Origin of the sequence: Streptomyces sp. NBC_01384 (assembly GCF_045040035.1) — a bacterium.
Classification (GTDB): Bacteria; Actinomycetota; Actinomycetes; order Streptomycetales; family Streptomycetaceae; genus Streptomyces.
The window spans coordinates 2,347,303-2,403,624 of record NZ_CP109559.1 but is presented as its reverse complement, the minus strand read 5'-3'; the positions used below and the strand labels follow the sequence as shown (position 1 = coordinate 2,403,624).

The following is a 56,322-nucleotide window of genomic DNA, read 5'->3' as shown; positions in this document are numbered from 1 at the left end:
GTGGGAGCACCAGTACGCCGAGGCGCAGTCACGCTTCGAGCAGCACCAGGCGCAGGTCATCAAGTCCCGCGAGGCCGACGCGCAGGCCGAGGCCGAGGGTGCCGGCTCCGCCGGTGCGGCTCCGGCCGCCTCCGGTGGCGGTTCGTACTCCTCGGAGTCGGACGACACCTCCGGCGCCCTGGCGTCGGACGAGGCCCTGGCGGCCCTCCGCGAGAAGCTCGCCGGCGGCCAGAGCTGATCGCAGCTCACCGCTAGGCAGTCGCACCTGACTGCCGGGCAGTAGTGCATGACTGCGGGCCCGCACCCATCTGGGTGCGGGCCCGCAGTGCGTTTCCTCCCCAGTCGTTCCCAGTCGTCCGCTTGGGCGTCCAGTGGGCTGCACGCGTGGGGTTGCAGAAACCTGTGGGATACACGAGTAACTGACGGGCCGTAACCCGGCATTGGGAGGCTTCCCCGGTCGTTCAAGATCGAAAGGGGAGCCCCTGTCATGGCACAACCTCAGAGCGGTCCTGGTACGAGTCGGCGTTCGTTCCTGCGCAACGTGGGTCTCACGGGCGGCGCGGGCGCGATGTTCGCCACCATGGGCGCCCTCGGCCTCGCCCCCACGGCCGAGGGCGCCCAGCGCGAGCAGCCCTTCCGCGCCCCGCGGTCGGGCGACTTCACCCTCACCGGGCGCGGCGCCGCCAAGGTGGTCATCATCGGAGGCGGCATCGCCGGGCTGGCGTCCGCGTACGAACTCGGCAAGGCGGGCTACGACTGTACGGTCCTGGAGGCCGGAGCCCGCACCGGAGGCCGTAACTTCACGGTTCGCGGCGGCGATTCGACCACGGACCTCTACGGCAACACCCAGACGGCCCGCTTCGCCGAGGGCCAGTACATGAACTGCGGCCCCGCCCGCATCCCCCAGTGGATGATCACCCTTGACTACTGTCGCGAACTCGGCGTCCCCATCGAGGTGTTCACCAACGTCAACGCGGACGCCTACATCTTCAACGAGTCCACCGGCATGACCAAGCCGATGCGCTACCGCACCGCCAAGGCCGACGTCTACGGCTATGTCTCCGAGTTGCTCGCCAAGGCCACCGACAAGGGAGCCCTGGACAAGGAGCTGACCGCCACCGACCAGGAGAAACTCGTCGAACTCCTCAAGGACTGGGGGGAACTCGGCGACACCCTCGCCTACGAGGGCGGAGAGCGCCGCGGATACACGACCGTCCCGGCCGCCGCCGGCACCCCCGGCGACCCCCGCTACAAGCCGCTCAACGAGCCCACCGGACGCGTCTACTTCGCGGGCGACTGGCTGAGCTACACCGACGCCTGGCAGCACGGCGCGTTCAGCTCCGCCCGCAAGGCGGTCCAGGCGCTCCACGCGCGCGTGCTGTCGTCGTAAAGCGAGCATGCTCCTTGCGTACGAGGCACGCGAGGTACGAGCGAGGTACGCGAGCAGGCTCCCAGCGGTGGCTGACGGGCCGAGAAGACACTAAGAAGCACTGGTGATCGAGCGCGGGCTGGGAATGCCCGCGCTCCGCACCGCGTTGTGCAGTACGAACACGAGGAGGAGCGGTCACAGTGCTTGATCCGCAGGGTTTGTACGCATGGGAGCCGAAGGGCCTGGCCGTGGTGGACATGGCGCTCGCCCAGGAGTCGGCCGGTCTGGTCATGCTCTACCACTTCGACGGATACATCGACGCGGGTGAGACGGGCGACCAGATCGTCGACCGGCTGCTCGACACGCTGCCCCACCAGGTCGTGGCGCGCTTCGACCACGACCGGCTCGTGGACTACCGGGCACGCCGCCCGCTGCTGACGTTCAAGCGCGACCGCTGGACCGACTACGAGGAGCCCACGCTCGATGTGCGGCTCGTCCAGGACGCCACGGGCGCACCGTTCCTGCTGCTCTCCGGCCCGGAGCCGGACGTCGAGTGGGAGCGCTTCGCCGCTGCCGTGCAGCAGATCGTGGAGCGGCTCGGTGTCCGCCTCTCCGTGAACTTCCACGGCATCCCCATGGGCGTCCCGCACACCCGCCCCGTGGGCCTGACCCCGCACGGCAACCGCACCGATCTGGTGCCGGGCCACCGCAGCCCCTTCGACGAGGCGCAGGTACCCGGCAGCGCCGAGGCCCTCGTCGAGTACCGCCTCATGGAGGCCGGACACGACGTCCTGGGCGTCGCCACGCACGTCCCGCACTACATCGCCCGCTCCCCGTACCCGGACGCCGCACTGACCGTCCTGGAGGCCATCACCGGCGCCACGGGCCTGGTGCTCCCCGGTATCGCGCACTCCCTGCGCACCGAGGCGCACCGCACCCAGACGGAGATCGACCGCCAGATCCAGGAGGGCGACGAGGAGCTCGTCGCGCTCGTGCAGGGCCTCGAGCACCAGTACGACGCCGCCGCGGGCGCCGAGACGCGGGGCAACATGCTCGCGGAGCCGGTGGACATTCCGTCGGCGGACGAGATCGGCCTTGAGTTCGAGCGATTTCTGGCGGAGCGGGAGGGCGACGCGTAGGCCCCCCTCAGGGGTCCGCGGCGGGCCTGTCAGTGGCAGGCCCTAAGCTCTCGGTCATGTTGAGGGTGGGCCTGACCGGCGGTATCGGCGCCGGCAAGAGCGAGGTGTCGCGGCTGCTCGTGCGGCACGGCGCGGTGCTGATCGACGCGGACCGGATCGCGCGGGAGGTCGTCGCGCCCGGAACTCCTGGGCTCGCGGCCGTCGTCGACGCCTTCGGCGCGGACGTGCTCGCACCGGACGGCAGCCTGGACCGCCCCAAACTGGGCTCGATCGTCTTCGCCGACCCCGAGAAGCTCGCCGTCCTGAACTCGATCGTGCACCCCTTGGTGGGCGCCCGCTCCCGCGAACTCGAGAGCGCCGCCACCGAGGACGCCGTCGTGATCCACGACGTCCCGCTGCTCGCCGAGAACGCCCTCGGACCGCTGTACGACCTCGTGGTCGTCGTCGACGCCAGCCCCGAGACCCAGCTCGACCGCCTCGTACGGCTGCGCGGCATGACCGAGGCCGACGCCCGCGCCCGTATGGCGGCCCAGGCAACCCGCGAGAAGCGCCTGCAGATCGCGGACGTCGTCATCGACAACGACGTACCTCTGGAGGAGCTCGAGCGGCGCGTACGGGAAGTGTGGGCCGATCTCGTGCGCCGGGCGCACGCGCGCCAGGAATAGCAGCGCTCGACGGGGGCGTTGAACCCGTGCAGTGAGGGAAGGACTCTGCCGTGCCCGAGATCAGCGGATCGACCGGACGTACTCCGGAGACGCATGTCATCGACTTCCGTGCCGCCGAGCAACTGCTCGCCGCACGGGACCCGCGGGGCGCGGTGAAGCTGCTCGACCCAGTGATCGCCGCGCATCCGGAGAACACCGCCGCCCGACTGCTGCGCGCGCGTGCCTTCTTCGCCGCCGCGCAACTGCGGCCCGCCGAGCTGGAGTTCACGATCGTCCTGGAGCGCGAGCCGGACAACGCGTTCGCGCACTTCGCGCTCGCCCGCACCTATGAGCGCCAGCGTCGCCCCGACCAGGCGAAGCGGCACTTCCGACTGGCGGCGGCGCTCGACCCGAAGCCGCAGTACCTGGAAGCGGCGCGCTTCGACTCGTAGCCGCCCCCCGCGGATCGTGCGCGCCCCTCGCGGGTCCTTTACGGGTTCGGTTCTACGGGTGGCGGTGGTCCGGCGGGCGGTACGGCGGGATGTCGCGGCCCGGCTGGTAATGCGGCCCCTGATGGATGTGCCGCAGGATCATGGTCATGTCGACGGTGACGATGAGCCACAGCACGCCGCAGGCGGCCGCCCACCCGGGCCGTCCGGCCCACGCGAACGCGGCCGTTCCGAAGATCGCCCAGACCAGGCCCCAGACACTCAGCCAGAAGCGCAGCCGCAGAGGACTGCGCGCTGTCATCGGTTCACTGCCCGTACGCATCGCAACCACTACTCCGTGACCACCGCTCCTACTGGAAACGTACTCTTCGCAGTGCACGTTCACCAAAGGACCGCGGAGAGCTGACGGGCGACAGCGGACAGTGGTCGGACCGACGGGAGGCGAGGGTGCTGCTGGAGGCGCTGCGGGCGGACGCGAGGCTCGCCGAGTGGCTGAGGGACCTGGAGAGCGAGGACACCCCCCGGACGGAGGCGGTGCTGCCGGACGCCGACGAGCTGCCGGACATCCTGCTCGACCTGGCCGTGGCCCACGAGCACATCAACGAACTCGTCGCGCTGCGCGCCCGGTTGGCGGCGGACCCGGAGGCGATGACGCTCCTCGCGCGGTGCGTCGGCCGCTTCGTACGCGACATGGGGGAGATCGGAAAGGGGTGGGAGCCGCCCGCGTTCCCCGCGTCGACGGGGCCGCTCGGGCGCTGCTTCCACCTGTACGTCTTCGTCGCGGCGCTCCCGTATGTGCGGGCCTACCACCGCGGGCGCGGCATCCCCGACGAGGTGTCCCGGCGCACCCTCGCCGACCTCGGCCGGCATGTGGCCGTGCACCACAGACGGCTCGGTACGCCGGGGCTGCTGTTCCCCTGGTGGATCGCCCTGCACTTCCACGGCGAGCTGTTCCAGCTGGGCCGGCTGCAGTTCCAGCGGGCGCGGCTCGGCCGGCGTACGGGGCGGGCCGTCGCGGCGGCGGGCCTCGGCGTCGGACCCGGCGACCCCTGTCTGAGCCTGCACATAACCGACTTCCACGGCCCGCTGTCTCCCGCCGCCTGCGACCGGTCGCTCGCGCAGGCACGGGAGTTCTTCGCCCGGCACTATCCCGACGAGCGCCATGAAGTCGCCGTGTGCCACTCCTGGCTGCTCGATCCGCAGCTCGGACGGTATCTGCCGGCGGACTCGAACATCATCCGCTTCCAGGAACGCTTCGAGGTCGCGTACCGGGAGACCACCCCGGACGACGGGGTGCCGGTCGGCTTCGTCTTCGGCGATCCGGAGCTGCCGACGGGTGCGCTGCCGCGGCGCAACGCCGTGGAGCGGGCGGTGGGGGACCATCTGCGCGCGGGCGGGCACTGGTACGGCGGGCACGGCTGGTTCGCGCTGTAACCCCCGGTGCACGGTCAGCCGGTAATGTCCGGGCCACGGCGATGAGTTCCGGACATGTGCCCGGTCTACCTCTGCGACAGCAACGTGTAACGCTTCGCACAGGAGACCCTGATGTCCGAGACCACCGCCCCCGTCACCATCGTCCCCGCCACCACGGCCACCCGCGCCTCCTCTTCCGCCGTCACCGCCTCCTCCGGCGCGTCCGCCACGACCCGCAGCCGTGGTGGCGCCCGGATCTCCCTGGGCGCCCTGCAGATCGTGCTCGGTCTGTTCTACGCGTTCGCGAGCGCGCTGCCCAAGCTGATCGCGCACCCGTCGGCCACCGAGGTCTTCGACAAGCTCGGGTGGGGCAGCCCGGGGATGTACACCATCGGCGCGCTCGAACTCGCCGGCGGCCTCGCCCTGCTGATCCCGCCGCTGTCCTCGGTGGCGGCGATGGCGCTCGGCGCGCTGATGGTCGGTGCCTTCATCGTGAACGTCACCGTCATCCACGGGCCGTACGCGGCGACCCCGCTCATCCTGATCCTGCCGCTCGCGCTGATCGCGTGGGCGCGCAGGAGCCACAACGCCGAGCTGGTCCGGCTGGTGCGCCGACGGGCATGACCGACGGCGCAGGCGCGGTCAAGGGGCCTCGGGACCGCCGAGGCCCCTGAGGCGTTCCAGCTCCCGGCGGTCGCGCTTGGTCGGGCGGCCCGTGCCACGGTCGCGGATGCCCGCCGGGGCGACGGCCTCGCGCGGCGGGGGCGGCGGACTGTTGTCCACGTAGCACTCGACGGCGACAGGCGCGCCGACCCGCTTGCGGATCACCCGCTTCACGACGACGATCCGCTCCCGGCCTCCGTGCCGCAGACGCACCTCGTCGCCGACGTGCACGGCGTATGCGGGCTTGACGCGTTCGCCGTTCACCCGGACGTGCCCGCCCCGGCAGGCGGTCGCACCCATCGAGCGGGTCTTGACCAGACGTACGGACCAGATCCAGCTGTCGACCCGCACACTCTCGCCGCCCGCCGGACGGGCGGCCTCGGCGGCGGTCACCGCCGTCTTCTCGTCGTTCCGCTCGACCTGCTCGTTCTGCTCGACCTGCTCGACGTTCTGCTCGACGTCCGCACCATCAGAAGCCATGCCTCGACTTTAGAAGACGCCTCCCGCGGCCCGGAAACGGCTGGGCGGTCTCGCCATGGCGGTGTGGAAGTTCGGCCGGATCGAGGTCAGGACCGGGACGGGTGCCTGTGGGCCGTGACGGGTACCTGGGCTTGGGCGGCGGGTGCCTGGTCGTACGGTGGGGGCATGGATGTCGGGAACCTGGACGGCCTGGGTGCATTGGGTGATCTGGACGCTCGGATCGCCGGGTGTCGGGCCTGTCCGCGGTTGGTCGCGTGGCGCGAGGAGGTGGCCCGCACCAAGCGTGCCGCCTTCGCCGACCAGACATACTGGGGCCGCCCGGTCCCCGGCTTCGGACCGGCCGACGCCTCGCTGCTCGTCGTCGGGCTCGCGCCCGCCGCGCACGGCGGGAACCGGACCGGGCGGATGTTCACGGGAGACCGGTCCGGGGACGTGCTCTACGCGGCGCTGCACGACGTGGGGCTCGCGTCGCGCGGGACCTCGGTGAGCGCGGACGACGGACTGGAGCTGTACGGCGTACGCGTGACCTCGCCCGTGCACTGCGCGCCGCCCGCCAATAAGCCGACGCCCGGGGAACGGGACACCTGCCGCCCCTGGTTCGTACGGGAGTTGGAGCTGCTGCGGCCCACGCTCCGGGCGGTGGTCGTGCTCGGAACCTTCGGCTGGCAGGCCGCGTTGCCCGCGTTCGCCGCGGCGGGGTGGACGGTGCCCCGGCCCAGGCCGGTGTTCGCGCACGGGGCGCGGGTTTCTCTGGGGCCGGAGGTTTCACGGGGCTCGAATGTCTCGCTGGGCTCGGAGGAATCGCCGGGGTCCGTCGAGCTCTTCGGGTGCTTTCACGTCAGCCAGCGGAACACGTTCACCGGACGGCTGACGCCCGCCATGCTGCGGGACGTGCTGCGTACGGCGGCCGGGGCGGCGGGGCTGACGACGCGGCCGTACGAGGGTTAACCTCGCCCGATGGGACTGTATCCGGAGATCGAACCGTACGACCACGGCATGCTCGACGTCGGCGACGGCAACCGCGTGTACTGGGAGGTCTGCGGGAATCCCGACGGCAAGCCCGCCGTCATGCTGCACGGCGGTCCGGGGTCCGGCTGCGGTCCTTGGTTCCGGCGCTACTGCGACCCCGCCAAGTACCGGATCGTGCTGCTCGACCAGCGCGGTTGCGGACGTTCCACCCCGCTCGCGAGCGTGTTCGGGACGGACATGAGCGTCAATACGACGGCGCATGTGATCGGGGACCTGGAGCTGCTGCGACGTCACTTGGGCATCGAGCGGTGGCTGGTGTGGGGGGTGTCGTGGGGTTCGGTGCTGGGGCTGCGGTACGCGCAGACGCACCCGGACGTCGTCTCCGAGCTGGTGCTGACCGCGGTGGCCACCGGATCGAACGCCGAAGTGGCCCTGATGACCAGGGGACTTGGGAAGATCTTCCCCGAGGCCTTCGAACGGTTCCTCGCCGAGCTGCCCGAGGGGGACCGGGACGGGAACCTCGCGGCCGCGTACAGCCGGCTGCTCGAATCGCCCGACCCCGAGGTGCGGGTGCGGGCGGCGCGGGCCTGGACCGACTGGGAGACGGCGATCGTCCCCGCGCCCCCGAGGTCCGTGGAGCGCTACGAGGACCCGTCGTTCCGCCTCGGCTTCGCGAGGACCGTCACGCACTACTTCGGCAACGACCACTTCCTGGGGGAGGACAACGACGAGGGCGTCGTGATCCGTGACGCGCCCCTGCTGAAGGGCATCCCCGGCACCCTCGTCCAGGGCAGTCTCGACTTCGCGAACCTGCTGGGCACGGTGTGGCGGCTCCACCGGGCCTGGCCCGACAGTGAGTTGGTCGTCGTGGACGACGTGGGGCACACCATGGGGGCGAGTGGTGTGGTGGACGCGTTGGTGGCGGCAACGGACAAGTACGCCCTCCGCTAGGCCCTGTCGGGATCTTCGGGTTCAGGAAACTTCGGGTTCAGGGAACTTCGGTTTCGCCGAAGAGGTGCCGCACTGTCGACCGGTAGTTGGCCTGGACGTGGGCGAGGGCGTGCGCGCGAGCACGCTCTGGGTCGCCGGAGGCGATGGACTCGTACAACTCGTGGTCCTCGGTGAGGAGTTGAGGCCACTCCTCGTTCTGACGGGTGAGCCGGCGCAGCCGGCCGTCGACCGGCTCCATGACGGAGATCAGCAGGGTCTTCAACTGTTGGGTGTTTGGCTTGAGCAGGCTGGTTGATGCTACTTCGTGTCATCGGTGCGGATCCTCAGGATCTGCCACTGCTTTCATCCTGGTTGGTTACGGTTTCCATCGATTTTGAGAGATGCGGGTGTTCACCGTCTTGTCCTCGTCGGATGCCGACGGTCGTGGTCTTCCCGCACTTTCCCGGCCTTCCCGGACCCTGAGGGTGCGGGAAGGCCGTGTCTTTGTGTGATGGTCGGTCGTTAGGCCGATCGGAGTGCCGGGATGCGGCCGCTGCTGAAGATGGCCGGACACGTGCGGGATAGGCGGGGTGGCGGGCATGGCCAGGCTGATGGCGACGGCCACGTGCACCGCCTTCTCCGGTGTGCTGGAGGGCAGTGGTGAGCGGGTCGGGCAGCGTGTCTTGCTGGAACGGGTGGGGTTTCTGGCGGAGTTGAGCCGGGAGCTGGCCGGTGCTCTGGTGGCCGCCCGGTGGGATGAGGATTCCCTGGATGTGCTGGCCGCCGGGGTGGACGGGCGGGGCGAGGCGCTGCCGTCCAAGGGGTGGATGGCGCTGCGCCGCTTGACCTGGCCCCAGGATGTGCCGTCCCCGGCGGGGGTGTATGTCTCGGACCGGGTGCGCCGGGGCGTGGAGGAGTATGCCGCGCGTACCCTGCGGCTGGCCCTGCACCGGCGCGGCATCGTGGCCGCGGTCCTGGCCACCTGGCCGGATGATCCGCGGCGGCGCACCGAGGCGGAATGGGCGGCGCTGCGGGCGGTGTTGCCTGCTGGGGTGAGTGGTGCGGAGATCCGCAACCGCACCCGCCAGGTGCGTGCGTACGTGGCCGAGTACGGGCTGTTGCCCGCCGGGCTGTGCGTCCTGGAGGGCCCGCCGCGGGTGGCCGGGCAGGTGTTGCTGGCGGCGATGGACCGCCAGCAGGTCACGCTGGCCCGGGTGGACGAGGCGAGTGCCCGGTTGCGGGTCAAGCTCCCCCTGCGGGCGGCGCCCGCCACGGGGCGGGACTGGGTCTGGCATGTGATCGACATCCGGCTGCCCGGCACCGTCGCGGCGGACGCGGTGCTGCACACCCCCACCTTGCGCACCACTCGCACGGGCCGGATCGCCGTCGACCTGCCGCACTCCCGGCCCGTGACGGCCACCAGGGCGAGTGGGCATACCGTGGGGCTCGGTTTCGACTGGGGTGTCAACACCCTGCTCACCGGTGTCCTGGGCCGCCTGACCGGAAGAGGGCAGACCCGCCGGGTGGTCACCGATGGGCGGCCCCTGGTCTTCGACGCCACCACGGTCAGTGCCGTCCTGCACCGGCTGCGCGGCGTGCGCGAGCACCTCGCCGTCAAGCGTGATCACTACCGGGCCCTCGCGGATGGGCTCGGCTCCCCGCACCTGGCCTGGGGTGAACACCTCGACCGGGCACGGGTACTGGAGGTCGAGCATGTGCGGGTGTGTGCCCGGATCCGGCAGCTGAATGCCGCGCTGGCCTGGGCGGCGGCCCGCTGGGCCGTCGGCCAGGCGGCAGCGCTCGGCGCGAGCGTCATCTACCTGGAAGACCTCGCCACCCTGGAAGCCCGCGGCCACCGCAAGGGCAACGCCCGGCTGTCCGGGCAGGTGCGCGGCACGGTGGCCGAGGCGATGCGGCACCTGGGAGCGAAGGCGGGGATCGCGGTGGTCACCGTCCCGGCCCGGGGCACCTCCACACTGTGCCCCGGCTGCCTGAACACCCTCACCCACCATCCGGCCCCCGACCGGCTCGCCGAGCGCGGCTGGAAGTGGGCGCACTGCGCGCGGTGTGGACTGTCCATGGACCGGGATCACGCCGCCGCCCGCCGGATCGTCTCCCGCGGCCTGCTCGCCCAGGCCCACACCCTCACCGACCGCGCCACCGGCGCCCGGACCATCCGCACCACGATGGAGGGCACGGTGGCTCTGGTCCGCCGCCCGAAGAAGGCCACCCGCCGCCTGCGCCGACTACGCCGCGCCGAGATGACCCCACCCCGGCCGCGCGGACCGAAGGCCACCCCGGGCAAGGGGCACCCCACGCCCAGCAGGCCCACCGGCCCCCAATACCAGCCCGCCCGGCGTGCTGCCCCGGCACATGCCCCGGGCCCCACGACTTCCCGCCGTATGCCCGATGTGCGTACGGTCCCCGCCACCACCCCCACCACGGGGGCAGTCCAGCGTCCGGCGGGGCATGACACACAGGCACCAGCCCTGTCCGGGCCGGTGCCAGGTCATGGAGTACCCGCACCCCACCGGCCGGAAGACCTTCTTCCGGCCGGCCGGATGCGGCTCTCGAACAGAACCTGCCGGCGGCGCACCCGCGCCGCCGAGCGGACCGGCTTCCACCACCTGCACGCCACCGAGGTCCACCCCCTCACCCCGAGGTTCGGACCCCACAACGGCGACCGCACACGGCCACGCCGCGCCCGAAAAGCCTGGAAACCACAGGCACACACAGAGTTCTAGAGACGCTGTTGCCCGCCATGGCGAGGATGCAGTCGTGGAAGCGGGTGTTGCTGGTGTCCCTGGGGCTGACGACGAGCCGGGTGGGCGGCTATGCGCGGCCGTTGTCGAAGCGACGGGTGTGGGGCGGCGCCCCAGGGTGAGCAGGAGCGACGCGCGCTCCGGGAGGGACGGGAGGGCGGTCCTAGCAACGACCGTCGGACTCGGACTCGGACTCGGACTCGGACTCGGACTCGGACTCGGGCACGACGGCCGTCGCCGTGATCTCCACCAGCTGCCCCGTGTACCCGAGGCAGGCCACCCCGAGCAGCGTCGACGAGTGGGGGCCCGTACTGAGCCCTGATGCCTCGACGACACCCCAGACGTCCGAAAGAACCCTGGGCTCACCGCTCACGACATACACATCGGTCGACACGACGTGCGCGAAGTCGCTGCCCACCGCGCGAAGTTGATCGCCGAGATTGGCGATCACCTGCTCGGCCTGCCGTACAGGATCACCCACGCCGACGATTTCCCCCGCCGCGTCCAGCGGCACGGCCCCGGCGAGGAATGCGAGTCGCGTGCCCGCCTCGACGACCGACGCGTGGGCGTAGGCGGGAGGCGGGAAGAGGCTGGGGGCGGTGACGCGTGTGAGCACGGGAACTCCGGGTTTGTTCGGCTGGGGTGGGCAACCTGCCGATCATGCGGGCACGCGTCCGGCGACCGCATTCGATTTTCCCCCGGCCCCCGGCCCCCCGACCCCCGGCCCCCCGGCCCCCTGGGTCATCCCAGCCACCCCCGGTCATCCCTGGCGGAAGACCCCGTCGGTCATCCCCAACCGAAGGCCCCGCCATCGCCATAGGGGCTGTCCACCCGCCACCCGTCGTCCCGCGCCGTCCGTTCGAACGCCCCGATCCTGTACGCGAGCCCCTCCGGCTCCCCGATGTCGCACCAGTCCCCCGCGTCGGCCCACTCCTCCTCTCCCCGGATCAACGGGCGCCCCCGGACGGCGAGATGCAGCGCGAGCGTCGAGCGCGCGTAAAGCCGTACGGCGGCACGCTCGTCCGGGAGCCCGGCGTACTCGGCGGTCTCCCGCAACCGCAGCCGACCGCCCTGATCACCGGCCACGAGGAGCGGCACCCACTGAGCGGAACCTCCTGAGCCCGCCACCAGGAAGGTCAACTCACCCTCATCCTCACTCTCGCGGACTTCGTACCGCGGCAGATACGACAGCCGGGCGAACCCGAGTGCGTGCTTCCACGAGGTGACCCACAGCCCTCGGGCAAGGTAGTAGCGCACCGAGTTCTGCCAGGTCCAGTGCGCGTCGAGGCGGAAACCGTGCAGCCCTTCGGCACGGCAGGCGTCGTACACCGTGCCCAGCGCCGCTGCGGCGAGACCGCACCGCCGGGCGACGGGATGGACGTACAACGACCAGACCCGCAGCGCCCCGGCGCCGGCGGGCCAGGTGTCGACGGCGATCGTGCCCAGGGGCCCGGACGCATGAGCAGAACCGGGGCCGGGGCCGGGGGCGTGCTCGTGCTGTGGCCAGATCCAATACCTCCTGCGGTACTCGTCCTCGTGCCGGTGTGCCCGCCCGTGCGAACCCAGCCGAACGCGTAACTCCTTCTCGCGCGTGACCGTGAGCGAGTCCGGGTCGACGCACTCGCCGAGGGCGCCCTCGGCGAGTGACGCGAGATCCCAGAGCCCGAACCGGCGCCCTTCGCCGAAGCCGACCGCACGCAGTCCGCCGGACGCCGACAGGCGTTCGTGCACGCGCAGGGCGAGATCATTTCTCACGAGATCATTTCTCATGGGTCCGGAGCGTAGGAGCGCTCCGGGGCAACAGCCCTGCCCTGGAAGGGGCTTCACCCATCAGTTCATCAGGGCGGTGGACCATGCCATTGATCACGTGCTTGCCTCTCGCACTCCCGCGCGAGGGTCGGATATGCCTCGGCGATGGCGGCGTAGACCCGTCGCCGCAACAGCGCCGCGGCCTCGGCCCGCCCGGACGACCGTCCACCCACCGGCAGTCGATCCAGAAGCTGGTCGTACCCGCCCAGCCGATGGCGCAGGTACTCGACCTTCCAGCGGTCGAGGGAGGCGCGGGAGGCGCCCTCGACCGCGGCGGCCTCCGTCTCCGGCCGCTCGCCGGGACCCTCCGCCGAACCCGGACAGTGACGGGCGCGGTGCTCGACGGCACGCAGGGCCAGCTTGCCCGGATCCAGTCGCGGGACCTCGATCGGCTCGTTCCGGACCCGCTCCATGACCTCCGCCCGCCGCCGCTCCAGAGCGGCCCGCACCGCCTCCGACCGCCGCCCGGCTGTCTCCGCCACCGCACGGAACCCCTGGCTCCGCTCGGCGGCCTCGACCCGTTCGGCGCGGTAGAGGCGGGTGTGCGGTGCCGACCTGAAGCGCGGATTGACGGCAAGCCGGTCCGGCGCACCGAGCAGCCGCTGCACTATCCCGCCGGTCCACCCGCGCGCCCGCAACCCGGCCAACGAGACGTATTTCTGCCCGTCCTCCTCGTAACCCATCATCATCGACTCTCCCCGTAGCGCACTCAAAAGTGACTCTCTGTGACGACACTTCCCATTAGAGCGCGCCCCACTGACAATCGCCCGAGGCCGACGGACGGCCCGCTCCCGCGCCCGCCGCAAATTGACCCGACAGCCCCGGCACCCGCGTCCATCCTCACCTCGTGCCCACACCATCCGAGCCCCGACCAGCAGGAGCCATGCCGGTGAACGCCGACGACGAGAAGTTCCTCGATCGCCTCAGCAACCGTCTCGCCGACCTCCCCACCGTCCAGGCGGTTGCCCTCGGCGGCTCCCGCGCAGAGGGCACCCACGGCCCCGACAGCGACTGGGACGTGGCGATCTACTACCGGGGCGCCTTCGACCCCGACGATCTCCGGGCCGTCGGCTGGCAGGGCGAGGTATCCGAGATCGGCGGCTGGGGCGGCGGCGTGTTCAACGGCGGTGCCTGGCTGACCGTCGACGGCCGCCGCGTCGATGTCCACTACCGCGATCTCGACGTCGTGGAACACGAGTTGGCGGAGGCGAAAGAAGGCCGCTTCCACGTTGAGCCGCTCCTTTTCCATCTCGCCGGAATCCCCAGCTACCTCCTCGTCGCCGAGCTCGCCGTCAACCGTGTCCTGCGCGGCGACCTACCCCGCCCCGCCGCCTACCCGGCGAAACTCCGCACGTCCGCCTCCGCCCACTGGCACGGCACCGCCCACGCCACCCTCGCCTACGCCAAGGCCAACCACGCACCCGCCGGTCGTCTCACGGAGGCCGTGGGAGCCCTGGCGACCGCCGCCCTGCAGACCGGCCACGCGGTGCTGGCGGCGCGCGGGGAATGGGTGACGAACGAGAAGCGGCTGTTGGAGCGGGCCGGGCTGAGAGGGATCGACGAGATCGTGCGCGGCGGGGTGAACGAGCCGGAAGGGCTGGTGCACATGCTCGGGCGGGCTGAGGAGGTCTTGGACGCCGCTGTCGCCCGGGCCCGGGAATCCGGCGCCGAATAACCCTTCGAAAAGCCCCTGCTGTCACTGCTACCGTCACCGACGTGGCGAAACTCAATCAGATCATCGCAGTCGAGAAGGGCATTAAGTCCAAGTCCCACCAGGACCTGACGGCCGCTCATCACGGGTTGCAGAAGCCCGCTTTGCTGGCCGGTATCTCGCGGACCTATCAGCCGAAGGACGAGGAGGGTGAGCAGTTGCCGCCCGAGTCGACGCGGGTGCAGGTGCAGGCCGAGGACGTGTTGCGGGAGACCGCGGGGACGCTCATCCGGCTGTTCGACGTGACCGCCACCAAGGACTGGGCGAACTGCACGGCCCGGGCGGATGTGAAGGTGGACGGGCGGGTGCTCGTCGCCGACGTGCCCGTGTCGTATCTGCTCTTCCTTGAGAAGCAGCTCACCGATCTCAACACCTTCGTGCGGAAGTTGCCCGTTCTCGACGCCTCCGAGTCGTGGGTGCAGGATCCGTCCACCGACGCGTGGAAGACCGAGCCCGTGCGGACGCTGCGTACGAAGAAGGTGCCGCGGAATCACGTCAAGGCCGAGGCCACCGAGAAGCATCCTGCTCAGGTCGAGGTGTACTACGAGGACATTCCCGTCGGGTACTGGACGACCGTGAAGTTCTCCGGCGCCCTGCCCGCGCGGCGTGTGAACGAGCTTCTCGACCGGGTGGAGAAGCTGCAGCAGGCCGTCAAGTTCGCCCGCGAAGAGGCGAATGGCGTGGACGTCGTCGACCAGCGTGTCGGGGACTCCGTGTTCGGCTACCTGTTCGGGTAGCCTCTGAAACTCCCCGGCCACAACGCACCACGGCCGGGGTGCGCGAGGAGCGCAAGCTGAACCTGAAGCTTGTCGTGAATGCACGGTTCCAGTGGAGGTTCGAGTCCTCCCCGCGGCACCAAACGGCACTCCACGGAGTGCCCACGCGCCGCGGTAGCCCAATTCGGCAGAGGCAGACCGTGATCAATCTCAGACTCTTGCTCCAGACTCAGTATTCGCCGCCGATCGCCGGATCGACCGGACCCAGGCCCCGGTACGTCGAAATGCTGGTTCAAGTCCAGCCCGCGCAGCTCGATGCGTGGTGGTCCAAAGGCAGGACGCGGCGACATAACGACTGACCTGGGTCCTCAAGCGTGCCGGCGTGCTACATGGGTGGCATCACAGGGTCCGGGGGCCGGCTACGCCCTCGGACCCGCTCCACTTCATCCACCGCATCCGGTTCATCCACCCCGTCCAGCTCGTAGTTGCGTCCATAAAGAACGCGGCTTCCCCGCAAAGCGTCACATCGTCGAAATACTCGCGTTTCTCTCCCTCCAGAAACGCGATCTACCGTGGACATCACACCGCCCGGCCGACGTCGCCCGAAGGCAGCCCCGCCCTCGCCCCGACAGGAGCCCCGTGTCCCGCCTCAGCGCCGCCGTACCGCCCTGGCTCGCCCACGCCCTGCGTGCACAGCGCGGGCCCGTGCCCTGGAACGCGGTCGTGCGGGGGGCCCTGGCCGCCGGGCCGCTCCTGCTCGCGGCCGTTCTGAGCGGCCGGACCTCCGCCGGTGTCCTCGCCGCCCTCGGTGCCATGCTCGCTGGGATCAACGATCGGCCAGGAAGCCGTAGAGCCGCGGTCAAGCGGCTCGGGGTGCCGGCGCTCGCGGGAGCCGCAGGACTGCTCGTGGGGTCGTACGCCGGGCAGCATGTCGGCGCGGTGACACTCACCCTTCTTCTCACGGTGCTCGGGCTGCTCGCCGGAGCCGTCAGCGCCGTCGGGCCCGTCGCGAGCGGAGCGGGTACACAGCTGCTCGTCGCCGCCTCCATCGGGGCCGGGATGCCGCTGCCCGAGCCCGGCTGGCAGCGGGCGCTCTTCTTCGTCGGCGGGGCCGGGTGGCTGCTCGTGCTGCGGCTCGCGCTGCCCACCCCTGGGGCTACCGCCGGGGACTACCGCTTCGACGGGGAGCGGGACGCCGTAGGTGGTGTGTACGACGCGATCGCCGCGCTGCTCGAAGCGGTCGGGGGGCCGGATGCGACCGCTCGCCGGGTCGCCCTCACCGCCGCGCTCGACCACGCCCAGGACGCGCTCGGCGGGCCCCGGCTGCGGCGGTACGCAAGTTCCGCGGCCGAGCGGCGGCCGCACGCACAGTACGCCGCCGCGCTTCCGCTCGCCGAGGCCGCCACCGCGCTCGCCTGGGCGGGCGAGGCGGTGCCCGCACGGGCCGCCGAAGGGCCGCGGCGGCTCGCCGTCGCCGTACGGACCAGTACGCACACCGGGCCGCTGCCCGCGCCCGCCCTCCCCCACGCTCGGCTTCGCTCGCGCGGGGGCACCCCCATCGCACCAGCGCTGCGCGCCCTCGACGACGCGCTGCTGCACGCCGCCGACGCCTTCGACCGGGGAGAGCGGGGTGGCGCCGGAAACGCCCTGCACAACCGGCGGCTCACCGCCGCATCCCTTCTCCGCACCGCCCTCGGTTCCGGAGGACGCGAGTACGGACTGCGGGTCGCCCTCTGCTTCGGCGTCAGCGTGGCCGTGGCACAGGCCCTGCACCACGCCCGCTGGTACGGCAACCACTCCCACTGGTACTGGCTCCCGGCGACCGCCGTCTTCCTGGTCAAGCCCGACCTCGGGCCGCTCGCCTCGCGGGTGATCTGCCGGGCGGCGGGGACCGTGCTGGGCGCTGTCCTCTTCGCCGGGTTCGCGGCGCTGCTGCCCCGGCCCGCCGGGCTGGTCGCTCTGGTCGCGCTGTGCGGGGCCCTGATACCCGTCGCCACCCGGCACTTCGCCGCCCAGACCGCCGTCGTCACCGTGCTCGTGCTCTCCCTCGTCATGGTGGGAGGGGAGCCGGGGGCATCCTGGAGCCGGATCGGCGAGACGCTGCTGGCCTGCGCGATCGTGCTGCTCGTCGGACATCTGCCGGCGCTCGGGCAGCGCGGGGGAGGGGTACGGGCCCGGCTCACCCGCGCCGCCGAGGCCGCACAGGCCTACCTCGCCCATGTGCTGGGCGACGGTACGACGGACGACCGGGCCGGCCGCTGGGCCCTGCGCCGCGAGGCCTACCGCGCACTCGCCGAGGCCCGCGCCGCGATCGACCTTGCCGCCGCCGAACTCCCCGCCCTGGCCCGGCACGCCGAGGGAACGGACGAGGTCGCGGCCGTCCTCGAACGCCTCGTCGACACCACGACCGCGTGCGCCGTGCAGCTCGACGACACCGGACGGCTCACCCCCCAGCACACCGAACGCATCGCCGAACTCCTCGACGAGCTGGCCGAGGAGCGCGAACGGGCGGGGCTGGTGGTGAAGGAGGGGCAGGCGCCCCCTGTTTCGCTCGCGGGCTGAGCACCGGAAGCGGGACCCGCCGTACGGTGACGCCATGACGCCATGACGCCATGACGCCATGACGCCATGACGCCATGACGGCGTCCGTCCCGGCCCCGTCCGTCACCACCCCGTCGGCAGGCGGCCCCGCCGATCTCCTCATCACCGGATGCACCGCCCTCGTGCACGACGAACACGAGGAGATCGGGTTCGTCGAGGACGCCTCGATCGTTGTACGGGGCGGGGTCGTCGAAGCGGTCACGCGTGAGGCGCGCCTTCCGGACGCTGCCCTGCGCATCGACGCGCGCGGCCAGGTGGCGATCCCCGGCCTGATCAACTGCCATACGCACACGCCGATGGTCGCCCTGCGCGGGATCGCCGAGGACCTGCCCGCCGAGGAGTGGTTCAACGAGGAGTGGTTCAACGAGGAGTACGACACCTGATCCACGCTGCCTAGGGTGGAGGGCATGGATCCCGCAGAAGGCCTCATCGACCACCCGTACGCCGTCTACGACCGTCTCCGCGACACCGCGCCCGTGCACCGCATCGCCGGTACCGACGGCAACCCCGCCTGGCTCGTCACACGGTACGAAGACGTACGTGAGGCGCTCGCGAACCCGCTGCTCTCGGTGGACAAGAAGCATGCGCTGCCCGGAAGTTACCAGGGGTTGTCGCTGCCGCCGGCCCTCGACGCCAACCTCCTGAACATGGAGGCGCCCGACCACACCCGCATCCGGCGCCTGGTGGTCCGCGCCTTCACACCGCGCCGCGTCGAGCAACTGCGCGCACCCGTGCGGGAAACCGCCGACCGGCTCCTCGACGCGCTCGGACCGCACGGCAGCGCCGACCTGATCGCCGCGTACGCCGCGCCCCTGCCGATCACCGTCATCTGCGACCTGCTCGGCATTCCGGGGGAGTACCGCCGGGACTTCCGGGCCTGGACCGACGTGCTCGTCGCGCCGGACCCGGCGCGTCCGGCGGCCGCCAAGGAGGCGGTCGTGGCCATGCTCGGGTTCCTCACCCAACTCCTCGTGGACAAAAGGAAGAAGCCGGCGGACGATCTGCTCTCCGACCTGATCGCGGTGCGCGACGAGGGCGACCGGCTCACCGAGGACGAGCTGATGTCGCTCGCCTTCCTCATCCTCTTCGCGGGGTACGAGAACACCGTGCAGCTCATCGGCAACGCCATCCTGGGGCTGCTCACCCATCCCGACCAGCTGGCCGCCCTGCGCGCGAACCCGGAGCGATTCCCCAACGCGGTGGAGGAGTTCGCACGTCACGAGGGGCCCGCACTGCTCGCCATCCGGCGCTTCCCCGTCGAGGACGTGACGATCGGCGCGGTCACGGTGCCCGCGGGCGAGACCGTCCTGCTGTCCCTGGCCGCGGCCGACCGGGACCCGGCCCGCTTCCCGGACCCCGAGCGCCTCGACCTCGACCGGGACGCCTCCGGCCATCTCGCCCTCGGCCGGGGCATCCACTACTGCGTGGGCGCTCCGCTGGCCCGCCTGGAGACGGAGATCGCCGTGTCCGCACTCCTTGATCACTTCCCGGACCTCGCGCTCGACGCCGACCCGGCCGAGCTGCGGTGGCGGCCCTCCCTGCGCGCCCGCGGCCTGCTCGCGCTCCCGGTGACGTACTGACGCCGGAAGCCCCTCCGGAGGCCCGCCCAGAAAGGCGGTCACTGAACGACTGAACGCAAACGGATGGTGAGGACTGAATCTGTACGGATACCGCTACGAAACGTGCGTGAGCCGAGAGTTCCCTCACACCAAAGCAGTGAACGAGTGTTGACTATGTCTCAGTACCGTCACTGCGCGAGCCCTTCACCCCGCCTTTGGCGTTTAACTCTATGAGTACGGCGCCATGAATACGGCGCTACATGGAGGTGCAGGGTGAACGGGCGAATGGTGCTGGAGCGCTTTCCCGCCGGTGGGCCGCGCGGTTCGTGGCCCGCCGAGGAGTTCGCGCAGGCGTGCCGCCTGGAGGGGCAGGCCGCGGAGGTCGTCATGGACCTCGCCTCGGACGCGTTCCTGGTGATCGTCCAGGGCGGGGAACTCGTCGAGTGAGGTCGCCCGAGACCGACCGCGTTCAACCCGCCTTCGGAGCGGGCACTTTCGTGGGCACCGTCGTGGGCGTCTTCGTGGGAGCCCTCGTCGTGAACTGCTCGGCCTGCAGGGAGTACAGCTCGGCGTAGACGCCGCCCGTGGCCAGCAGTTCGTCGGGACTGCCGGACTCCACCAGGCGGCCCTGTTCCAGGACGTGCACCAGATCGGCGTGGCGGACCGAGGCCAGCCGGTGGGTGATGAGGATGACCGTCTGGCCGCTGCCCGCCAGGGCCCTGATCTTCTCGAACACCTCCAGCTCGGCCCGGGCGTCGAGCGCCGCGGTCGGCTCGTCCACGATCAGGATGCGACCACGGCGGTACGCGGCCCGTGCGATACCCAGCCGCTGCCACTGCCCGCCCGACAGCTCGTGCCCGCCGCTGAATCCGCGGGCCAGCAGCGTGTCCAGGCCGCGTGGCAGGTCCGCGACCACGTCCTCGGCCCCGGCCTCCGCCGCCGACGAGGCGACGCGCTCATCGGTCAGCGGCGCCGAGGCTCGCCCGACCGCGACGTTGACGCGGGCCGTGAACGGCCAGCGTTTGAAGTCCTGGGCCACCATGGCGATGCGTTCGGCGAGTTGCTGCCGGTCCGCGGTCGCCGCGTCGACGCCGTCCCACATGATCCGGCCCCGCTCGGGCGCGTACAGGCCTGCGAGCAGCTTCACCAGGGTGGTCTTGCCCGAGCCGTTCTCGCCGACGAGCGCGACGATCTTGCCGAGCGGCACCTTCAGGGTGACGTCCGCGAGCGCGGGCCGGTTCGACGCGCCCGGATAGGTGAACGTGACGTTCTCGAAGCGGATCTCGCTCGGATCGGCGGGGAGCGGATCGCCGCCCACCGGGATCGCGCGCTCGGCCGCCTCCACGTACAGGCGCTGCAGGTCGCCCACGAACAGGGCTTCCTCATGAAGGGAGTTGACCTCGAGGACGAGGGTGTCGAGGCTCGCGGAGCCGGTGCGGATCGCGATCACGGCCGTACCGGCGACGGAGAGCGCCATCGCACCGGCCAGCAGCAGTCCGCCGAGGGTCGCGTACGTCGCCACGGTGGCCAGGCCCGTCCAGGCCGCCGCGATCAGGCCCGTACGGGCGGAGAGGCGGGCCAGCCGGGCCTGTTCCGCCTCGGCGGACTCCGACATCTGGCGGAAGTGGCGCAGCAGGAACGGTCCGACGCCGTGCACACGGATCTCCGGGGCCGCCGCGGGCTCGGTGAGCAGACTGCTGATCAGATGACCGGCGCGGGCGTGCTGCACCCAGGTGTGGAAGGACTCGTAGCGGCGCCGGGCGATCGTCAGGGAGCTCCAGGCGCTCGGCAGGGTCATCGTCACGAGCAGCGGAAGCAGAGCGGGGTGCAGCACGGTCAGCACACCCGCGGCCGCGATGAGCGAGATCATCGCGTTCACTGCACGGGTGGCGATCGCGATCATGCGGCGGGCCGAGGAAGCGCCGTACTGCGCGGTGTCCAACAGCTTGTGGAAGGCGTCGTCCTCGATCGCGGACAGTTCGACGGCCGCCGCCCGCTCCAGGTACAGCTCGGTCGCGACGCGCTCCACCTTCGGCTCCAGGCGTCCGGTGGCATACGTCGACGCGGCCCGCAGCAGCGCGGCGAGCAGCATGACGGCGGCGACCGTGATCAGCGCCGGGCCCGCGCCGCGCAGCCGGTCCTCGACCGGGCCGCTCGTCATCAGCCGGCCCAGCACGCTGTTGACGGCCAGCAGGCTGACCGCCTGCGCCGCGCCCCGGGCCAGTTCGGCGGACAGCACGATCCGGGCCGCGCGACGGTCCGCGGTCCAGGCGAGCCGGAAACTGGACGCGAGCAGGGACGGCAGCCGCGTCACCATCGCGCGGAAGTTCAACTCGAGGAAGGCGTCGGAGTGCTGGGACCAGCCCATGTCGTAGCGCAGCGGGCCGCCGAAGAGCAGGCGTTCGGAGGAGGACGGCGCAGGTTTGTCGTCGTCGCGTTTCTTCTTGCGCGCCCGCCTGCCCGCCTGCTCGCCCGCCGACTCGGTCGTCGGCTCGGTCGCCGGCTCGCCCACTGATTTCCCTGCTGGCTTCCCCACCATTGGCCTCCCCGGGAACGGATGAACGGTGCCTTCCCCAGGAACGCGGCGCTCCACTCGTGGTGGCGGCGGAGTGTTGGCGGCCACCGGCGCACTTCGGACACGCCCGGCAGCCCCCCGACCGGAGGTCTACGCGCTGATGGGCGGTCTACGCGCTGAGGGGACGCGACCAGACGGGTGTCGTCCCCATGACCCGGCACAGGGCCAGATAGAGGGGGATCGGCGGGGTGTAGGGCAGGGTGCCTTCCGGCCTGTGGATGAGTCCGGGGGCGTGCGGGGTGTCCGGTACGACTGCCCCGGTGGCGTAGTGGGCGGGCGCGGGCCAGTCCAGGGCCACGTCGGACTCGGAGGGTACGAGCCACCACCAGTGCGCTCCGTCGGCGTACACACAGCCCACGCGGGGCAGCCGCGGCAGCAGCAGCGGTCCGAAACGGGCGGGCACCGCGACCGCGTCGCAGCCCAGCGGGACCGTCATGCCCTCGGGCAAGGGGAGACGTCGGAACGCTCCGGACGCCGTCTGCTCGCGCATCAGGCGGACCAGAGTGTCCAGGCTCAGGACCTGAGCTCCGGGTCCTGTCGCTGACGTACCCCTCACAGCCATTCGACCCCTGTCCCCCAGGACGCTTCCGTCCCGGCGCCCCGGCCGCCGGCGGCCGGTGGCTTCTTCGCGCTCCACCCGAGGTCGGACCGGGCCGCTCCGGCACCCGTGGCGGTTCCCGCCGGTGAACGCGGCAGATCCGCCCAGACCAGCAGCCCCGGCCCGGTGTCCTGGGCGCCCCAGGACCGGCACACGGCCGCGACGAGCAACAGCCCCCGGCCGTGCTCCTCCTCGGGTCGCTGTGGCGAGGGGTGCGGCTCGCCCGGAGCGCATCCCTCGTCGCCTACGGCTATCCGCACCAGGTCGTCGCCATCGTGCAGTTCGCACACGACACGCTTGCTCGCGCTGTGCACGATGGCGTTGGTGACCAGTTCGGAGACGACGAGGACCGCGGTGTCGCAGGTGTCGTCGGACACGGCCCAGCCGACGAGCCGGGCACGTGTCAGATGCCGGGCCTGAGCCACGGAACCCGGGTGTGCGGCCAACTCGAAGCGGAACCGGCGCACGGCGGCCGCGCCGCGGCGCACCCCGGCGGCGGCACGCAGACCGGGGCGGTCTTCGACGGCGTCTGTTCCTAAGGGCGCGGACGGAATCACGCTTGCCACTATCGCCCCGCCGTGAACACTTGGCAAGTGTCACTCTGAAAAATGCAGAGTGCCATGTGACTCTGAGAAGGGCCGTGGCACACTGCTGGCAACAGCAAGTCGAGCGGCGCCAGTTGGGATCGTCGAAGAAGACGAAGAAGTCGAAGAAGATTCCGAACGGCGCCGTCCGGTCTGTCGGGACGCAGCGCCTTCCGACCAGGACGCAGTGCCTGTCAGGCCGCAGTGCCCGTTCGGAACTCCCGGAACCCAGTGCCGTTCCGGACTCAGTGGAGGTGGGACGTGAGCGAACCGCGATCCGCGCCGACGGTCGGTCAGGTCGTCCTCGGCCGACGCCTGCTGGACCTGCGGGAACGCGCGGGTCTCAAGCGTGAGGAGGCCGCGCGCATCCTGCGTGTCGCGCCCGCGACGGTCCGCCGGATGGAGATGGCGGAGGTCGCTCTCAAAATCCCGTACCTCCAGCTCCTGCTGAAGTCGTACGGGGTCTCCGACGACGAGGCCGAGGCCTTCGTGCAACTGGCCGAGGAGGCCAACCGGCCCGGCTGGTGGCAGCGCTTCCACGACATCCTGCCGGGCTGGTTCTCGATGTACGTCAGCCTGGAGGGCGCCGCCACCCTCATCCGTTCGTACGAACCCCACTTCGTGCCCGGAATCCTGCAGACCGAGGAGTACGCCGGTGGCGTCCTGAAGTCGGGCGCCATCGGCCAGACCAGACCCGAGGACATCGAGCGTCATGTGGCGCTGCGCATGCAACGCCAGAATCTGCTCACTCGTGAGGGTGCACCCCGGATCTGGGCCGTGATGGACGAGACGGCTCTGCGCCGCCCCGTCGGCGGTCCCGAGGTGATGCGCGCCCAGATCGACAAGCTGCTCGAGGTCACGAAGCTGCCCAACGTGACGCTCCAGGTCGTCCCGTTCTCCACGGGGCCGCACCCCGGCACGTACGGGCCCTTCGTGCTGTTTCGCTTTGCCATGCCGGAACTCCCGGACATGGTCTACAGCGAGTACCTGACCGGCGCCGTCTATCTGGACGAGCGTTCCGAGGTGGCGACCCACCTCGAGGTCATGGACCGCATGGCGGCGCAGGCCGCCACGGCACATCGCACGAAGGAGATCCTCCAGGATCTCCGCAAGGAGCTGTGAATGGACAACATCAAGCAGCGGATACGCAATGAGCGGATCTACAACGGGATGCCCGCCCGTGAACTGGGCAGTGAGGGCTGGCACAAACCCTGGAGCGGAGGCAACGGCGGCAACTGCTTGGAGGCGATGAAGCTCGCGGACGGACGCATCGCCGTCCGCCAGTCGGCGGATCCGGACGGGCCCGCGCTGATCTACACGCCCGGCGAGATGACCGCGTTCATCCAAGGGGCCAAGGCGGGGGTGGCGGACTTCCTTCTCTCCTGACCGACCTGAGCTGTCTTGACTCTTGCATTCTGTTGAACGCTGTTGAACTCCCCTAAAAATGGTGCTGAATTGATCACTCGCCGCGCTACAAGACCCTAGAACCAAGACCCGAGAACCAAGACCCTGGAACCACGACAGCATGCGGCGCGGAGCGTCGACCAGACGGCTGACGGCGATCGCCGGTAGCGGCGGCTGGTTCGCGCGCTCCGGGCCAAGACTCAGTCCGTAAGCGCCCGGATCAGCGCGGCCCGCCGCCCGCCCGCCCCGGACAGCTCCAGATGCACACCAACGACGCACGCAAGGCCGGTGAGAGCGAGGACCGGCTGCACATGGTCGAGGTGTGGCGCGAGGCCCGGCACTTCTTCACCGAGAAGGAGCGCGCGGCCCTCGCCCTCACGGAGGCGGTCACCCTGATCGCCGACGGCGGCGTCCCGGACGACAGCTACGCACAGGCCGCCGCGGTCTTGGACGACCAGGAGCTGGCCCACGTGCCGGCGCTGATCCTCGCGATCAACACGTGGAACCGGGTGGAGCTGTCGACGGCGAAGGTGGCGGGCACGGACGGGCGCCGCGGACGCGCTGTGCCGGTGGTGGGCCTATGCGGTCATGGGGCGGTCGTACGGTCCGATCGGCGCCGGCAGTTGCGATGTCCCGGCCAGGGCGCGGTCCACGGCGGCCGCCACCGCCCGCCCCTCGGCGATGGCCCAGACGATGAGGGACTGACCGCGGGCCGCGTCCCCGGCGACGTACACCTGGGGGACGTTGGTCGCGAAGTCGGTGCCGCGGGCGATCGTGCCGCGCGCGTCGAGGGCCAGACCGAGCTGGTCGATCAGACCGTCGTGGCGGTCGGGGCCCGAGAAGCCGAGGGCGAGCAGCACGAGGTCGGCGGGGAGGGTCCGCCCGGAGCCGGGGACCGGGCGGCGCCGCTCGTCGACCTCGACGAGGTGCAGGGAGCGCACGCGCCCGTCCGGGTCCCCGGTGAAGCGGAGCGTGGACGCCGCGAAGAGCCGCGCGTCCGCGTCCGCCGCGGGCGCCGTCCCCAGCGCACCGGCCTCCTCGTGCGCGGCGGAGAGCCGGTAGATCTTCGGGTACGTCGGCCATGGCTCGGCGTCCTCGTCGCGCTCGGCCTGCGGCAGCGGATAGATGTCGAGCTGGGTCACGGACGCGGCCCTCTCGCGCACGGCGGTCCCCAGACAGTCGGCACCCGTGTCACCGCCGCCGACTATGACGACGTGCTTCCCGGCCGCGGACAACGGCGAGACCTCCAGATCCCCCTCGCACACCCGGTCGGCCAGCGGCAGATACTCCATCGCCTGATGGATCCCGGCCAGCTCCCGCCCCGGCACGTCCAGTTCACGCCAGGCCGTGGCTCCCACCGCGAGGACGACGGCGTCGTAGCGCGCTCGCAGCTCCGCCGCCCCGATGTCCCGGCCGATCGCCGTCGACGTGCGGAACTTCGTTCCCTCCGCCCGCATTTGCTCCAGCCGCCGATCCAGGTGCCGCTTCTCCATCTTGAACGCGGGGATCCCGTACCGCAGCAGTCCGCCGATCCGGTCGGCCCGCTCGTACACGGCGACGGTGTGCCCGGCCCGGGTCAGCTGCTGCGCGGCGGCGAGCCCGGTGGGCCCCGACCCGATCACCGCGACCGTCCGCCCGGAGAGCCGGTCCGGTGGGCACGGTGGCGTGAAACCGTCCTCCCAGGCGCGGTCGGCGATGGCCACCTCGACGTTCTTGATGGTCACCGCGGGCTGGTTGATCGCGAGGACACAGCCCGCCTCGCAGGGCGCGGGGCACAACCGTCCGGTGAATTCGGGGAAGTTGTTCGTCGCGTGCAGCCGGTCGCTCGCCGCCCGCCAGTCCTCGCGCGAGACGAGGTCGTTCCACTCGGGGATCAGATTGCCCAGCGGGCAGGCGTCGTGACAGAACGGGATTCCGCAGTCCATACAACGGTCGGCCTGCCTGCTGATGATCGGCAGCAGCGCACCGGGGACGTACACCTCGTTCCAGTCCCGCACCCGTTCCTCGACGGGCCGACGGGGATACTCCTCGCGCGGAGTGGTCATGAATCCCTTGGGATCGGCCATGGCCGTCTCCCTTGCGTACGCGTACCGGCATGGGGCCGCCCGGCCATCGGACGTCTTCGGCCCGCGCCCTTCCGGCGGCACTCCTTTCCCGCCACGATACGTCGCCTCCGGGAGCCCCGCCGCTCAGTCGACGGGCCCCGTCGCGGGCGACGGTTTCCTCAGGTGAGGGCCAGCGTGTACGAGACCGCCGCTGCGGCCGACGCGACCGTGCGGACGTGGTTCCACATGGTCCACTCGCGCGCATACGAACGCCAGTACACGGCGGCCTCCGGCGTACCCGGGTCCATCTTCAGCAGCACGTCGTTGCGCGGGACGTTCGCGACGATCGTCACCCCGAACGTCCCGAACAGATACAGCGCGCTACCCAGCAGCAACTCCACCGTCCCCTTGTCGGGCAGCAGCACGAAGGTGACCACGGCGAGCACGGAACACATCACCGCCGACCCGACGAACACCAGCATGAACGGCGGGCGCACCGCGGCGACATTGATCGCGTTCATCGCCGCGATCCCCTGCGCGGGCGGCAGCTCGGCGATCCCCCTCATCACGAACGTCGAGAACCCGCAGAACACCCCGGCCACCAGCCCGCAGCCGAGCACCCCCAGCACTGTGAGCACGAAATACGGTCCATCGATCATGACAACTCCCGCGTCGCTCCCCGAAGCCAAAGATCCTGCACGCCACCCACCGTCACCACAAGTGAAATTCCGTACGGCGACAGTGACCAGGGCCGAGGTGCGCACACACATATGCGTACACACATAAGTGAGCGTCCAGAGCCGGGTCAGGACATGCCTGGGCACCGACGCTCACGTACACGGCAAGTCACCGTCACGCGCGTACCGTGAGTTCGTCACGCCATCCCTGGAGCCGCACCTCCATCGCGGCCGCGATCCGCCGGCGCGCCTCGTGCCGCGGCACCCCGCCCATCAACAATTGGTCGTACGGCGTATCCACGTGCCGCACGGAGGCACGAACCGCTGAGGTCACCGCGCCCTCGGACAGCGCGCGCCCCGCCGCGCTGCGCCCGACCCGCCCGCTTCCGCGCACCGACGCGTGCGCGGCGATCGCCCGTGCCCGGTCGACAGGACAGCCGGGAAACAGTCGGCGTATCTCCCCCGCGAACGCCTCCGTGAACCGCAGATCCTCCACCTCCCGCCGCCGCGCGTCCCGCGCCCGGCGCCGCCGCCGCGCCTCCGTATCCGCCAGGCACCGCTCCTCGGCCCGGGCCAGCGCCGCCTCCTCGACCAGTACGCCCTGCCGCTCGTACCGGCTGCGCCGCCGGTTGAACCGCACCACGACCGCCGACAGTGCACTGCCCTCCCGCGACCTGCGCGTCAGCGCCGTGTCGCCGCGCGGCAGGAACACGAGATGCCCCAGATCCGCGCAGTCCAGACACCGCGGCGCCCCCTCCTCCAGCACCAGCAGCGCCAGTGGCCCCCTCCAGCACTCGGTACAGCGCCGCTTCTTGAGCGGCTGGATGACGAGAAGTCCGTTACGGGGCGGGGGAGTCGCGATCGCTGCCATACGCGGTTCATTCCCCCGTCCGGCCCGGGATTCAGCCGGCATCCCGCCCGCCTCCTCCCTCAGCCGTCGCAGCCCAGCCGTGTGCGCCGGCGCGAATGGCCTGATCTCCGCCGGGAACACCGCCGGGTCGTCCATCGCCGCCCGCCCGTCCGCCCCACGAGGTTCGCGAAGAGCCCGACGGCGACGAGCCGGCCCACCCCACCCCCCCGCCCCGGCGAGCCCGGCGAGCTGCGCGTCCGCGGCTGACAAGAACTCCGGGTCGAGCGAGTCGAACCCCCGCTCCGGGCCGCGGAACCGCGGCACCCCGTTCACCGCCGCGGTACGGCCGCCCACCACTTCGGTGACCGACACCGGATCCGTGACATCACCCCGTACGACGGAGACTCCGGCCACCCCGAGCCCCGGATTCCGCCCGGATCCCCCTCCTCGACGAGGCCCGCGCCTGGAGCGCCACCCACCTCCCGCACCCCTTCGCCGCCCGTCACGCCCACGAGAACGGCTCGTGATCGCGGCATCATGGGCCCTGTGCGACTCGAAGCGATCACCTGGGAACGGCTCGGCGACCTGCTCGCCGAGCGTTTGTTCGACCTGAAACCCGACGATGGCAGCCCCTGGCCACGCATCGCCTTCGACGGAGCCCCGGCCGCCCGCCCCGGCGACCTCGCGCACCGGGTCTCCGAGGCGCTGCGCATACGCGGCCGGTCCTCGCTCGTCGTCGGCACGGAGGGCTTTCTGCGCCCCGCGTCGCTCCGACTCGAGTACGGCCACGAGGACGTGGAGGCGTACTACAGCGGCTGGTTCGACACCGGCGCCCTGTGGCGCGAGGTCTTCGGGCCGCTCGACCCCGGTGGTGACGGCCGCGTCCTGCCCGACCTCTGGGACCCGGCCACCGACCGCGCCACCCGCAGCCCGTATACCCAACTGGCGCCCGGCGGGCTGCTGTTGCTGCATGGCCCTTTCCTGCTGCGCCACTGGTTCCCCTTCGACCTCACCGTCCACGTGCTCCTCTCCCCGGGCGCCCTGCGCCGCCGCACTCCGCAGCCCGAGCACTGGACCCTCCCCGCCTTCGAGCGCTACGAGGCGGAAGCGGATCCGGGTACCACGGCCGACGTACTGGTACGCGCGGACGATCCACGCCACCCGGCCTGGAACGGCTGAGGAACGGCTCGCGGCACGCGTTGAGCGGTTTCGTCGGTCTCATCGGTTTCGTCGGTTTCGTTGGCTCGGTTGGCTCGGTTGGCTTGATCGGTGCGTATCCATCCCTGGATGCTTTTGTATGCGCGTGCATTTAGTTAGCCTGTGGCCATGACGATCACCCCCGATCCATCGGTCTCCTTCAGCGAGTCGGTCCGTGCCCTTCTCGACGGCAAGAACTTCGCCGGCGTCGCCACCCTCGGCCCCGACGGCGCTCCACACAATTCGGTGGTCTGGATCAAGCGTGAGGGCGACACCGTGCTCTTCTCGTCCACCGCCGGTCGCCAGAAGGTACGCAACCTCGAACGCGACCCCCGCATCAGCCTCTCGGTCTTCGACCTCGCCAACCCCTACGCCTCGGTAGAGATCCGCGGCACCGCCGAGATCCTCCCCGACGAGCACAAACGCCTCCCGTACGAGCTCTCGCACAAGTACCTCGGCATCGACCCTCCCGAGGAGAAGGACGACGAGATCCGCGTGATCATCCGTGTTGTGCCGCGGAAGATCGTGGGTTTCTCCGCCTGAACCTACGGATGCGCATCCCGAACTTCCAGGTGCGCGTCCCCGGGGACGCGGCAAGAATGTAGGGGGCCGGGACTAGCGGTGTGTTCCGCGCCGCGCCGGCCGTCCGGCACCGGGAGGTACTTCATGACCACCGCCGGAGACATCATGCACCGTGGCGCCCAGTGGATACCCGCCCACGAGACCCTGGACCGCGCCGCCCAGCTGATGCGTGAGCTCAACGTGGGCGCGCTGCCCATCAGTGACGAGAACGAACGGCTCTGCGGCATCCTCACGGACCGCGACATCGTCGTCGGCTGCGTGGCCATGGGCCACGACCCGGCTCGGGTCACCGCGGGTGAGATGGCCCAGGGCACCCCTCGCTGGATCGACTCGGGCGCCGATGTCGGTGACGTGCTCCAGGAGATGAAAGGGCACCAGATCCGCCGGCTTCCCGTGATCGAGAACAAGCGCCTGGTCGGCATGATCAGCGAGGCCGACCTGGCTCAGCACCTCACGGACGAACAGCTCGCCGCCTGGGTCGAGAGCGTCTATGCGAGGAGCGCGACGCACTGACCGAGCGGGTCGTGAGAACACGCTCTCGCCCGGCCGGCCATGCCGGGCGTGAGCGTGTTCTCACAGCCAGCCGTTGCGCCGGAATCCCCGGTACAGGACGAGACAGGCGACGGTGATCACGGCTATGACTATGGGGTAGCCGAACCTCCAGTGCAGCTCCGGCATGTTGTCGAAGTTCATGCCGTACACCCCGCAGACCATGGTCGGTACGGCGATGACGGCGGCCCATGCCGTGATCTTCCGCATGTCCTCGTTCTGCGCCACCGTCACCTGCGCGAGGTGCGCCTGCAGGATCGAGTTGAGCAGTTCGTCGAAGGCGGCGATCTGCTCGGTGACCCGCAGCAGATGGTCGGAGACGTCCCGGAAGTACGCCTGTATCTCCGGGGCTACCACCCGTACCGGCCGGGTGGCGAGTTCTTGGACCGGGCGGGCGAGCGGGACCACAGCCCGCCTCAGCTCGAGGAGTTCGCGCTTGAGCTGGTAGATGCGGCCCGCATCGGCCCGCGCGCCGTTCTCGGCGAACACATCGGCCTCGACCTTGTCGATGTCCTCCTGGACCGAGTCCGTGACGTTCATATAGTCGTCGACCACGTGGTCCGCGATCGCGTGCAGCACCGCGGCCGGACCCTTGGCGAGCTGGCCGGGGTCGGCCTCCAACTCCTCGCGCAGTGGCCCCAGCGACCCGTGCCGTCCGTGTCGCACGGTGATGACGAAGTCGGGCCCGACGAAGGCCATGATCTCGCCGGTGTTCACCACCTCACTGGTCGTCGTCAGCTCCTTGTGCTCGACGTAGCAGACCGTTTTGAACACCGCGAACAGCGTCTCGCCGTACCGCTCCAACTTCGGTCGCTGATGGGCCTCCACCGCGTCCTCGACGGCCAGCGGGTGCAGGTCGAAGAGGTCGGCGATGCCGGCGAACTCCCGGCCCGTCGGCTCGTGCAGCCCGAGCCAGACGAAGCCCTCGTCGCTCTTGCGGATCCGCTCCACGGTCTCGACCAGATCGCGGCCGCCCGGGACCCTCGCGCCGTCCTGGTACGCCACGCAGTTCACCACCGCGGAGCCCAGCGGGGACCGGGCGGGGTGACTCAGGTCGACACGGGTACGCCGCCGGGCCAGTCGCGCCACCTTGCGGAGGCCACCGACCTTGCCGAGGCTCGTGACCTTCCGCAGATTCCCTGCCATGGACATCCGGATCTCCTTGCGTGGATCTCCCCGCGCCGTACTCTGCGCCCTGGCGTGCCAGTCTGCCAGGCGAATTCGATCTCCGAGAAAGCCTGTGGGAACGGAACCTTCCACTTCCTTTTGTGGGGTTGAGCCCGGTCGAGCCCGGTCGAGCGCGGCCGGGCGGGACCGGGCGGGACCGGGTAAGACTTGTGGCGGAGCGTCAGGCGCGGGCTGCGCGGGGCCGATGCCCCCGGCGATACGCGGGTGCGGGCAACGGGAGCGTCGGCGATTCCGGACAAGCGGGCCAACTGGGATGATCCAGGTATGACGCGAACCGACGAGTATCTCCTCGACAACCGGCAGACCGAGGCGGGACAGCGCTTTGACGCCTTCGCCACACTCTTCGACCCCACGACTTTCCGGCACATCGAACGCTTCGGCATCGGGTCCGGCTGGCGCTGCTGGGAGGTCGGTGCGGGCGGCACGTCCGTGGTGTCGTGGCTGGCCAAGAAGGTCGGCCCGACCGGGCGGGTCGTCGCGACCGACATCGACACGTCATGGGCGGCCTCGGCGGCCCGCCCACCGGTTGAAGTGCGTGTGCACGACGTGGGCGCCGAGGAACCGCCGGGGGAGGGTTTCGACCTCGTGCACGCGCGGCTCGTACTGGTCCATGTGCCGGACCGGGAGCGGGCGTTGCGGTCGATGGTCAAGGCGCTGCGGCCCGGCGGCCGGCTTCTCGTCGAGGACGCCGACCCCGCCCTGCAGCCCCTGCTCTGCCCCGACGAGCACGGCCCCGAGCAACAGCTCGCCAACCGGCTGCGCCACGGTTTCCGCAAGCTGCTCGCCGAGCGCGGCGCCGACCTCTCCTACGGCCGCAAACTTCCGCGCCTGCTGCGTGCGGCGGGGCTGCGCGAGGTGGAGGCCGACGCGTACTTCCCCGTCACCTCGCCCGCCTGTGCCGCCCTTGAGTCCGCGACGATCAGTCAGATCCGCGACCAGCTCGTCGCCGCGGGCCTCGCCACCCAGCAGGACATCGACCGCCACCTGACCAATGTGGCCTCCGGCTCGATGGATCTCGCGACCGCGCCGATGATCTCGGCGTGGGGGCGCAGGTAGGGCGGCTACGGGGTTGCCGCGCCCGCCGGCCTCCCCCCTACCCGCTCCACCGCCATCGCCCCCGCTCGGCAGCCCTCCACCGCCGCCTCCTCGGGCTCGGCGCCTGCCAGCAGGGCGGCGAGGAAGGCTCCCGTAAAGGCGTCTCCGGCGCCCGTGGTGTCGCGGGGCGTCGCGGGCGCCGCCGGGACGTGGGCCCGTACGGCGCCCGAGCGGGCCACCAGGGCTCCGTCGGCGCCCTGTTTGGCGACGACCAGCGGGACGTGGCGGCTCAACTTGGCCGCCGCGTCCGCCGGGTCGGGCAGGCCCGTCAGCAGGAACGCCTCGTCGCGGCTGGGCAGCAGGAGGTCAACGCCCTCGGCGAGCGCGAGGAAGCGGTCCACGCCCAGTTCCGTGAGGAACCCCGCCGATGCCGGGTCCAGGCTCACCGGTACGCCACGCGCGCGTGCCGACTCCAGAGCCACCGACACCAGCGCCCGGCTCGGCTCGGAGAAGAACAGATAGCCCGACAGATGCAGCCGCGCGACACCGTCGAGCAGTTCGGGCGACCAGTCGTCGGGGTCGAGCCGCAGGGAGGCCCCGCTGTCCGTGAGGAACGTCCGCTCGGCCGAGGCACCCTGGTCCACCAGGCAGATCACCGTCCCCGTCGGCGCCTGCGGATCGACGACGAGGAGGGGCCGTACGCCGCAGGCCGCCAGCTCGCGTTCATGCCATGTGACGGCGTCCGCCCCCACCCGGCCGAGCAGCCGCACCTCCGCGCAGCCCCAATGTGCTGCCCAGCATGCGACGTTGGCGCCCGCCCCGCCCGGCAGGGTCCGGATCGCGGCGGCCGTGTCGGTGCCTGCCGCGAGCGGCCCGCGATGCCGGGCGACGATGTCCGTGACCACGTCACCGACGACGAGTAGCGCTCCCGTCGCAGCGCCCGCGCCTCGCCCGGCACCGCCCCGGCCCGCCGGGCTCACGCCCTGTCCCGGGCCGTCGCCGCGATCCGTCCCGTTCACGCCCCGGCCCGGGCCGCCGCGATCCGTCCGGCCAGTCGTACGTTGCCGCGCACCGCCGCCAGGTTGGCGCTCAGCGACGCGCCGTCGGTGTGCCGCACCAGATAGTCGAGAAGGAACGGCGTCACGGCCTGCCCGGTCACGCCCTCCGCCTCGCACGCCTGCAGCGCGTCGGCGAGCACGCGCGCGTGGAGCGAGGGATCGAGCTGCTCCTCCTCGGGGACCGGATTCGCGACGATGAGCGCGGATTCCGGGCCGTCCAGCGCGTCCTGTGCGCGCATGACATCCGCCACCTGCCCGGGGGAGTCCAGCGTCCAGTCCACCGGATACCCGGAGTCGGACAGATAGAAGCCCGGGAAGTGATCGGTGCCGTACCCGGCCACCGCGACGCCCAGCGTCTCCAGTCGCTGCAGCGTCGCCGGCACGTCCAGGATCGACTTGACGCCCGCGCACACCACCGTGATCCGGGTACGCGCCAGCAGGCCCAGGTCGGCCGACTCGTCCTGCGTCACCGTCCACTCACGGTGCACCCCGCCGAGCCCGCCCGTCGCGAACACCCGCACGCCCGCGAGGGCGGCCAGCAGCGCGGTCGCGGACACGGTCGTCGCACCGCTCGCGCCGGCCGCCACCGCGAGCGGCAGGTCGCGGTGCCCCAGCTTGCGGATCCCGTCCTCGTTCGCGACCCGCTCCAGCTGTTCCTTGTCCAGTCCGACATGGGGCCGCCCGTCCAGCACGGCGATCGTCGCGGGTACGGCGCCCTCCTGTCGTACGACGTCCTCCAGCTCCAGCGCGACCTGCAGATTGCGCGGGCGGGGCAGCCCGTGCGCGATGATCGTCGACTCCAGGGCCACCACCGGCCGGCGCGCGTCGAGCGCCTCCCGCACCTCTTCGGACACCACGATCACGCGCCTGCCTCCTGACTGTCGCCTTTCCTCATCTCTGGCGGGCGGCGCGCCCGGCCAAACCCTTGCGAGCTGCGGCGTACGACACCAGCCTGGGGGCATGACGGACAACTCGCCATGTCTTGACCATGTCGTCCTGTGGGTGCGTGATCCGGTCGCCTCGGCCGACTTCTACGAGAAGACGGTCGGCCTGGAACCCCTGCGGGTCACCGAGTACGCCGCGGGAAAGGCGCCGTTCCCCTCCGTACGCCTCAATGAAGGGACCATTTTCGACCTCATGGCGCTTCCCATGGCCGCGTACATGAACGTGGTCCCAGGAGCCGCGGACAGCGCGGGGCACCCGGTCAACCACGTGTGCGTGTCCCTGCGGGAAGACGATTTCGACGCGCTGCGGGCCCGCCTGGAGGAGCGGTCCGTTCCCCTTTCGGGCTTCTCGTACGACTCCTTCGGCGCCCGGGGAATGGCCAAGCGCAGCTTCTACTTCCGAGACCCGGACGGGAATGTCTTCGAGGCACGGCACTACGAGTAGCCCTCGGGCAGGAAAGGAGGGGCCCCATACGCGGCGCTTCTCGGCTGCCCTTAAGGTGACGGCTCATGACCATGAACACCCAGGCCACCCCGTCCTTCGCCGTGCACATCCCCGACGCCGAACTCGAGCCGGAGCCGCTGGACCCGGCCCAGATCGTCTCCGGTGACCCGGTGGTGACCGGCAAGGTGCTCTGGGAGTCGGCCGACGGCAAGCAGTTGCGCGGCATCTGGCAGATCACGCCCGGAGTGGTGACCGACACGGAGGCGAACGAGCTCTTCGTGGTCGTCAGTGGCCGTGCCACGATCGAGGTCGAGGGCGGCGACGTCCTCGAGGTGGGCCCGGGCGACGCGACGGTGCTGCGCGAGGGCGACCGTACGACATGGACCGTGCACGAGACGCTGCGCAAGGCGTACCACATCAGTCTCTGAAGCCCTTGGTGCTCACCGAGGGCTCGGCCCCGCGTGAACGGCGTCGGTCGGCCCAGCGGCATCAGCACACACGTCGTGACACGGTTCAGCCCCTGTACCCGTAACTTGCCTGCGGCCACGACGAGACCCGCGGCGTCTGCCCGTGGTGGCCGCCCGCCGTGCCCGGCGGCAGCGCCGAGCACTCCCCTCACCCGGAGACAGGCCCCGTACCGTCAGAACAACGGCTCCGGAAGCACCCCTTCCAGCGCCAGCAGCTTCCGCTTGGTCTCCAGCCCGCCCCCGAACCCCCCGATGCCGCCGTCGCTCTCCACCACTCGATGGCACGGCACGACGACCGGCAGCGGGTTCGACCCCATCGCCACGCCCACGGCCTGTGCCGCGCCCGGCTGGCCGACCCGCCGGGCCAGGTCGCCGTAGCCCACGACCGCGCCGTACGCGACGCCGGACGCCAGCTCGCGCAGTACCTGGCGGTTGAACCCGGAGATAAGCGACCAGTCCAGCGGCAGCTCGAAATCACGCCGCTCGCCCGCGAAGTACGCTCCGACCTGGCGTATCGCCTCGGCCAGGAGCGGCGATCCGGGTGCCTCGACCGGCTCGGTGCCCAGGCGCGCGGCGAGCCGCTCCAGCGCCTTGTCGCGCACCGCGTCGGTGGCGTGGAACACCACGTTCACCAGGCCGTCGTGCGTCGCCGCCAGCAGCAGCGGACCGATGTCCGTGCCGCCGACGGTCCACACGACCCGCTGCTCGTCCTGCCCATGGCTGTCCATGCGATCCACCGTACGGCCCGCCACTGACAACGCCCGTGGTGCGGACGCCGCCCGGCGTCCGCACCACGGGCGAGAGGCCCACGAGAGCCCGGTCAGCTCTGCTGCAGAGCGCTCCGGATCACGTCGGGCTTGTTCGTGATGACGCCGTCCACGCCGTAGCCCGCCAGGCGCCGAGCGGTGTCCGCGTCGTCGACGGTCCAGGCGAAGACCTGCATCGGTCTGCCGTGCGGTCCCTTGAACCCGTGGACAGCGGAGATGTACGTGGACGAGAGGGAGGCGTGGTCCGGGTTGATCAGGTCGGCGAATCGCGCGTACTCGTGCAATCGCGTGACCGGCGGCGTGCCCAGAAAGGCCGTCGTGATCCCGGGACGCAGCTCGTGGACCGTCCGCACGCTCTGCGCGCTGAAACTCTGGACGACCAACCGGTGCCTGAGGTGGTCCGGATCGAGCCAGCCCTCGTTGCTCAGGACCTTGAGGGTCTGCCGCTCGATGCCTGGATAGAGCTCGGGGTTCTTGATCTCCAGGACGAGCTTTTGGTGGTTGTGCGAGACGCGGTTCATGTACTGCTTCAGCGTCGGCACGCGCGTGCCCGCGTACCGCCCGCCGAACCAGCTCCCCGCGTCCAGACGCGCGATCTCCGCCGCGGTGAAGTCCTTGACCTTCCAGGGGGCCCGGCCGGGATAGACCTTCTTGACGTCGGTCGTACGCGCCAGCGAGGCGTCGTGGAGGACGACGAGTTCACCGTCCTTGGTGCGCTGGACGTCGTTCTCGACCCAGCTGAATCCCATCGCCGCCGCCTTGTCGATGGAGGCGAGGGTGTTCTCGGGCGCGTAGGCCGACGCACCGCGGTGCGAGACGACCACCGTGCTTGGGGAGCCGGCCAGGGCGTGAGGGGTCGGCAGTATCAGGACGGTGCCCCCGAAAAGCGCGGCGGTCGTGGCGGCGGCAACGCGCGCGTGCATACGTACTCCTCACGTCGAGCGATCACGGACAGTTCAACAGTGACAGCAGAGAGTCAACGAGGCAGGGGTGGGGGATGGACACGGATTGAATGGAGTTCACCAAGTCCGCTCACTGGCGTTGCACAAGTGGGGCGAGGTCGTGATTCTTTGCTGGAAAATCGTTCGACCATTCAGGTGAGGGTCATACTCTCTGCCTCGACCCTGGCCGTTCTTACGGTCTTGAGGGTGGGGGGCATTTCCGGGAATTTTGGGTGTAACAGGGCGGGAAGGGCAGCCGCGCATGCAGGGCACGGTCGACGGCTTCAGTTACGGACTCGTCACGCCGCTGGTGGCGTATGTCATGGCCTGCCTGGGCGGAGCGCTCGGCCTGCGCTGCACCACCAGATCGATGCTCGTCGCCCACTCCTGGCGGGCCGGCTGGCTCGCGCTCGGCTCGGCCGCGATCGCCTCGGGCATATGGACCATGCATTTCATCGCAATGATGGGGTTCTCCGTAAAGGAGACCCCGGTCCACTACGACAAGCCGACGACGTTCGCGAGCCTGGGCGTGGCCATCGTGATGGTCGGCATCGGGATTTTCATTGTCGGATACCGGGGTGCCACCGGAACGGCGCTCTTCACCGGGGGCACCATCACCGGTCTGGGAGTCGCCTCGATGCACTACCTGGGCATGGCCGGCATGCGCCTCAACGGGAAACTCGAATACAACACCCTCACCGTCTCCGCCTCGGTGGTCATAGCCGTCGTCGCCGCCACCGCGGCCCTGTGGGCGGCGGGGCAGGTCCGGGGATTCCTCTGGAGCGTGGGCGCCAGTCTCGTCATGGGGCTGGCAGTCAGCGGCATGCACTACACGGGCATGGCCGCCCTCAGCGTCCATCTGCACGGCACGTCCAGCAGCCCCGGCGGCGACTCGGCCGCCGCGCTCCTTGCGCCCATGATGATCGGTCCGCTGGTCTTCCTGTGCCTGGCCGGCGTTGTCGTGATGTTCGATCCGCTGATGGTCATGGGCAAACCCGACTGGACCCCCACGCAGCACCGGCCCGGCGTACCGGCCCACTCCACGGCCCCGTACGCCGGCCGTCGTCCCCTGCCCCGCACCGGCCGGGACCGCGGACACCGCAGCTCCCGCACCCCCCAGAACTGGTGATCCGAGCCCGTTGTCAGTGCGGGGTCGTACGGTGGAACCCATGCGGCCCGTATCAAAGATCGAACGTTCGGTGGCGCCCTTCGAGGTCGTCAGTCCCTACCAGCCGAGCGGTGACCAGCCGGCGGCCATCGCCGACCTGGAGAAGCGCATCCGCGCAGGTGAGAAGGATGTAGTCCTGCTGGGCGCGACCGGCACCGGAAAGTCCGCCACCACCGCGTGGATGATCGAGAAACTCCAGCGCCCCACGCTCGTCATGGCGCCGAACAAGACGCTGGCCGCCCAGCTGGCCAACGAGTTCCGCGAGCTGCTGCCGAACAACGCGGTTGAGTACTTCGTCTCGTACTACGACTACTACCAGCCCGAGGCATACGTCCCGCAGTCGGACACCTACATCGAAAAGGACTCCTCGATCAACGAGGAGGTCGAGCGCCTGCGCCACTCCGCGACCAACTCGCTGCTCACCCGCCGTGATGTCGTCGTGGTCGCCTCGGTCTCCTGCATCTACGGCCTCGGTACGCCGCAGGAGTACGTGGACCGGATGGTCAGCCTCAAGGTCGGCGACGAGATCGACCGCGACGACCTGCTGCGCCGCTTCGTCGACATCCAGTACACGCGCAATGACATGGCGTTCGCCCGCGGCACCTTCCGCGTCCGCGGCGACACCATCGAGATCTTCCCGGTCTACGAAGAGCTCGCCGTCCGCATCGAGATGTTCGGCGACGAGATCGAGGCCCTCTCCACGCTGCACCCGCTCACCGGCGAGGTCATCAGCGACGACAGCCAGGTCTACGTCTTCCCGGCGTCCCACTACGTGGCGGGCCCCGAGCGCATGGAGCGCGCCGTGAATGACATCGAGAAGGAGCTGGGGGAGCGCCTCGCCGTGCTGGAGAAGCAGGGCAAGCTCCTGGAGGCCCAGCGCCTGCGCATGCGCACCACGTACGACATCGAGATGCTCCGCCAGATCGGCTCCTGCTCCGGCGTCGAGAACTACTCGATGCACTTCGACGGCCGCGAGCCCGGCTCCGCGCCGAACACGCTGATCGACTACTTCCCGGACGACTTCCTGCTCGTCATCGACGAGTCGCACAACACGGTGCCCCAGATCGGCGCGATGTACGAGGGCGACGCCTCCCGCAAGCGCACCCTCGTCGACCACGGCTTCCGGCTGCCCTCCGCCCTGGACAACCGCCCCCTGAAGTGGGAGGAGTTCCAGGAGCGCATCGGCCAGACCGTCTATCTCTCGGCGACCCCGGGCAAGTACGAGCTCTCCCGCGGGGACGGCTTCGTCGAGCAGATCATCCGCCCCACCGGCCTGATCGACCCCGAGGTCGTCGTCAAGCCCACCGAGGGCCAGATCGACGACCTGGTGCACGAAATCCGGGGGCGCACCGAGAAGGACGAGCGCGTCCTGGTCACCACGCTCACCAAGAAGATGGCCGAGGACCTCACCGACTACTTCCTGGAGCTGGGCATCCAGGTGCGTTATCTGCACAGCGATGTCGACACCCTGCGCCGCGTCGAGCTGCTGCGCGAGCTGCGCGCGGGCGAGTTCGACGTCCTGGTCGGCATCAACCTGCTGCGTGAGGGCCTCGACCTGCCCGAGGTCTCCCTGGTGTCGATTCTCGACGCCGACAAGGAGGGCTTCCTGCGCTCGGGCACCTCGCTGATCCAGACCATCGGCCGCGCGGCGCGCAATGTCTCCGGCCAGGTCCACATGTACGCCGACCGGATCACCCCGGCGATGGAAAAGGCCATCGAGGAGACCAACCGCCGCCGGGAGAAGCAGGTCGCGTACAACAAGGAGAAGGGCATCGACCCGCAGCCCCTCCGCAAGAAGATCAACGACATCGTGGCGCAGATCGCCCGCGAGGACGTCGACACCGAGCAGCTGCTCGGCTCCGGCTATCGCAAGGGGAAGGACGGCAAGGGAGCCAAGGCCCCCGTGCCCTCGCTCGGTGGCAAGGCGGCCAAGTCCGCCAAGGGCAAGGCCAAGGCGACGGTGCCCACCGACCGCCCCGCGGCCGAACTCGCCGAGCAGATCGAGGAGATGACGGAGCGGATGCGGGCCGCCGCGGCCGACCTCCAGTTCGAGATCGCGGCCCGGCTGCGCGACGAGGTGTCGGAGATGAAGAAGGAACTGCGCCAGATGAAGGAGGCAGGCCTGGCCTGACGTCCCGCCGACCATGCCGGACCTCGGCGGATGCGCGATGTGTTGCAAGACCGACACAAAGCGCGTCCCAGGGTTCGGCACTGTCAGTGGCGCTGCGTAGTGTTCTGGTCATCCGCGGACTCCGCGGCAACAGGGGACAGCTCGAGAGGGGACAGCGCGTGACGGTCAACATGACCAAGGGTCAGGCCATCAGTCTGCAGAAGAACGACGGGGGCACCCTGACCGCGGTGCGCATGGGTCTCGGCTGGCAGGCGGCCCCCCGGCGCGGCCTGTTCGGCTCGCGCACCCGGGAGATCGACCTCGACGCCTCCGCCGTGCTGTTCGCGGACAAGCAGCCCGTCGACGTGGTGTTCTTCCGCCACCTCGTCAGCGACGACGGCTCCGTGCGGCACACCGGTGACAACCTGGTAGGCGGCGTGGGCCAGGGCGGCGACGACGAGGCGATCCTCGTCGACCTGCAGCGGGTCCCGGTCCACATCGACCAGATCATCTTCACCGTGAACTCCTTCACGGGCCAGACGTTCCAGGAAGTGCAGAACGCGTTCTGCCGTCTGGTCGACGAGACCAACGGCCAGGAGCTCGCCCGCTACACACTGGCGGGCGGCGGCCAGTACACCGCCCAGATCATGGCGAAGGTGCACCGCGCGGGCTCGGGCTGGCAGATGACGGCCCTCGGCACACCGGCCAACGGCCGTACCTTCCAGGACCTGATGCCCGCGATCCTGCCGCACCTGTAGGCGGCCCGGCACGCGGCACACGAAGCGACACAGGGGGACAAGGCGATGACGGCCGAGCTGGTTCGGGGGCAGAACCACCCGCTCTCCCAGGTCCGTCTTGAGGTCCGCGTATCGGCCGGCCGGCCGATCGTGGCCGGGGTCACACTCGGCGACGAGCAGGGCAAGGTCCGAGGTGTCGAATGGGTGGCCCACCCGGGCGCGCCCACGCTGCCCGGACTCAAGGTCTCCAAGCAGGCGGCGGCCGACCACCGCCTCGCTTTCGACCTGGAGGCCCTGCCGGGGACCGTGCACCGCGTCCATGTGCTGCTCGCCCTGCCGACGGGAGTCGGCGGACCGGTGCGATTCGGCGCCGTCGCCGCCCCCTTCGTGGCCGTCACCGGCCTCGACGGCTCCGAGGTCGCCAGCTACACCATCACCGGTCTGGACGCCGAGTCGGCTGTCGTCGCCATGGAGCTCTACCGCAGACAGGGCGCCTGGAAGGTGCGCGCGGTCGGCCAGGGGTACGCGGGCGGCCTCGCCGAACTCCTCGCCGACCAGGGCCTGCCCGAGGCCCAGCAGCTCGCGCGCAGTATCAACGAGGCGGTGGCCCAGGGCCTGGCCCGCTCGGTGTCGCCGCCCCCGGCGCGTACGGCGGACGCGGACCGCTCACGGCAGGCGGCCGCCTCGGCCCCGGGACCGGACCAGCCGTACACGGGACCCCAGGGCGCCTCCGGCACCGTACCGCCGCCACAGTCCCAGTACGACACGCCGGGTCCGGAAGGAGCCACGGCGCCGCAGACGGGCTACCCGGGCGGCCCCGCACAGCCCGCCGGCCCCTCCGCCGTCACCCAGCCGTCCGCACCCGCCGGCGGTCCGGTCGACTACAGCCACCCCGGCCGACAGACCGCCGCGCCGCCTCCGCCCCCACCGACCGCACCACCGGCTCCGCCCGGACAGCCGGCGCAGCCCGTCGCGGGCGATGCAACCGGCTGGTCGATGGAGGAGCGGCTCTACAACCAGGTGTGGGGCATGTTCGAGGACCTGGCGCGCACAACGGCCGCGTACCGCAGTGCCGTCGACTTCGCCGACTCGCGCATGGAACAAGAGCTCGACAAGGCCCTGTCCGACCCGCGCAGCCGCATCGGCGGGCAGGGCGACGCGGCGCGCGAGGCGGCCCAGGCCAAGCACGCCGACCTGGTCGACCAGGCCCGCGCGGCGCTCGACCGGGACCTCGCGCAGCTCACCGCCGAGGCCGAGGTGGTCGAGCCCGCGCTGCCCGCGGCGTACGCACGCTGGGACAACCCGGTCTGGCACGGATACCAGGTGCCCATGGAGATCCCCATGGCCGTGCGCCTCGGCGACCTCCATCTGCCCGAGAGCGGGGGTCTGAGCATCCCGATGCTGGTCAGGCTGCCGCTCGAGCGCGGCCTGTGGATCGACAGCGGCCGAGCCGACCTCGAGGACTCGCTCGCCGACTCCGACGAGCTGCGCCGCCTCGCCATGGACACGGCGGTGGCACACGCCGCGCGGCTGCTCGCCGTCTACCCTGCGGGCGAGTTCACGGTGCACGTCATCGACCCGGCCGGCTCGGGAGCCTCGTCCCTCGCGCCCCTGGTGGCCTCCGGGGTGCTCGACGGGCCGCCCGCCGCCGGAGCCGCAGGCGTGGCCGATGTCCTTGCCCGGCTCACCCAGCGCGTCGACCTGGTGCAGATGGCGGTGCGCGGGGGAGCGGCCGACTCGCTGCCGCCGGACCTCGACACCGCCGAGCAACTGCTGATCGTCAACGACTTCCCGCATGGCTTCGACGACCGCGCCGTGACGCAGTTGCGCTATCTCGCGGACGAGGGCCCGGCCGTCGGCGTCCATCTGATGATGGTGGCCGACCGGGAGGACGCCGCCGCCTACGGGCCGTTGCTCGACCCCCTCTGGCGTTCACTGCTGCGACTCACCCCTGTACCCGACGACCATCTCGCCGACCCGTGGGTGGGACATGCCTGGACGTATGAGCCCGCGCTCGTCCCGCCGGGCAGCCAGGTGCTCCAGCAGGTGCTCTCCCAAGTGGCTGTAGCCCGCCGCCCCTGGAACCGCTGACCACCGCTGACCTCATGGAGGACTTCACCAAGCATCCGTAAAGGCCTCTGACCAGCGGAGTTGGCCTTCTTTTTGCTAAATTCTTTACCTTTCCTTGATGATTCGGGTACTCTCTTTCTCACGGAGGGGAGTACTCCCTACTTGCTGCGGCGCACCCGTCAATACGGATCTGGCCAGATCCCGGGGCGTCGGCCCGTGGACGGCGGACGCATCACACGTCACGTCCGTCAGCGGGTGGAAGAGACCTCCGGCAGCGACGACGCTGGTATTTGCCGTTACGTACTGCCGGAGGCGCAGTGGATGTTTCCGTGACCCTTTGGGTCCTCACGATCGTGGGCCTTGCCGCCCTCGTCGCGATCGACTTCTTGATCGGCCGCAAGCCGCACGACGTATCGATCAAGGAAGCAGGAATCTGGACGATCGTCTGGATCGTCCTGGCCGGACTGTTCGGACTGGGACTGCTCGTCTTCTCCGGCGGCCGGCCCGCCGGTGAGTTCTTCGCCGGCTTCATCACCGAGAAGTCGCTGAGCGTCGACAACCTCTTCGTCTTTGTCCTGATCATGGCGAAGTTCGCGGTGCCCTCGCAGTACCAGCAGCGGGTGCTCCTCGTCGGTGTGCTCATAGCGCTCGTCCTGCGCGCGATCTTCATCGCCGCCGGCGCCGCGATCATCTCCAGCTTCGCGTGGGTCTTCTACATCTTCGGCGCGTTCCTCATCTACACGGCCTGGAAGCTGATCCAGGAGGCCCGGGCCGACGGGCAGGAGGAGGAGTTCGAGGAGAACAAGCCGCTCAAGGCCGCCGAGAAGCGCTTTGGCGTGGCCGACCGCTATCACGGCACCAAGCTGTGGATCGAGCAGAACGGCAAGCGCGTCATGACGCCGATGCTTGTCGTGATGCTCGCGATCGGCACCACGGACGTGCTCTTCGCGCTCGACTCCATCCCCGCGATCTTCGGCCTGACCCAGGACCCGTACATCGTCTTCACGGCCAACGCGTTCGCACTGATGGGTCTGCGCCAGTTGTACTTCCTGATCGGCGGCCTGCTCAAGAAGCTGGTCCATCTCAGCTACGGCCTGTCCGTCATCCTGGGCTTCATCGGCCTCAAGCTGGTGCTGCACGCACTGCACGAGTCCGGCGTCCACGTCCCCGAGATCTCCATCCCGGTCTCGCTCGGCGTGATCGGCGCCGTCCTCGTCGTCACCACGATCACCAGCCTGATGGCCTCCAAGAAGCAGGCGGCGCAGGAAGCGTCGGAGGGTGCTCCGAAGGCTCTCCAGGTGGATTAGCTATCCGTAACGAACCGGTGACAGGCTGCCACACGCACGCCTGGTGTCCAGGCGACGTCTGGCACCCTCCTCGGTCCCATAGCTGTGCGGGCTGGGCCGACGAGCGTCCGGAGGGACGCGCCGCGCGGGCTGACGGCTCCTGCCGTCAGCCCCAGGGCACGAAGGCGATGGGCTTGCACCCAGCAACACTTGGGATCACCCAGCCAATCAGAGACGCTCCGAAGGACGGTATCGACGTCTGATCACCTCAGAGGCAGCGACCACCACTCCCGGGAGGGGTGCGGTGCGCATGGCCGCGTGCCCCTCCCGGATTGCTTGGGTGACCATCGGAATGCGGGGCCCGCCCACGCCTGCGACGATCGCTGCGTGATCGTTCGGCTCCGATCACTCCTGGCGCAGTGGACGGCGGTCGTGCCCGCGGTGATCCTTCTGGTCTTCACCTGGGGGCGCGACCTTGAGCGGTGCTGGCCGCCGTCCACCACGCCGAGGTGGTCGCGCACCGGGTCGGCGAACCCTTCGGTCCCCTCGTCCTCGCCGTCGCCGTCACGATCATCGAGGTGGCCCTCATCGTCACCCTGATGGCGGACGGCGGCGACAAGACCTCGAGCCTCGCGCGTGACACGGTGTTCGCGGCCGTGATGATCACCTGCAACGGCATCGCCGGACTGTGCCTGCTCGTCGCCTCCCTGCGCCACGGGCTCGCCGTCTTCAACGCGGAGGGCACCGGCGCCGCCCTGGCCACCGTCGCGACGCCGGCCACGCTCAGCCTGGTCTTCGACCTTCACCACCAGCAAGCCGGGTCCGGAGTTCTCCACGGCCCAGCTCACCTTCGCCGCGCTCGCCTCACTGGTCCTGTACGGCCTGTTCGTGACGACCCAGACCGTGCGGCACCGCGACTACTTTCTCCCGATCACCCGCCAGGGCGTGGTGATCGACGCGGACGAGCACGCCGACGCCCCGTCCGCCCGTGCCGCCGGGATCAGTCTGGGGCTGCTCGACCTGGCCCTTGTCGGCGTGGTCGGCCTCGCCAAGGGCGTGTCGCCCACCATCGAGTCCGGGGTCGAGGCGGCCGGCATGCCGCAGTCCGTGGTAGATGTGATCATCGCGCTGCTCGTGCTGCTCCCCGAGACCATCGCCGCGCTCCGGTCGGCCCGCCGCGACCGGGTGCAGACCAGTCTGAACCTCGCCCTCGGTTCCGCGATGGCCAGCATCGGTCTGACGATCCCGGCGGTCGCCCTGGCACCCGTCTGGCTCTCCGGACCGTTTGTGCTCGGCCTCGGCCCCACCTACATGGTGCTGCTCGTGCTCACCGTGGTGGTGAGCTCCCTGACGGTCGTTCCCGGGCGCGCGACCCCTCTCCAGGGAGGCGTGCATCTGGTGGTGTTCGCGGTGTACTTGGAGCTGGCGGTCAATCCCTGGCCGATGCTCCTCCGGTGACTGGTGCTCACTCGGCGGCCGACGCTCCTTGAGTCGCCGACGCTCCCTCCGTCGTCGGTGCGACGGCCGGCCGGGTCTCCGGCAGCAGCGCGAAGCACCCCAGGCTGAGCAGCGCGATCCCCGTCAGATACGCGGCCACCCCCCAGGGAACTTGCTCTCCCTCGGCCACCGCCGTCGCCACGATGGGTGTGAGCGCGCCCCCGAGGACCCCACCCAGGTTGTAGCCCACCGCCGCGCCCGTGCAGCGCACCCGCGGCTCGTACAACTCCGGCAGATACGCGGCGATCACGGCGAACATCGTGATGAACGCGAGCAGCGCCACCAGGAAACCGAGGAACATCAGCAGGGGTTCGCCGGTCGACAGCAGCGCGACCATCGGGAACATCCACAGCGCCGCGCCCGTACAGCCCGCCAGACACAGGGGCCGCCTCCCGTACCGGTCGCCGAGAAGGGCCACCACGGGCGTCAGGGAGCCCTTCACCACCACGGCGGCCATGATGCAGGCCAGCATGACGGTACGGCTCACACCGAGCCGCTCGACGCCATAGGCGAGCGCCCAGGTCGTCACCGCGTAGAACACCGCGTAGCCGACCGCGAGCCCACCGGCCGTCAGCAGGACGAGCCGCCAGTGGTCGCGCACCACCTCGGCGAGCGGCAAGCGCGCGTGGTCCTCCATTTCGAGAAAACGCGGGCTCTCCGCGAGCGAACTGCGCAGCCACAGCCCCGCCGCCGCGAGCGCACCCGCCGCCCAGAACGGCACCCGCCACCCCCACGCCGCGAACTGCGCGTCGGTCAGCGTCGCCGACAGCACCAGCATCACACCGTTGGCCAGCACGAACCCCGCGGAAGGGCCGATCTGCGGGAAGCTCGACCACAGCCCGCGCCGCTCGGCGGGCGCGTGCTCGGCGGTCAGCAGCACCGCCCCGCCCCACTCCCCGCCGAGTCCGAGCCCTTGCAGAAAACGCAGCACAAGAAGGAGCACGGGAGCGGCCGTGCCGATCGAGTCGTACGTCGGTACGCAGCCGACCGCGACGGTCGCCGCGCCGGTCAGCAACAACGAGGCGACGAGCACCGGCCGCCGCCCGCGCCGGTCCCCGATGTGCCCGAACAGCACCGAGCCGAGCGGGCGGGCGACGAACCCGACGCCGAACGTCGCGAAGGCCGCCAGCGTCCCCGCCAGTGGCGAGAACGTCGGGAAGAACAGAGGGCCGAGGACCAGTGCGGCCGCGGTCCCGTAGACGAAGAAGTCGTAGAACTCGATGGCCGTCCCGGCGAGCGAGGCGGCCGCGAGCCGGAGCATGGAGGGCGCCCTTACAGTGCGTACGTCGTGCATGCCGCGTCAACTACCCATGGTGACCAAGGGTTACGGGGGGCGTGCGGGAGCGTGGCGTGGTACGGGCCGTCACCCCCGCGCCGCACCGTGATAAACCGGGTCTGAGCAGCGGTCCTCAACGGGCCGCAGACCTGGAAGGACCGGAGGAACCGTGCCCCGCACTCTCGCCAACGCCCCGATCATGATCCTCAACGGGCCCAATCTGAACCTCCTCGGGCAGCGCCAGCCGGATATCTACGGCTCCGACACGCTCGCTGACGTGGAGGTCCTGTGTGCCAAGGCGGCGGCGGCGCACGGCGGCACGGTGGACTTCCGGCAGTCCAACCATGAGGGCGAGTTGGTGGACTGGATCCACGAGGCGCGTCTCAACCACGCCGGGATCGTGATCAATCCGGCCGCCTACTCGCACACCTCCGTCGCGATCCTGGACGCGCTCAACACCTGTGACGGACTGCCGGTGGTGGAGGTCCACATCTCCAACATCCACCAGCGCGAGGAGTTCCGGCACCACTCGTACGTCTCGCTGCGGGCTGATGGGGTCATCGCGGGGTGCGGGGTGCAGGGATACGCGTTCGCGGTGGAGCGGGTCGCGGCGCTGGCGGGAACGGGACAGGCAGAGGCCTGACGGCAAGGGCAAGCGGACGTTCAGAGTCCGATTGTCAGTGGTGGGTGCCACGATCAAGTCATGAATTTCTTCGACGGATTGATCGCACCCGACCCACCCGACGAGACGCAGCCCGAGACGCACCACCGACTAGCTGGCTACCGACCGGATGTGGACGAGTCGTTAGCCCCCGCGAACTGGTTCGTGGCCGCCCAGCTGCCGCAGGTCATCGAGGTCGGCGCCGGACCCGACGTGCGCATCATGCTCACCGACTGGCAGGTGTGGCCCGGTTCGGTGACCCTCCGGCTGGGCGTCTTCCTGCGGTCCATCCGCCGGGACGGGCCGTCGCACCCCGTCCACTTCGGGGCGGGCCGAGCCGGCGCCGGAGCCCTCCGCTTCGGCCTGCTGCTCTCCGATGGACGGCGGATCACCACTCTCGACGGCCACCCATGGCCCGCGTCCCCGGAGGGGTCCCCGCGGCCCGCTCTCCGACTGCACGGTGGAAGTGGCGGCGGATTCCACTACCAAGTCGAGCTGCATCTCTCGCAGTTGCCCCCGGAGGGGCTCATGCAGCTGGTGGCCGAATGGCCCGACCAGGGCGTGCCCGAAACGCGTACGGACGTCGACGCGACGGCGCTGCGGGCCGCGGCCGCCGACGCGGTGCGGATCTGGCCGGAGGCCGCGCCGCCGCCCCCAGAGGAACACGGAGGCGAACCGAAGGCCTTCATTATCCTCAGCGCGGACCCCTCGGAGATCATGGCGCGGACCGTCGTCGGCCCCGCGGGGCGACGCGGCGGCCGGCCGGCCGATCCGCCTCCACCCAAGCGGGAGCGAGGGGACTGGGAGGCCATGGGACGCGCCGGATGGCAGGACGTCGACCTGGTCAGGGCACGCCTCGCGCACGGCGCCGATCCGCTGGCGGAACTCGATTCCTGGTCCTGGGAGACCCCACTGCACCACGCCGCGGAGCACGGCGCGCCCGAGGTCGTCGCCGAACTCCTGCGACACGTCGAGAATGTGGACGTGGCAGCGCGGGAAGGACGCACCCCGCTGTGGGAGGCGGTCTGCCACGGCCGGAGGGAGGCCGCCGAGCTGCTGCTCGCCGCGGGCGCGGACGCGTGGAGCCCCCAGACGGGCGGCCGGTCACCGGGCCGTCTCGCTCTCACCACGGAGCTGGCCCCGTTGTTCGAGGCGCTGTCTAACGCCGTGCCGCTCACTCCGGAGGAGCGTGCGGCGCAGGAGGACGCCGACCGCAGGGCCGCCGTCTTCCGCGACCTGTATCTCGAGGGCCACTCGATCGCCTTCGTGGCAGGAATCGACGAGGAGACGGCGATACGCCGCCTGGGCGCCGATCCGGCCGCCACTCCCGTACTCGATCTCGACCGGGAGCCGGGTCCGTACGGCACCGGGCCCCACGGGTTCGATCCCGACGACCACGAGCTTGCCGAGCGCTTCGTGGGCATCACCGGAGTACCCGGCGGATGCGTGCTGTTACAGCCCACCCACTACCGAGTGAGCACGCCGGAGGTGCTCAACGCCCTCTCACCAGGCACCACCGCCTACGGGCTCTACTTCAACGCCAAAGGAGGCACCTTCGGCGACTTCTCGCGCGACGGCCGCAGCGAGCGGCACGAGGAGATCGGCCTAGTGTTCGGGGACGAGCCCGATCTCCACTGGCTGTACCGCTTCTGGTGGTGGAACAAGTCGTCCGGGATGTGGGGCGCCCACGAAGTCGCGTACGCCTCGCACATGGGCGGCGTACGTGTCACCGACCGCCGCGCGGTCGAGGGGCCGCCGCGGCGCTGGGCGGAAATACCCGAGGGCAGCGAACTGCTGGGCTGATCCGCGCCACCACCAAGGCGTGTGTCAGAGCCGCCCCGCCTCCACGATCCGGCGCAGGAACCGCTGTGTGCGCTCCTGTTGCGGGTTCCCGAAGACCTCCTCGGCCGTGCCGCGCTCCAGGACCACACCGCCGTCCAGGAAACAGACCTGGTCCGCGACCTCGCGTGCGAAGCCCATCTCATGCGTGGCCAGCACCATGGTCATGCCCTCGTCCTTCAAGTCCCGGACGACGGTCAGGACCTCGCCCACGAGCTCCGGATCGAGGGCGGCGGTGATCTCGTCGAGGAGCAGCAGCCGGGGGCGTAGGGCCAACGCGCGGACGATTGCGGCCCGTTGTTGCTGACCGCCGCTGAGCCGGTCCGGGTACTCGCCCGCCTTGGCGCCGAGCCCGAGCCGGTCGAGCAGCTCACGGGCCTGCGCCTCGGCCTCGGCGCGGCCCACACCGTGCACGCGGCGTGGGGCGAGCGTGATGTTCTCCAGGACGGTCATGTGAGGAAAGAGGTTGTACGCCTGGAAGACCACGCCGATCCGGCGGCGCACGGCGTCCTGGTCGGCCCGCGGGTCGGTGATCTCCTCGTCGTCCAGCCAGATCGCGCCGTCGTCGATCTCCTCCAGGAGGTTCGCACAGCGCAGCAGGGTCGACTTGCCCGAGCCGGAGGCACCGATCAGTGCGGTCACCGTGTGCGGGGCGACCGCCAGGTCGACGTCTCGCAGCACCACCGAGTCGCCGAAGGTCTTGCGGACGGACTCCATCCGCAGCACCGGAGTGCTGGTCATATGGTCCCTCCCTGGGCCCGTCGGCGGTCCATCCGGGCCGTGATCCAGTCCGTGAAGCGGGTCATCGGAATGGTCAGCGCGACGAAGACCAGTCCCGCGACGATGTACGGCGTGTAGTTGAGGCTGCGGCCCACGATGATGTCCGCGGCCCGCACCGCGTCGACCGCGCCGCCGATCGACACGAGCCCGGTGTCCTTCTGGAGGGACACCAGATCGTTGAGGAGCGGCGGCACCTGGCGGCGTACGGCCTGGGGGAGGACGACGTACCGCAGCGCCTGCCGGTTGGTGAGCCCCAGCGAGCGGGCCGCGGCGCGCTGCGAGGGATGGATGGACTCGATGCCGGCGCGGAACACCTCGGCGACGTACGCCGAGTACGTCAGCGTCAGCGCCGTGCCGCCGAGCAGCACCGGGTCCACGGTGACGCCCTGCAGCCGCAGCGCGGGGACTCCCAGAACCACGATCATCAGGTTGATGATCAGCGGGAGTCCGCGGAAGAAGTCCGTGTACGCGGCGGCCAGCGCCCGGATCGGGAAGAACACCGGGCCGCGCAGGGTGCGGGCGATCGCGATCAGCATGCCCAGGACGAGGACGGCGACGCTGCATATCAGGAGCAGGCGAACGTTCAGCCACAGTCCTTCGAGGACTTTGGGGAAGGCCTCGCGCGCGTACTGCCCGTTGAAGAACGTCTCCTTGGTGCGCGGCCAGCCGGGCGCGTTGACGACGACGAGGTACAGAACGACACCGGTGACGAGGGTGGAGAGCGCGGCGATCGCCGTCGCGCGGCGGGCGCGGGTGCGCTTGTAGCGCTCCCGATCGATCCGCCGCCGCGACGGGACGTACGCCTCGGGCATGTCGCCTTCGCCGGAGTCCTCTCCCGACTCCTCCTTGGTGACGGTCACTTGAGCACCGGAGCGTCGACGGCCTCGGACAGCCACTGCTTCTCGATCGAGGCGAGCGTGCCGTCCTGGCGCAGGGCGTCCACGGCCTTCGTCACGCACGAGGTCAGGGCGCTGCCCTTGTCGAGGACGAGCCCGAACTGCTCGGGCGTGCCGCCGGTGTTCTCGAACTGCCCGACGATCTTCGCGTCCGTCACCTCGGCCGCCGTGATGTAGAAGGCGGTCGGCAGGTCGACCACGATGGCGTCGACCTGGCCGTTCTTCAGCGCGGACTTGGCCTGGTCGTTCTTCGCGTACGCGGCCGGCTGCTGGGTCGGCTTCACCACGTCGTTGATGTAGTTCAGGCTGGTGGTGCCGACCTGGGCGCCCAGCTTGACGCCCTTGAGATCCGCGATGCTCTTCGCCTTCGCGGCCTTGGAACCCTTCAGCGCGATGACGGCCTGGCGGACGTCGTAGTAGCCGGACGAGAAGTCCACGGCATTCTTGCGCTCGGCGCTGATCGATACCTGGTTGATGTCGAAGTCGAAGGTCTTCACGCCGGGTGCGAAGGCCTTGTTGAAGGGAACGGTCTGCCAGACGACCTTGCTCTTGTCGTAGCCGAGCTGCTTCGCCACGGCGTACGCGACCGCCGACTCGAAGCCCTTGCCATTGGCGGGCTTGTCGTCCTTGAACCACGGTTCGTACGCGGGCTCGTCGGTGGCGATCGTCAGCTTGCCGGACGTCTGGGTGCCCAACGCGCCCTTCGCGCAGGCTTTCCCGGTTGTCCCGGAGGCCTTGGCGGAGGCTTTGTCCTCCGGCTGCGGGGCACAGCCCACAGCGACGGCGAGCAGGGCGACGGTGGCGGCGGAGGCGGCGCGGCGCAGGGTGCGTGGGGCGAGATGCATGGCGGGAGAGTGACAGTGCACCATGCCGTTTGTCGAGGTCACAGCGGTAAATGTCCGCATAGTGGGAACGTGTGTTGCGGTCTCGTGAACGCTCGATGGGAAGCCCGGCCGAGACGTCTTACCGCGGAGCCCGGCCGGCTGCCCTGCCGCGGAGCCCGGCCGGCTGTCGTACCGGGGACTTCGCCGGGGCCGCCGGCCGAGGGCGGGGATCGAAAGGCCGGCGGCCCGTTCCGCATCAGGAGCCATCACCCTGTGCGGGGCTGCTTTCAGTGGACTACGCCACGGCGCGCGCCGGGAGCGCGCGCGTGGCACCGGCGCGTGCGCTCGGTTCACACGGGGCGCGTATTCACCAACCGCGCGCGTGCCACTCCGGAAGATGCGGACGCTCGGCGCCCAGCGTCGTGTCGTTGCCGTGCCCCGGGTAGACCCAGGTCTCGTCCGGCAGCACGTCGAAGATCTTCGTCTCGACGTCGTGGATGAGACTGGCGAACGCCTTGGGGTCCTTGCGCGTGTTGCCCACGCCGCCAGGGAAGAGGCAGTCCCCCGTGAACACGTGGGGGTGCCCGTGCGGGTCGTCGTAGACGAGGGCGATCGAGCCCGGCGTGTGTCCCACGAGATGGCGCGCGGTGAGCTCCACGCGACCCACCCGGATCGTGTCTCCGTCGTTGACGAGCACGTCGGTCGGGACCGGGATGCCCTCGGCGTCGTCCCGGCCCGCGTAGGTGCGGGCACCCGTGGCCGCCACGACCTCCGCGAGTGCCTGCCAGTGGTCGCCGTGCCGATGGGTGGTGACGACGGACGCGATGCCGTCGTCACCGATCAGCGTGAGCAGGGTGCCGGCGTCGTTGGCCGCGTCGATCAGCAGTTGCTCGTCGGTGGCCCGGCAACGCAGCAGATAGGCGTTGTTGTCCATCGGGCCGACCGCGACCTTGGAGATCATCAGGTTCTGCAGCTCGTGCACATCGGCAGGTCCGCCGACCTTCACCGTTCCGCTGTAGGTCATGACGGCAGCCTATAGCGGGGGAAGCGCGGGGAGTGGCCCGCCGTCGGTGCTCAGCCCCGAGCCGTCGCGCCGGCCGCAGAGCCAGCCGAGCAGCGCCGGCGCGGGACCGGTCACGGTGACCTCGGGCCCGCCCTCGGCGTCGTGTCCCGTGCTCCACGCGCGCGTGCCGCAGGTGATCCTCGTGGACGGCACCTCGGGGTGCCCCGTGAAGCGGTCGGCGAGGAACTCGGTCTCCCGCTCCACGAACTCCTCCGGAAGGTCTTCGAGCTCGTAGCCGATCCCCAGATCCACGTGATGCAGCCCGACCTCGACCCAGCGCCGGAACGGCACCCGGGCCGCAGTGTCCATGACCCCGTTGCGCAGCTCAACCGTGCGCGACCAGTCCGCGGGTGCGGCCCCCGCCTCCTGGAACCGGACCGCGCTCTCCCGCACGTCCGCGAGCTGTACGTCGAGGCGGCGCGGCGCGTCCCGTTCGATGTCGGCGTCCCGGGCGTTCCCGGAGGCGTACATGGGGCGCCCGGCGAGGACGTTCACGAGCGCGTCCGCGTTACGGGCGAGGTGGGCCAATACATGGCCCCGGCTCCAGCCGGGCAGCCGTGACGGCTCGGCCACGGAAGCGTTGTCCATTTCGGCGGCTGCGTTGAGCAGTCGTTCGGTCGCGTCACGTACAGACGCCAGGTCGCGCACATGATCCATCATGCGGCCGACCCTAACCCCGCCACACGTACGGGTGAAGGTGGCCGACCACGTCCGCAAATCGAATGCACGTGCTATACCCTCGGGTGCGGCGTCGGGCATGCTGGATGGTCCGGGATTGTTGTGAACCAGGGAAAGCAACCGGCGCTGTCAGTGGCTCCCCCTAGTCTGGGAAAGACGGGGGCCTCGGCCCCTGTCACTTCTCTCAAGAAAGGTGCGGACCGGCGTGGTCGACCGTCTCATCGTCCGTGGAGCGCGCGAGCACAATCTGAAGAATGTCTCGCTCGACCTCCCGCGCGACTCGCTCATCGTCTTCACGGGCCTGTCGGGGTCGGGCAAGTCCTCGCTGGCCTTCGACACGATCTTCGCCGAGGGGCAGCGGCGCTACGTGGAGTCACTGTCCTCGTACGCCCGGCAGTTCCTCGGCCAGATGGACAAGCCGGACGTCGACTTCATCGAGGGCCTCTCCCCGGCGGTCTCCATCGACCAGAAGTCGACCTCGCGCAACCCGCGCTCGACGGTCGGCACCATCACCGAGGTCTACGACTATCTGCGTCTGCTCTTCGCGCGCATCGGCAAGCCGCACTGTCCCGAGTGCGGTCGTCCCATTACGCGTCAGTCGCCGCAGGCCATCGTCGACAAGGTTCTGGAGCTGCCGGAGGGGAGCCGCTTCCAGGTCCTGTCGCCGCTGGTGCGCGAGCGCAAGGGCGAGTTCGTCGACCTCTTCGCCGATCTGCAGACCAAGGGGTACAGCCGGGCCAGGGTCGACGGCGAGACGATCCAGCTCACCGAGCCGCCCACGCTGAAGAAGCAGGAGAAGCACACCATCGAGGTGGTCGTCGACCGCCTCACGGTGAAGGACTCCGCCAAGCGCCGCCTCACCGACTCCGTGGAGACCGCCCTCGGGCTCTCCGGCGGCATGGTCGTGCTCGACTTCGTCGACCTCCCCGAGGACGACCCCGAGCGCGAGCGCATGTACTCGGAGCACCTGTACTGCCCGTACGACGACCTGTCCTTCGAGGAGCTGGAGCCCCGCTCCTTCTCCTTCAACTCGCCCTTCGGCGCCTGCCCCGAGTGCACCGGTATCGGTACGCGCATGGAGGTCGACCCCGAGCTGATCGTCCCCGACGAGGACAAGTCCCTCGACGAGGGTGCCATTCACCCCTGGTCGCACGGGCACACCAAGGACTACTTCGGGCGGCTCGTCGGAGCCCTTGCCGACGCGTTGGGATTCCGGACCGACATCCCCTTCGCCGGTCTCCCGCAGCGCGCCAAGAAGGCCCTGCTCTACGGCCACAAGACGCAGATCGAGGTGCGCTACCGCAACCGGTACGGCCGCGAGCGCGTCTACACCACGCCCTTCGAAGGGGCCGTCCCGTTCGTCAAGCGGCGGCACAGCGAGGCCGAGAGCGACGCCAGCCGCGAGCGCTTCGAGGGCTATATGCGCGAGGTGCCCTGCCCCACCTGCGAGGGCACGCGTCTGAAGCCGCTCATCCTCGCCGTCACCGTCATGGAGAAGTCGATCGCCGAAGTCTCCGCGATGTCGATCAGCGACTGCGCGGAGTTCCTGGGCGAGCTGAAGCTCGACGCGCGCGACAAGAAGATCGCCGAGCGCGTCCTGAAGGAGGTCAACGAACGGCTGCGCTTCCTGGTCGACGTCGGTCTCGACTACCTGTCGCTGAACCGCGCGGCCGGCACCCTCTCCGGAGGCGAGGCCCAGCGCATCCGCCTGGCCACCCAGATCGGCTCCGGTCTCGTCGGCGTCCTGTACGTTCTCGACGAGCCCTCCATCGGCCTGCACCAGCGCGACAACCACCGGCTGATCGAGACCCTCGTCCGACTGCGCGACATGGGCAACACGCTCATCGTCGTGGAGCACGACGAGGACACCATCAAGGTCGCCGACTGGGTCGTCGACATCGGTCCCGGCGCGGGCGAGCACGGCGGCAAGGTCGTGCACAGCGGCCCCTTGAAGGAACTGCTCGCCAACGCCGAGTCGATGACCGGCCAGTATCTGTCGGGCAAGAGGGAGATCCCGCTCCCGGACCTCCGCCGACCGGCAGACCCGGGCCGCAGGCTCACGGTGCACGGCGCCCGGGAGAACAACCTCCAGGACATCGACGTGTCCTTCCCGTTGGGCGTGCTCACGGCGGTCACCGGTGTCTCGGGCTCCGGCAAGTCCACGCTCGTGAACGACATCCTGTACACACACCTGGCGCGCGAGCTCAACGGCGCCCGGAGCGTCCCCGGGCGGCACACGCGCGTGGAGGGCGACGACCTCGTCGACAAGGTCGTGCACGTCGACCAGTCGCCCATCGGCCGCACCCCCCGGTCGAAC

53 protein-coding genes and 5 pseudogenes (2 of these 58 cut by a window edge) are annotated in these 56,322 nt (G+C 70.4%); 35 read left to right on the top strand and 23 right to left on the bottom strand.

What is annotated here, in order from left to right:
- The 5 genes from rpsA to OG747_RS10825 all read left to right on the top strand — a co-directional run.
- A protein-coding gene (gene rpsA, locus OG747_RS10845) for a 30S ribosomal protein S1 (RefSeq protein WP_405879087.1) crosses the window boundary here: on the top strand, positions 1-238 show its final stretch. 1,262 nt of this gene lie to the left of the window's left edge; 238 of the gene's 1,500 nt are visible here — the last part of the coding sequence; its start codon lies off the left edge, out of view; it ends in the stop codon at positions 236-238.
- Between the two features lie 330 nt (positions 239-568).
- Positions 569-1,390, top strand: a complete 822-nt coding sequence (locus tag OG747_RS10840) for a flavin monoamine oxidase family protein (RefSeq protein ID WP_405885502.1) — start codon at positions 569-571, stop codon at positions 1,388-1,390.
- 179 nt (positions 1,391-1,569) lie between these two features.
- The gene (locus OG747_RS10835) at positions 1,570-2,508 is read left to right on the top strand and encodes a PAC2 family protein (RefSeq protein ID WP_405879086.1); all 939 of its coding nucleotides are present in this window, start codon (positions 1,570-1,572) and stop codon (positions 2,506-2,508) included.
- 56 nt (positions 2,509-2,564) lie between these two features.
- Positions 2,565-3,173: a dephospho-CoA kinase gene (gene coaE, locus OG747_RS10830; protein ID WP_405879085.1), complete on the top strand. Its 609-nt coding sequence runs from the start codon at positions 2,565-2,567 to the stop codon at positions 3,171-3,173.
- A gap of 50 nt (positions 3,174-3,223) precedes the next feature.
- Positions 3,224-3,604 carry a tetratricopeptide repeat protein gene (locus tag OG747_RS10825; protein WP_362513563.1) on the top strand — a complete coding sequence of 127 codons (381 nt, stop codon included), beginning with the start codon at positions 3,224-3,226 and terminating at the stop codon, positions 3,602-3,604.
- Between the two features lie 52 nt (positions 3,605-3,656).
- Here the strand turns inward: OG747_RS10825 and OG747_RS10820 are convergent, their stop codons facing one another.
- Positions 3,657-3,923: a DUF6343 family protein gene (locus OG747_RS10820; RefSeq protein WP_405879084.1), complete on the bottom strand. Its 267-nt coding sequence runs from the start codon at positions 3,921-3,923 to the stop codon at positions 3,657-3,659.
- 125 nt (positions 3,924-4,048) lie between these two features.
- Between OG747_RS10820 and OG747_RS10815 the strand changes: the two genes are divergently transcribed.
- Together OG747_RS10815 and OG747_RS10810 are read left to right on the top strand one after the other, a co-directional pair.
- Complete coding sequence (locus OG747_RS10815; protein WP_405879083.1) at positions 4,049-5,035, top strand: acyltransferase domain-containing protein; 987 nt, start codon at positions 4,049-4,051, stop codon at positions 5,033-5,035.
- A 111-nt stretch (positions 5,036-5,146) separates the two neighbouring features.
- Positions 5,147-5,638: a DoxX family protein gene (locus tag OG747_RS10810; protein WP_405879082.1), complete on the top strand. Its 492-nt coding sequence runs from the start codon at positions 5,147-5,149 to the stop codon at positions 5,636-5,638.
- Positions 5,639-5,656: 18 nt separating this feature from the next.
- Here the strand turns inward: OG747_RS10810 and OG747_RS10805 are convergent, their stop codons facing one another.
- Entirely contained in the window at positions 5,657-6,157 is a 501-nt protein-coding gene (locus OG747_RS10805) for an RNA-binding S4 domain-containing protein (protein ID WP_405879081.1), read from the bottom strand.
- A gap of 165 nt (positions 6,158-6,322) precedes the next feature.
- On the opposite strand from OG747_RS10805, the gene OG747_RS10800 reads away from it, so the two are divergent.
- Both OG747_RS10800 and pip read left to right on the top strand, forming a co-directional pair.
- Entirely contained in the window at positions 6,323-7,105 is a 783-nt protein-coding gene (locus tag OG747_RS10800; RefSeq protein ID WP_405879080.1) for a uracil-DNA glycosylase, read from the top strand.
- Positions 7,106-7,114: 9 nt separating this feature from the next.
- Positions 7,115-8,077, top strand: coding sequence for a prolyl aminopeptidase (gene pip / locus OG747_RS10795; protein WP_405879079.1), 963 nt, complete (start codon positions 7,115-7,117; stop codon positions 8,075-8,077).
- A gap of 37 nt (positions 8,078-8,114) precedes the next feature.
- Here the strand turns inward: pip and OG747_RS10790 are convergent.
- Positions 8,115-8,333: pseudogene (locus OG747_RS10790) on the bottom strand (FCD domain-containing protein); the annotation flags it as partial.
- A 322-nt stretch (positions 8,334-8,655) separates the two neighbouring features.
- Between OG747_RS10790 and OG747_RS10785 the strand changes: the two are divergent.
- Positions 8,656-10,800, top strand: a complete 2,145-nt coding sequence (locus OG747_RS10785) for a zinc ribbon domain-containing protein (RefSeq protein ID WP_405879078.1) — start codon at positions 8,656-8,658, stop codon at positions 10,798-10,800.
- A 50-nt stretch (positions 10,801-10,850) separates the two neighbouring features.
- Positions 10,851-10,940: pseudogene (locus OG747_RS10780) on the top strand (Asp/Glu/hydantoin racemase); the annotation flags it as partial.
- A 41-nt stretch (positions 10,941-10,981) separates the two neighbouring features.
- Here the strand turns inward: OG747_RS10780 and OG747_RS10775 are convergent.
- The 3 genes from OG747_RS10775 to OG747_RS10765 form a co-directional block, all read right to left on the bottom strand.
- On the bottom strand, positions 10,982-11,434 hold the full coding sequence (locus tag OG747_RS10775) for a RidA family protein (protein ID WP_405879077.1): 453 nt from the start codon (positions 11,432-11,434) through the stop codon (positions 10,982-10,984).
- A 170-nt stretch (positions 11,435-11,604) separates the two neighbouring features.
- Positions 11,605-12,588 (bottom strand): GNAT family N-acetyltransferase, encoded by a 984-nt coding sequence (locus OG747_RS10770; RefSeq protein ID WP_405879076.1) that lies wholly within the window; start codon positions 12,586-12,588, stop codon positions 11,605-11,607.
- 68 nt (positions 12,589-12,656) lie between these two features.
- On the bottom strand, positions 12,657-13,316 hold the full coding sequence (locus OG747_RS10765; RefSeq protein ID WP_405879075.1) for a hypothetical protein: 660 nt from the start codon (positions 13,314-13,316) through the stop codon (positions 12,657-12,659).
- A gap of 194 nt (positions 13,317-13,510) precedes the next feature.
- Here OG747_RS10765 and OG747_RS10760 point away from each other — a divergent pair, with 194 nt between their 5' ends.
- From OG747_RS10760 to OG747_RS10735, 6 genes and pseudogenes are all read left to right on the top strand, one after another.
- A complete protein-coding gene (locus OG747_RS10760) occupies positions 13,511-14,302 on the top strand; it encodes a nucleotidyltransferase domain-containing protein (protein WP_405879074.1) in 792 nt (263 codons plus the stop codon).
- A gap of 41 nt (positions 14,303-14,343) precedes the next feature.
- Positions 14,344-15,075 carry a hypothetical protein gene (locus OG747_RS10755; protein ID WP_405879072.1) on the top strand — a complete coding sequence of 244 codons (732 nt, stop codon included), beginning with the start codon at positions 14,344-14,346 and terminating at the stop codon, positions 15,073-15,075.
- 618 nt (positions 15,076-15,693) lie between these two features.
- Positions 15,694-17,616, top strand: a complete 1,923-nt coding sequence (locus OG747_RS10750; protein ID WP_405879071.1) for an FUSC family protein — start codon at positions 15,694-15,696, stop codon at positions 17,614-17,616.
- Between the two features lie 74 nt (positions 17,617-17,690).
- Positions 17,691-18,008, top strand: a pseudogene (locus OG747_RS10745) (amidohydrolase); the annotation flags it as partial.
- A 54-nt stretch (positions 18,009-18,062) separates the two neighbouring features.
- Positions 18,063-19,235: a cytochrome P450 gene (locus tag OG747_RS10740; protein ID WP_405879070.1), complete on the top strand. Its 1,173-nt coding sequence runs from the start codon at positions 18,063-18,065 to the stop codon at positions 19,233-19,235.
- 252 nt (positions 19,236-19,487) lie between these two features.
- Complete coding sequence (locus OG747_RS10735) at positions 19,488-19,661, top strand: hypothetical protein (RefSeq protein ID WP_405879069.1); 174 nt, start codon at positions 19,488-19,490, stop codon at positions 19,659-19,661.
- 22 nt (positions 19,662-19,683) lie between these two features.
- Here OG747_RS10735 and OG747_RS10730 read toward each other — a convergent pair whose 3' ends face one another.
- The 3 genes from OG747_RS10730 to OG747_RS10720 all read right to left on the bottom strand — a co-directional run bounded on the left by OG747_RS10730 (position 19,684) and on the right by OG747_RS10720 (position 22,953).
- Entirely contained in the window at positions 19,684-21,582 is a 1,899-nt protein-coding gene (locus tag OG747_RS10730) for an ABC transporter ATP-binding protein (RefSeq protein WP_405885501.1), read from the bottom strand.
- 316 nt (positions 21,583-21,898) lie between these two features.
- Complete coding sequence (locus tag OG747_RS10725) at positions 21,899-22,351, bottom strand: hypothetical protein (protein ID WP_405879068.1); 453 nt, start codon at positions 22,349-22,351, stop codon at positions 21,899-21,901.
- Positions 22,342-22,953: an ATP-binding protein gene (locus OG747_RS10720; protein WP_405879067.1), complete on the bottom strand. Its 612-nt coding sequence runs from the start codon at positions 22,951-22,953 to the stop codon at positions 22,342-22,344. Before OG747_RS10720 ends, OG747_RS10725 begins: the two co-directional genes overlap by 10 nt.
- 279 nt (positions 22,954-23,232) lie before the next feature.
- On the opposite strand from OG747_RS10720, the gene OG747_RS10715 reads away from it, so the two are divergent.
- The 3 genes and pseudogenes from OG747_RS10715 to OG747_RS10705 form a co-directional block, all read left to right on the top strand.
- Positions 23,233-24,093, top strand: coding sequence for a helix-turn-helix transcriptional regulator (locus OG747_RS10715; protein WP_405879066.1), 861 nt, complete (start codon positions 23,233-23,235; stop codon positions 24,091-24,093).
- Positions 24,094-24,357 carry a DUF397 domain-containing protein gene (locus OG747_RS10710; protein ID WP_405879065.1) on the top strand — a complete coding sequence of 88 codons (264 nt, stop codon included), beginning with the start codon at positions 24,094-24,096 and terminating at the stop codon, positions 24,355-24,357.
- 272 nt (positions 24,358-24,629) lie between these two features.
- Positions 24,630-24,926, top strand: a pseudogene (locus OG747_RS10705) (carboxymuconolactone decarboxylase family protein); the annotation flags it as partial.
- 27 nt (positions 24,927-24,953) lie between these two features.
- On the opposite strand, the gene OG747_RS10700 reads toward OG747_RS10705, so the two are convergent.
- The 3 genes from OG747_RS10700 to OG747_RS10690 all read right to left on the bottom strand — a co-directional run bounded on the left by OG747_RS10700 (position 24,954) and on the right by OG747_RS10690 (position 27,968).
- The gene (locus OG747_RS10700; RefSeq protein ID WP_405879064.1) at positions 24,954-26,441 is read right to left on the bottom strand and encodes a glutamate synthase subunit beta; all 1,488 of its coding nucleotides are present in this window, start codon (positions 26,439-26,441) and stop codon (positions 24,954-24,956) included.
- Between the two features lie 158 nt (positions 26,442-26,599).
- A complete protein-coding gene (locus OG747_RS10695; RefSeq protein WP_405879063.1) occupies positions 26,600-27,079 on the bottom strand; it encodes a DUF1772 domain-containing protein in 480 nt (159 codons plus the stop codon).
- A gap of 193 nt (positions 27,080-27,272) precedes the next feature.
- Complete coding sequence (locus OG747_RS10690) at positions 27,273-27,968, bottom strand: DUF2293 domain-containing protein (RefSeq protein ID WP_405879062.1); 696 nt, start codon at positions 27,966-27,968, stop codon at positions 27,273-27,275.
- 516 nt (positions 27,969-28,484) lie between these two features.
- Here OG747_RS10690 and OG747_RS10685 point away from each other — a divergent pair.
- The 3 genes from OG747_RS10685 to OG747_RS10675 all read left to right on the top strand — a co-directional run bounded on the left by OG747_RS10685 (position 28,485) and on the right by OG747_RS10675 (position 30,239).
- Positions 28,485-29,126: a uridine kinase gene (locus OG747_RS10685; protein ID WP_405879061.1), complete on the top strand. Its 642-nt coding sequence runs from the start codon at positions 28,485-28,487 to the stop codon at positions 29,124-29,126.
- A gap of 147 nt (positions 29,127-29,273) precedes the next feature.
- On the top strand, positions 29,274-29,687 hold the full coding sequence (locus OG747_RS10680) for a PPOX class F420-dependent oxidoreductase (RefSeq protein WP_405879060.1): 414 nt from the start codon (positions 29,274-29,276) through the stop codon (positions 29,685-29,687).
- A 123-nt stretch (positions 29,688-29,810) separates the two neighbouring features.
- On the top strand, positions 29,811-30,239 hold the full coding sequence (locus OG747_RS10675) for a CBS domain-containing protein (protein ID WP_405879059.1): 429 nt from the start codon (positions 29,811-29,813) through the stop codon (positions 30,237-30,239).
- A 60-nt stretch (positions 30,240-30,299) separates the two neighbouring features.
- Here the strand turns inward: OG747_RS10675 and corA are convergent, their stop codons facing one another.
- Complete coding sequence (corA, locus tag OG747_RS10670) at positions 30,300-31,427, bottom strand: magnesium/cobalt transporter CorA (protein WP_405879058.1); 1,128 nt, start codon at positions 31,425-31,427, stop codon at positions 30,300-30,302.
- 300 nt (positions 31,428-31,727) lie between these two features.
- Here corA and OG747_RS10665 point away from each other — a divergent pair, with 300 nt between their 5' ends.
- Positions 31,728-32,519, top strand: coding sequence for a methyltransferase domain-containing protein (locus OG747_RS10665; RefSeq protein WP_405879057.1), 792 nt, complete (start codon positions 31,728-31,730; stop codon positions 32,517-32,519).
- Between the two features lie 5 nt (positions 32,520-32,524).
- On the opposite strand, the gene OG747_RS10660 is transcribed toward OG747_RS10665, so the two are convergent.
- The gene (locus OG747_RS10660) at positions 32,525-33,478 is read right to left on the bottom strand and encodes a carbohydrate kinase family protein (protein ID WP_405879056.1); all 954 of its coding nucleotides are present in this window, start codon (positions 33,476-33,478) and stop codon (positions 32,525-32,527) included.
- Between the two features lie 35 nt (positions 33,479-33,513).
- Positions 33,514-34,419 (bottom strand): pseudouridine-5'-phosphate glycosidase, encoded by a 906-nt coding sequence (locus OG747_RS10655; RefSeq protein ID WP_405879055.1) that lies wholly within the window; start codon positions 34,417-34,419, stop codon positions 33,514-33,516.
- 97 nt (positions 34,420-34,516) lie between these two features.
- On the opposite strand from OG747_RS10655, the gene OG747_RS10650 reads away from it, so the two are divergent.
- Positions 34,517-34,945: a VOC family protein gene (locus OG747_RS10650; protein WP_405879053.1), complete on the top strand. Its 429-nt coding sequence runs from the start codon at positions 34,517-34,519 to the stop codon at positions 34,943-34,945.
- A 65-nt stretch (positions 34,946-35,010) separates the two neighbouring features.
- On the top strand, positions 35,011-35,373 hold the full coding sequence (locus OG747_RS10645; RefSeq protein WP_405879052.1) for a cupin domain-containing protein: 363 nt from the start codon (positions 35,011-35,013) through the stop codon (positions 35,371-35,373).
- Between the two features lie 212 nt (positions 35,374-35,585).
- On the opposite strand, the gene OG747_RS10640 is transcribed toward OG747_RS10645, so the two are convergent.
- Both OG747_RS10640 and OG747_RS10635 read right to left on the bottom strand, forming a co-directional pair.
- Complete coding sequence (locus OG747_RS10640) at positions 35,586-36,140, bottom strand: methylated-DNA--[protein]-cysteine S-methyltransferase (RefSeq protein WP_405879051.1); 555 nt, start codon at positions 36,138-36,140, stop codon at positions 35,586-35,588.
- A 92-nt stretch (positions 36,141-36,232) separates the two neighbouring features.
- Positions 36,233-37,102: a glycerophosphodiester phosphodiesterase gene (locus tag OG747_RS10635; RefSeq protein ID WP_405879050.1), complete on the bottom strand. Its 870-nt coding sequence runs from the start codon at positions 37,100-37,102 to the stop codon at positions 36,233-36,235.
- Positions 37,103-37,382: 280 nt separating this feature from the next.
- Between OG747_RS10635 and OG747_RS10630 the strand changes: the two genes are divergently transcribed.
- The 6 genes and pseudogenes from OG747_RS10630 (at position 37,383) to OG747_RS10605 (ending at position 45,949) form a co-directional block, all read left to right on the top strand.
- Positions 37,383-38,249, top strand: a complete 867-nt coding sequence (locus tag OG747_RS10630; protein WP_405879049.1) for an MHYT domain-containing protein — start codon at positions 37,383-37,385, stop codon at positions 38,247-38,249.
- 40 nt (positions 38,250-38,289) lie between these two features.
- The gene (gene uvrB / locus OG747_RS10625) at positions 38,290-40,419 is read left to right on the top strand and encodes an excinuclease ABC subunit UvrB (protein ID WP_405879047.1); all 2,130 of its coding nucleotides are present in this window, start codon (positions 38,290-38,292) and stop codon (positions 40,417-40,419) included.
- 158 nt (positions 40,420-40,577) lie between these two features.
- The gene (locus OG747_RS10620; RefSeq protein WP_405879046.1) at positions 40,578-41,156 is read left to right on the top strand and encodes a TerD family protein; all 579 of its coding nucleotides are present in this window, start codon (positions 40,578-40,580) and stop codon (positions 41,154-41,156) included.
- Positions 41,157-41,201: 45 nt separating this feature from the next.
- Positions 41,202-43,226 carry a TerD family protein gene (locus OG747_RS10615; protein ID WP_405879045.1) on the top strand — a complete coding sequence of 675 codons (2,025 nt, stop codon included), beginning with the start codon at positions 41,202-41,204 and terminating at the stop codon, positions 43,224-43,226.
- 296 nt (positions 43,227-43,522) lie between these two features.
- Entirely contained in the window at positions 43,523-44,512 is a 990-nt protein-coding gene (locus OG747_RS10610) for a TerC family protein (protein ID WP_405879044.1), read from the top strand.
- A gap of 366 nt (positions 44,513-44,878) precedes the next feature.
- Positions 44,879-45,949 (top strand): annotated as a pseudogene (locus OG747_RS10605) (calcium:proton antiporter).
- Positions 45,950-45,956: 7 nt separating this feature from the next.
- Here OG747_RS10605 and OG747_RS10600 read toward each other — a convergent pair.
- Complete coding sequence (locus OG747_RS10600) at positions 45,957-47,249, bottom strand: MFS transporter (RefSeq protein WP_405879043.1); 1,293 nt, start codon at positions 47,247-47,249, stop codon at positions 45,957-45,959.
- A gap of 184 nt (positions 47,250-47,433) precedes the next feature.
- On the opposite strand from OG747_RS10600, the gene aroQ reads away from it, so the two are divergent.
- Positions 47,434-47,907, top strand: a complete 474-nt coding sequence (gene aroQ / locus OG747_RS10595) for a type II 3-dehydroquinate dehydratase (RefSeq protein WP_405879042.1) — start codon at positions 47,434-47,436, stop codon at positions 47,905-47,907.
- A 60-nt stretch (positions 47,908-47,967) separates the two neighbouring features.
- Positions 47,968-49,728: an ankyrin repeat domain-containing protein gene (locus OG747_RS10590; protein WP_405879041.1), complete on the top strand. Its 1,761-nt coding sequence runs from the start codon at positions 47,968-47,970 to the stop codon at positions 49,726-49,728.
- Between the two features lie 24 nt (positions 49,729-49,752).
- On the opposite strand, the gene OG747_RS10585 is transcribed toward OG747_RS10590, so the two are convergent.
- The 5 genes from OG747_RS10585 to OG747_RS10565 all read right to left on the bottom strand — a co-directional run bounded on the left by OG747_RS10585 (position 49,753) and on the right by OG747_RS10565 (position 53,987).
- Positions 49,753-50,505, bottom strand: coding sequence for an amino acid ABC transporter ATP-binding protein (locus OG747_RS10585; RefSeq protein WP_405879040.1), 753 nt, complete (start codon positions 50,503-50,505; stop codon positions 49,753-49,755).
- Entirely contained in the window at positions 50,502-51,404 is a 903-nt protein-coding gene (locus OG747_RS10580; RefSeq protein WP_405879039.1) for an amino acid ABC transporter permease, read from the bottom strand. The genes OG747_RS10585 and OG747_RS10580 overlap by 4 nt, the downstream gene beginning before the upstream one ends.
- The gene (locus tag OG747_RS10575; RefSeq protein WP_405879038.1) at positions 51,401-52,285 is read right to left on the bottom strand and encodes an ABC transporter substrate-binding protein; all 885 of its coding nucleotides are present in this window, start codon (positions 52,283-52,285) and stop codon (positions 51,401-51,403) included. Before OG747_RS10575 ends, OG747_RS10580 begins: the two co-directional genes overlap by 4 nt.
- 346 nt (positions 52,286-52,631) lie before the next feature.
- A complete protein-coding gene (locus OG747_RS10570) occupies positions 52,632-53,288 on the bottom strand; it encodes an MBL fold metallo-hydrolase (protein ID WP_405879037.1) in 657 nt (218 codons plus the stop codon).
- Between the two features lie 9 nt (positions 53,289-53,297).
- Positions 53,298-53,987, bottom strand: a complete 690-nt coding sequence (locus OG747_RS10565; RefSeq protein WP_405879036.1) for a maleylpyruvate isomerase family mycothiol-dependent enzyme — start codon at positions 53,985-53,987, stop codon at positions 53,298-53,300.
- 223 nt (positions 53,988-54,210) lie between these two features.
- Here OG747_RS10565 and uvrA point away from each other — a divergent pair, with 223 nt between their 5' ends.
- Positions 54,211-56,322 carry the 5' portion of an excinuclease ABC subunit UvrA gene (gene uvrA, locus OG747_RS10560; protein WP_405879035.1) on the top strand. The gene runs 930 nt beyond the window's last position, so the window shows 2,112 of its 3,042 coding nt (coding positions 1-2,112); the start codon lies at positions 54,211-54,213; the stop codon falls past the right edge of the window.

What these genes read in the sequence shown, in the direction of transcription:
- OG747_RS10820 (WP_405879084.1), bottom strand. Translation starts at nt 3,923, where the DNA reads ATGCGTACGGGCAGTGAACCGATGACAGCGCGCAGTCCTCTGCGGCTG.
- OG747_RS10740 (WP_405879070.1), top strand. Translation starts at nt 18,063, where the DNA reads ATGGATCCCGCAGAAGGCCTCATCGACCACCCGTACGCCGTCTACGAC.
- OG747_RS10730 (WP_405885501.1), bottom strand. Translation starts at nt 21,582, where the DNA reads ATGGGCTGGTCCCAGCACTCCGACGCCTTCCTCGAGTTGAACTTCCGC.
- OG747_RS10640 (WP_405879051.1), bottom strand. Translation starts at nt 36,140, where the DNA reads ATGGACAGCCATGGGCAGGACGAGCAGCGGGTCGTGTGGACCGTCGGC.
- OG747_RS10770 (WP_405879076.1), bottom strand. Translation starts at nt 12,588, where the DNA reads ATGAGAAATGATCTCGTGAGAAATGATCTCGCCCTGCGCGTGCACGAA.
- OG747_RS10700 (WP_405879064.1), bottom strand. Translation starts at nt 26,441, where the DNA reads ATGGCCGATCCCAAGGGATTCATGACCACTCCGCGCGAGGAGTATCCC.
- OG747_RS10645 (WP_405879052.1), top strand. Translation starts at nt 35,011, where the DNA reads ATGACCATGAACACCCAGGCCACCCCGTCCTTCGCCGTGCACATCCCC.
- OG747_RS10675 (WP_405879059.1), top strand. Translation starts at nt 29,811, where the DNA reads ATGACCACCGCCGGAGACATCATGCACCGTGGCGCCCAGTGGATACCC.
- OG747_RS10570 (WP_405879037.1), bottom strand. Translation starts at nt 53,288, where the DNA reads ATGACCTACAGCGGAACGGTGAAGGTCGGCGGACCTGCCGATGTGCAC.
- OG747_RS10650 (WP_405879053.1), top strand. Translation starts at nt 34,517, where the DNA reads ATGACGGACAACTCGCCATGTCTTGACCATGTCGTCCTGTGGGTGCGT.
- uvrB (WP_405879047.1), top strand. Translation starts at nt 38,290, where the DNA reads ATGCGGCCCGTATCAAAGATCGAACGTTCGGTGGCGCCCTTCGAGGTC.
- OG747_RS10765 (WP_405879075.1), bottom strand. Translation starts at nt 13,316, where the DNA reads ATGATGATGGGTTACGAGGAGGACGGGCAGAAATACGTCTCGTTGGCC.
- OG747_RS10710 (WP_405879065.1), top strand. Translation starts at nt 24,094, where the DNA reads ATGGACAACATCAAGCAGCGGATACGCAATGAGCGGATCTACAACGGG.
- OG747_RS10565 (WP_405879036.1), bottom strand. Translation starts at nt 53,987, where the DNA reads ATGATGGATCATGTGCGCGACCTGGCGTCTGTACGTGACGCGACCGAA.
- OG747_RS10840 (WP_405885502.1), top strand. Translation starts at nt 569, where the DNA reads ATGTTCGCCACCATGGGCGCCCTCGGCCTCGCCCCCACGGCCGAGGGC.
- OG747_RS10590 (WP_405879041.1), top strand. Translation starts at nt 47,968, where the DNA reads ATGAATTTCTTCGACGGATTGATCGCACCCGACCCACCCGACGAGACG.
- OG747_RS10695 (WP_405879063.1), bottom strand. Translation starts at nt 27,079, where the DNA reads ATGATCGATGGACCGTATTTCGTGCTCACAGTGCTGGGGGTGCTCGGC.
- OG747_RS10805 (WP_405879081.1), bottom strand. Translation starts at nt 6,157, where the DNA reads ATGGCTTCTGATGGTGCGGACGTCGAGCAGAACGTCGAGCAGGTCGAG.
- OG747_RS10665 (WP_405879057.1), top strand. Translation starts at nt 31,728, where the DNA reads ATGACGCGAACCGACGAGTATCTCCTCGACAACCGGCAGACCGAGGCG.
- coaE (WP_405879085.1), top strand. Translation starts at nt 2,565, where the DNA reads ATGTTGAGGGTGGGCCTGACCGGCGGTATCGGCGCCGGCAAGAGCGAG.
- OG747_RS10635 (WP_405879050.1), bottom strand. Translation starts at nt 37,102, where the DNA reads ATGCACGCGCGCGTTGCCGCCGCCACGACCGCCGCGCTTTTCGGGGGC.
- OG747_RS10600 (WP_405879043.1), bottom strand. Translation starts at nt 47,249, where the DNA reads ATGCTCCGGCTCGCGGCCGCCTCGCTCGCCGGGACGGCCATCGAGTTC.
- OG747_RS10800 (WP_405879080.1), top strand. Translation starts at nt 6,323, where the DNA reads ATGGATGTCGGGAACCTGGACGGCCTGGGTGCATTGGGTGATCTGGAC.
- OG747_RS10690 (WP_405879062.1), bottom strand. Translation starts at nt 27,968, where the DNA reads ATGGCAGCGATCGCGACTCCCCCGCCCCGTAACGGACTTCTCGTCATC.
- corA (WP_405879058.1), bottom strand. Translation starts at nt 31,427, where the DNA reads ATGTCCATGGCAGGGAATCTGCGGAAGGTCACGAGCCTCGGCAAGGTC.
- OG747_RS10810 (WP_405879082.1), top strand. Translation starts at nt 5,147, where the DNA reads ATGTCCGAGACCACCGCCCCCGTCACCATCGTCCCCGCCACCACGGCC.
- pip (WP_405879079.1), top strand. Translation starts at nt 7,115, where the DNA reads ATGGGACTGTATCCGGAGATCGAACCGTACGACCACGGCATGCTCGAC.
- OG747_RS10585 (WP_405879040.1), bottom strand. Translation starts at nt 50,505, where the DNA reads ATGACCAGCACTCCGGTGCTGCGGATGGAGTCCGTCCGCAAGACCTTC.
- OG747_RS10615 (WP_405879045.1), top strand. Translation starts at nt 41,202, where the DNA reads ATGACGGCCGAGCTGGTTCGGGGGCAGAACCACCCGCTCTCCCAGGTC.
- OG747_RS10575 (WP_405879038.1), bottom strand. Translation starts at nt 52,285, where the DNA reads ATGCATCTCGCCCCACGCACCCTGCGCCGCGCCGCCTCCGCCGCCACC.
- OG747_RS10680 (WP_405879060.1), top strand. Translation starts at nt 29,274, where the DNA reads ATGACGATCACCCCCGATCCATCGGTCTCCTTCAGCGAGTCGGTCCGT.
- OG747_RS10630 (WP_405879049.1), top strand. Translation starts at nt 37,383, where the DNA reads ATGCAGGGCACGGTCGACGGCTTCAGTTACGGACTCGTCACGCCGCTG.
- OG747_RS10760 (WP_405879074.1), top strand. Translation starts at nt 13,511, where the DNA reads ATGCCGGTGAACGCCGACGACGAGAAGTTCCTCGATCGCCTCAGCAAC.
- OG747_RS10725 (WP_405879068.1), bottom strand. Translation starts at nt 22,351, where the DNA reads ATGGCTGTGAGGGGTACGTCAGCGACAGGACCCGGAGCTCAGGTCCTG.
- OG747_RS10785 (WP_405879078.1), top strand. Translation starts at nt 8,656, where the DNA reads ATGGCCAGGCTGATGGCGACGGCCACGTGCACCGCCTTCTCCGGTGTG.
- OG747_RS10685 (WP_405879061.1), top strand. Translation starts at nt 28,485, where the DNA reads ATGGGCCCTGTGCGACTCGAAGCGATCACCTGGGAACGGCTCGGCGAC.